The sequence below is a fragment of the uncultured Megamonas sp. genome (genome assembly GCF_958438645.1).
Lineage (GTDB): Bacteria > Bacillota > Negativicutes > Selenomonadales > Selenomonadaceae > Megamonas.
Map to the genome: position 1 here is coordinate 1 of NZ_CAUBSM010000003.1, position 57,671 is coordinate 57,671.

Here is a 57,671-nt window from a genome sequence, read left to right on the forward strand (position 1 = left end):
TCAGTGGTAGAGCATCACCTTGCCAAGGTGAGGGTCGCGAGTTCGAGCCTCGTTTCCCGCTCCATATCATGCGGAAGTAGCTCAGTGGTAGAGCATCACCTTGCCAAGGTGAGGGTCGCGAGTTCGAGCCTCGTTTTCCGCTCCATTTGATAAATATCCCAGTAGAAATACTGGGTTTTTTTGTTTATAATATATAAAAATGAATATTAGAGCAGGTGATAAAATGAAACCATTTATGCAAGAATTTATCGCAGGATTTATTTTGATCATGGTATTAGTTGTATTTACAGTAGGTGGATTAAGTAATTTACATGATGCTCAAGAATTAGTGGCGGGACTTATATTATTAGCTACTTTGATTGTATTTACCTTAGGCAAAAGCCCAGTATTTAGGGTAGATAGAGCAGGTATGTCTATTATTGGTGCGTCGTTAATGACAGCTTTTGGTATTTTGTCCCTTGAAGAAGCCGTCCAAGCAATTGATGCCAAAACTATTGTAGTATTATTTTCATTGATGGTAGTTGTAAGTAATTTAAAATTAGCAGGATTTTTTACATATATAGGCAAAGTAGTATTCACTCATATTCATACAGGAAAAACTTTATTATTAGCAGTAATTTTTATGTCAGGAATTTTATCTTCTATTGTAATTAATGATATTGTTTGTTTATTATTCACACCTGTAGTTATCATGATATGTTTGAAAGTAAAGGTAAATCCTATTCCTTATTTGCTCGCGGTTGCGATGGCTTCAAATATTGGTAGTGCTTGTACATTTATTGGTAATCCTCAAAATGTATTAATAGGTAGTTTATCTCAAGTTCCTGCTGGAGAATATTTCTTATCAGCAGCTCCGATATCTTTTTTAGGTTTAATCATGCTTTATTTAGCAATATCATTTAAATATAAAAATGATTTATCGGTGAGCTTTGAATATAAGAGCGATAACAATAGCATCATTCATAAATATTTATTGAGTAAAACAATAATTGTATTAGCACTTGTCATTATTTTTTATTTAGTTGGTTTCGATTTATCATTGACAGCAAGTTTTGGGGCAGCATTTTTATTGATTAATGCCCGTATAAAACCAGAACGTGTTTATGAAGATATAGATTTTAACTTATTAATTATGTTCATTGGCTTATTTATCATCATTGCTGGCGTAGAAAAAAGTGGTTTACTTGATTTAATAAATAGTTTTTTACCACCAGAATATATGAAAGAAATACCACTGTTTTCAGTGATGGCAATAGTGCTTTCTAATATAGTAAGTAATGTACCAGCTGTATTACTTTTAAGATATTATATTCCTGTAGATGAACAAATATTATGGCAGGCTTTGGCTTTATTATCCACAATTGCAGGCAATTTAACAGTTTTTGGCTCTATTGCGAATTTGATTGTTATTGAAATAGCTAAAAAACAAGGGATAAAGATTACATCACGTCAATATTTAAAAATAGGTTTTCCGCTTACAATATTATTATCCATAATCAGTATCGTTTGGTTTGAATTTATAAATTAAAAGTGTTGACTTTTTGTTATTTATCATTTATAATAATTTATGTTGTTAAAACAGTGCGGAAGTAGCTCAGTGGTAGAGCATCACCTTGCCAAGGTGAGGGTCGCGAGTTCGAGCCTCGTTTTCCGCTCCATAAGAAATTGGTCCCCAGTCAATAAAGACTGGGGTATTTTTGTACTTAGACTTGTTTTTATGAAAGTATTGTGATATCATTCATTTAGTATAGTAGGTGTACTGTGACTATTAAGATGAATGACAGTAACATATACAATAAGAATTTTGGTTTACTAGTTAAACAGGAGGTTTTTTTTTACAATGAACGTTACTACAGAAAAGATCGAAAATCATAAGGTAGTACTTACAATTGAAGTACCAGCTGAAGAACTTGATAAAGGTATTAAAGCTGCTTGCAAATCCCTTGCAAATCGTGTAAATATCCCTGGTTTCAGAAAAGGTAAAGCTCCTCGTCGTATTCTTGAAATGAATATCGGTAAAGAAGCTATCTTAGATGAAGCTTTTGATCGCGTTGCACAGAAAGCTTTTGATGAAGCTTTAAAACAAGAAAACTTAGATCCAGTAGATCGTCCACAGGTTGACATCGTAACTTTAGAAGAAGGCAAAGATGTAGTATTCAAAGCTACTATTACTCCTGTTCCAGAAGTTACTCTTGGCGAATACAAAGGATTAAAAGTTGCTAAAGACGCTGTTGAAGTAAAAGATGAACAAGTTGAAGAACAAGTAAAAAATATCTTAAATCATCATGCAAAAATGGTTGACGCTGAAGAAGGTGCAACTGTTGCAAACGACGATTTCATCACTTTAGATTTCAAAGGTGAAGTTGACGGTGTAGCATTCCCAGGTGGCGAAGGTAAAGATTATCCACTTCAAATCGGTTCTCATTCTTTCATCGATACTTTTGAAGATCAACTCGTTGGTCTTAAAGTTGGCGAAGAAAAAGACGTTAATGTAACATTCCCAGAAGAATATCATGCTAAAGATTTAGCTGGTAAAGCTGCTGTATTCCATTGCAAAATTAACAGCATTAAACACAAAGAAATGCCTGAACTCACAGATGAATTCGTAAAAGAAACTACTTCTTATGAAAACATCGAAGATATGAAAGCAAAACTTCGTGAAAACATTGAAAAAAATGCACAGCGTGAAGCAGATACTAAACGTCGTAACGAAATCTTAAAACAAGCTACTGATAATATCACAGTTGATATTCCAGAAGTTATGATTGAAAACCGTGTAAGCAACATGATTCAAGAACTTTCCGTAAATCTTGAAAACCAAGGTATGAACCTTGATGCTTATTTAAAATATGCTAACATGGATATAGCAAAACTTCGTGAACAGTACAAAGAAAGTGCTGCAATTGCAGTTAAAACTGACCTTATGTTAGATGCTGTAGCAAAAGCTGAAGATATCAAAGTTGAAAACGCTGATATCAACGCTGAAATCGCTTTACTTGCTGCTACTTATGGTACAACTCCACAAGAAGTAAGCAAAATTATTAAAAAGAACCACAGCATTGGTAACTTAGTAGCTACTGTACTTCACAAAAAAGCTGCTAACTTCATCATTGACAGTGCTGTAGAAGCTTAATTAGAAAACAAAAAGTAATATTTTTGACCGGGGTGAATGATATGAACTATGTACCAATGGTAGTTGAACAATCAGGACGTGGTGAACGTGCCTATGATATTTATTCTCGTCTATTAAAAGACCGTATAATTTTTTTAGGTGGTCCTATTGATGATAATGTAGCTAACGTGGTAATAGCCCAGCTTCTCTTCTTAGAATCTGAAGACCCGGATAAAGATATTCACCTTTATATTAATAGTCCCGGCGGTGTTGTTACTGCCGGGCTAGCTATTTATGATACTATGCAATATATCAAGCCAGATGTATCTACAATTTGCATTGGTCAAGCTGCTAGCATGGGTTCTGTACTTTTGGCAGCTGGTGCAAAAGGCAAACGATATGCCCTTCCATATTCTCGTATTATGATACATCAACCTCTTGGCGGAGCTCAGGGACAGTCTACAGATATTCAAATTCAGGCTCGTGAAATTTTGCGTATTCGTGAAACTTTAAATGAAATATTAAGTCGTCATACTGGGCAGTCTGTAAAAAAACTTACAGAAGATACAGAACGTGATAATTTCATGTCTGCATTAGAAGCTAAAAAATATGGTTTGATTGATGAAGTAATCGTTCGTCCACAAAGCGAAAAAGAAAAAAGTGATAAGTAGTAATCATAAGTTGCTAAGATAAGAGGTGAATGTTGTTGAATTTCGGTGAGGGTAATAAAGGCCAAATGAAATGTTCATTCTGTGGAAAAACTCAGGAACAAGTGCGTAAATTAGTAGCTGGCCCAGGAGTTTATATCTGCGATGAATGTGTTAAACTTTGCAATGATATTGTAGAAGAAGAGGTTAGCGATAATGAGCCTGTAGAAGTTAAAGAATTGCCAAAACCTAAAGAGATATATGACATTTTAAATCAATATGTTATAGGCCAAGAAGAAGCAAAGAAGTCTCTTTCGGTAGCAGTTTACAATCACTATAAACGTATAAATAGAGTTATAAAGCAGGATGATGTTGAATTACAAAAGTCCAATATTTTAATGTTAGGGCCAACTGGTAGTGGAAAAACTCTGCTTGCACAAACATTAGCCAGAATATTAAATGTTCCTTTTGCTATAGCCGATGCAACATCACTTACAGAAGCAGGTTATGTTGGTGAAGATGTAGAAAATATTCTACTAAAATTAATCCAAGCTGCTAATAATGATATTGAACAAGCTCAAAAAGGTATCATCTATATAGATGAAATTGATAAAATTGCTCGTAAATCCGAGAACCCTTCAATAACAAGAGATGTTTCTGGTGAGGGAGTGCAACAAGCACTTTTAAAAATCCTAGAAGGTACAATTGCTAGTGTTCCACCACAAGGTGGAAGAAAGCATCCTCATCAAGAAGGCATGTTACAGATTGATACTACAAATATTTTATTTATTTGTGGTGGTGCTTTTGATGGTATTGAAAAAATAATAGATGCACGCTTAGGACATAAAAACCTTGGTTTCGGTGCAGATATAAAAAGTAAACGCAAACAAAGTACAGGTGAAATTTTAAAACATGTTTTACCTGAAGATTTATTAAAAAGTGGGTTGATACCAGAATTTATAGGACGTGTTCCTGTAATAGTTACTTTAGAGTCTTTGACAGAAGATGCATTAGTAGATATTTTGGTAAAACCTAAGAATGCTTTAGTAAAACAGTATAGCAAACTTTTGGAAATGGATGGTGTGAAACTTCATTTTGATGATGAAGCCTTGCATTTGATTGCCAAAGAAGCTTTGGAGCGTAAGACAGGTGCTAGGGGACTTCGCTCAATTATTGAACGTATTATGCGTGATGTAATGTTTGAAATACCTTCCAAAATGGGTGCTGTTTCTTGTGAAATAACTAAAGAGATTATTGAAAAGAAAAAAACTCCTGTAATAACTTATGCTGACAAAAAAGCTGTAAAAAAATAACTTATTTTTAGCAAAGTAACAGGATATTAATATGCCATTAATAAAGAGTTGTTGCCAGGCTAAATAAAACCGCAGCAACTCTTTTTTATAATAAATATTTTATACTCATAGGAGGATTTCTTTCGTGGGGAAAAAAAGTACATTGAGCTTTTTACCATTAAGAGGAATGGTATTATTTCCAAATAATGGAGCACATATTGATATAGGTCGTGATAAATCTGTTGCGGCACTAGAAGAATGCTTGGCACATGGCAGACAGATTATGCTTAGTGCTCAAAAAGATATTGAATTAGAAGATCCAAAACGTGAAGATGTATATGAGATTGGTACAGTATGTCAAGTACAACATGTTACTAAACTCAATAATGGAATTATGCGTGCTCAAATAGAAGGTTTATATCGTGCACGTATTTTAGATTTTCGCGATGATGGTTTATTCATTGAAGTAGATGTCGAAGAAATTGAAGAAGATAAGACAGACAATAAGGAAATTCAGGCACTTATAAGAGCATGTATTTCTAAATTTGAAGATTGGGTAAAACTGAGTCATAAAATACCACCAGAAGTCATGATTGCAGTCAATGTGGCTATGGATGATGGTAATGTTTTATGTAATGTAGTGACTAATCATTTAAATTGCAAATATCAAGATAAACAAGAAATCTTAGGTATCGTTGATTTAAAAAGCAGATTAGAAGCTCTATATAAATTACTTCTTCAAGAAGTAGAGATTATGGAGCTTGAAAATAAAATAGTTTTTGATGTGAATAAGCAAATGAATAAAATGCAAAAAGAATATTATTTGCGTGAACAGATAAAAGCTATTAATAAAGAATTAGGCGAAGATGATGAGATAGCAGAAGCTATCGAAGAATATCGCCAAAAGATGAAAGAACATACTTATCCAGAGTATGTTACAGAAGCCTTAGAAAAAGAGTTAAAACGTCTAGAACGCACAAATCCAGCATCTCCAGAAATGGGTGTAATTCAAAATTATATTGAATGGGTGCTTGATTTACCATGGGATGTAGAAAATAAAGAAGTCATAGATGTAAAAGAAGCACAAAAAATATTAGATGAACATCATTATGGGCTTACAAAAGTAAAAGAACGTATTATTGAATATTTATCTATAAAAGCTTTATCACCAGATATAAAAGCACCTATTATATGTTTAGTAGGGCCTCCTGGTGTAGGTAAGACTTCAATTGCAACTTCTATAGCAAAGGCTTTAAATCGTAAATTTGTCAGAGCTTCTTTAGGCGGTGTACGTGATGAAGCTGAAATCAGAGGCCATCGTCGCACATATGTAGGAGCTATGCCTGGTCGTATCATTGAAGATATAAAAAATGCAGGTAGCAAGGATCCATTATTCTTATTGGATGAAGTGGATAAAATGGCATCAGATTATCGTGGTGATCCTGTATCTGCTCTTTTAGAAGTATTAGATCCAGAACAAAACAGCACATTCTCTGATCATTATATTGGGCTTGCATTTGATTTATCTAAAGTAATGTGGATAATCACAGCTAATGATTTAGGTAATATTCCTCGTCCACTTCGCGATCGTATGGAAATCATCATGCTTCCAAGCTATACTGAAGTAGAAAAAATGCATATAGCAAAAGAACATTTACTTGATAAAGTAAAAAAAGCAAACGGTCTTAAAAAATCTCAGGTAAATATGTCTGATGAAGTAATCAGTAAAATCATCGAAGATTATACTCGAGAAGCTGGTGTGCGTGAATTAGAACGTCAATTATCTAAAGCTTGTCGCAAAGCTGCCTATAAAATAGTTACAGAAAAGAAAAAATCTGTACGCATTACTAAGAAAAATATAACTGATTTCTTAGGTAAGGCAAAATATACAGAAACTAAGGCTGAAAAAGAAAATCAAGTAGGTCTTTGTACTGGTCTTGCATGGACAGAAGTTGGTGGTGTTATCTTACCAGTAGAAGTAGCTATATTAAAAGGTAAGGGTAATTTAATTCTCACAGGACAACTCGGCGACGTGATGAAAGAGTCTGGTAGAGCAGCACTTACATGTATACGAGCTCGTTCAGAAAAATTAAAGATAAATGAAAAATTCTATGAAGAAAATGACATTCATGTACATTTTCCAGAAGGTGCAGTACCAAAAGATGGCCCATCTGCAGGTATCACTATGACTACAGCTATAGTATCAGCACTTACAGGCAAGAAAGTAAGAGCTGATGTAGCTATGACTGGAGAAATTACTCTTCGTGGCAAAGTATTGCCTATTGGCGGATTGAAGGAAAAATCTTTGGCAGCTTATCGAGAAGGTATTTATACTGTAATCATGCCAAAAGCTAATGAAAGAGATTTAGATGAAATTGCACCAGAAGTAAAAGCTAAGATGAAATTTATTCCTGTAGATACTATAGATGAAGTTTTAAAAATAGCGTTGGTGGATTAAATGACACAGACAGATATACAAGAAAATAAATCAAATAAAATAAAAGCACAAGATAAAATAAATATTATTCGAGCTAAATATATTGCTTCAGCCGTAAAAAAAGCTCAGTATCCTGAAGAACGCTTAAAAGAAATAGCTTTTATCGGTCGTTCTAATGTGGGTAAATCCTCATTGATTAATTCTTTGACACGTGTGCATAATTTAGCACGTGTCAGTGGTCAACCAGGAAAAACACAGACAATCAATTTTTATGAATTGACTGCTAGATTTAATGAAACTGGTGAAGATAAATTATTTCATTTAGTCGATTTACCAGGATATGGCTATGCAAAAACAGCTCAGACTAATCGCAAGCAATGGGCAAAATTCATTGAAGAATACTTTTTACATTCAGAACATCTTCAATTTGTTTGCCAGCTCATAGATATTCGTCATGAGCCTATGAAATCAGATAAAGAAATGTTTGATTGGCTTATAAAGAATAATATTCCTGTGCTTATTATCGCTACTAAAGCTGATAAAATCAGCCGTGGAGCAGTGAATAAACAAATAGCTCAAATTCGCAAATCTTTAGGTGTAAAAGAGATAGATATCTTGCCATATTCTTCGCCAAAAAAACAGGGAAGAGTAGAGCTTTTAAATGTAATTTATGAAATGTTAGTTGATTAATGAAAAGTGCCTTTAACATATGTTAGAGGCACTTTTTTTATTTTATGAACGTTTGGTACATTTTTATGATTGATATATCAAAAATAGTTTTCTTTTTATAATTAAAATTTAGATTTTACACAAAACAATCATAAAATAAGCAAATAATCATATAAATATGTTGACAAAAATCATAAAAATGATAAAATTAAAGCATAAGATACATAACAATCGTAAAGGGGAATAAAAAATGAGTAAGATTGATGAAATTACAAGAGAAAAATGGATTATGAACACATTCCCAGAATGGGGAACTTGGTTAAATGAAGAAATAGAAAATGAAGAAGTAAAACCAGGAACTGTAGCAATGTGGTGGCTCGGTTGCACAGGAATGTGGTTCAAAACACCAGGAGGTTGCAATATAACAGTAGATTTATGGTGTGGCAATGGTAAACGCACTCATGGTGATGGCAAGATGAAAGTTGGTCATCAAATGGCAAATATGTGTGGTGCAAGAGCAATGCAACCAAATTTAAGAGCAGTGCCATTTGTTATTGATCCTTTTGCAATCAAAGGTGTAGATGCAGTTTTAGCAACACATTATCATCAAGATCATATGAGTGCAGAATATGCAGCACATGTTATTCAGAGCAATATGACAACAGTTGATGAAAACGGCAAAGAAATTCCAGTTCCATTTATCGGACCTAAAAAATCTGTTGAACTTTGGCAAAAATGGGGCGTTCCAGCAGATAGATGCATTACTGTAAAACCTGGTGATAGCATTAAAATCAAAGATATTGAAATCATCGCTTTAGATTCTTTTGACCGTACTTGTATCGTAACAACTGATTCTCAAGGCCCAGATAGAGAAGAATTAACAGGAAAATGTCCAACTGATATGGATGATAAAGCTGTAAACTACTTGATTAAAACTCCAGGTGGAAATATTTATCATAGCGGTGACTCTCATTATTCCATTTACTTTGCAAAACATGGAAAAGATTATGATATTGATGTAGCATTTGGTTCTTTTGGTGAAAATCCAGTAGGAATGCAAGATAAAATGACATCTATTGATATCTTACGCATGGCAGAAGCTTTGAAATGCAAAGTAGTAATTCCTATCCATTATGATGTATGGACAAACTTCATGGCAGATGTAAATGAAATCAAAGTTTTATATGATATGAAAAAAGATCGTTTAGGATATAAATTCCATCCATTCTTCTGGGAAGTTGGCGGTAAATATGTATATCCAACAGATAAAGATAAAAGAGCATATCATCATAGACGCGGTTTTGAAGATTGCTTTGAAGCACCACAAAATATACCATTCCGTTCACTTTTATGATGAGTTTAGAGGAGAAATATATTATGTTAAGAGAGTTTGTTGAACAAAAGCACGTAAAAATAGCAAAAGAAGCAAAAGATTGGCAAGATGCTGTTCGTATGAGCTGTGAAGTATTAGAAGCAGATAATACAGTAGAAGCAAATTATAAAGAAGATATAATTGCTTGCATAGAAAAATACGGACCATATATTGTTATTGCACCTAATATCGCTATGCCCCATTCTCAAGAAGGGGCACAAGGCGTACACAAAACAGCAATTGCCTTCATGAAATTGGATAAACCAGTAAGTTTTGAGCCAGGTAATCCAGAATTAGATGCACAATTATTCTTTACTTTAGCTTCATGTGATTCAGCACAACATTTAAATAATATGCAAAAATTGTCTGAATTGTTATCAAATGAAGAATTAGTTGAAGAATTAGCGAAAATAACTTCTGTTGAGGATCTTTTAGAATTACAAAAAAAATATTTAGATTAAGAGCAATAGACAGGGAAAGGAGGTAGCTAAATGGATATTTTAATAACTATCTGGGAATATTTTGCAAATAATATTTTACAAAAACCAGAATTTATGATTGGTTTTATCGTAATGATCGGCTACATATTATTGGGAAAACCATGGTATGAAACTTTAGGAGGAACATTAAAAGCCATTGTAGGTTATTTGATCTTAATGGTAGGTTCTATAGGGTTAACTTCAAATTTCCGTCCAGTATTGGTAGGATTAAAAGACCGCTTCCAAATGGATGCGATGGTTATTGATCCTTATTTTGGACAAAATGCTGTTACTGCTGGTGTTGAAGAAGTATTTGGTAAGGGCTTCGGCGATGTAATGATTTTGCTATTATTAGCATTTATCGTAAACATCATTTTAGTTAGATTTTCCAAATATACTAAGATGAGAGCATTATTTACAACAGGTCATATCCAGGTACAACAGGCAGCTACTGCATATTGGTTAATATTATTTGCATTGCCAATGCTTTCTGACAATAGATTAGGCTTATTGATTGTAATGGCTTTATTGCTCGGTGCATATTGGTCTGTTGGTGCAAATGTAACTGTAAAACCTTGTCAGGAAATTACAGATGGGGCAGGTTTCTGCATTGCCCATCAACAAATGTTCGGTATCGCTATCAACTATTGGTTAGCTGGAAAATTATTTGGTAGAAAGAATAAAAAAGAAGATGAAAATAAAGATATCGATGATATTGAAATGCCAGGATGGATGGCAATGTTCAACGATAACATGGTATCAGCTTCTATATTGATGTTGGCATTCTTTGGAGCTATATTATATATCTTAGGTGAAGATTATTTAATCCAAGGCGGATTTATGAAACAAGGCGACAGCATGTTATTCTATGTAATTGAAACTTGTTTATACTTCGCTGTAAATTTAGCTATCTTACAATTAGGAGTTCGTACATTCGTAGCAGAACTTACAAATTCTTTCCAAGGTATCGCTAATAAATTATTACCAGGTGCAATTCCAGGTGTAGACTGTGCCGTTATCTTCGGTTTTGGTTCTCAAAATGCTGTTACATTAGGTTTTATCGCAGGTTTCTTCGGTCAGATGATTGCTATTGCAGCTCTTGTATTATTACAAAGCCCAGTATTAGTAATAGCAGGGTTCGTACCAGTATTCTTTGATAATGGTTCTATCGGCTTATTTGTAAATAAACGCGGTGGTTTAAAAGCTACATTGATATTACCATTTATCTCTGGTATTTGTCAGGTATTTGGTTCTGCTATCATCGCTGGTTGGGTTGGCATGGCAGCATATGGCGGATACTTAGGAATGTGGGACTGGGCTATTATTTGGCCTATCTTTACAGTAGCTATGGAATACTTAAGTTATATCGGTGTAGCTATAATCTTGATTGCAATGATTGTAATACCACAGCTTGAATATAGAAAAGATAAAGAAGGTTACTTCTTAATCACAGAAGACTATGAAGCTTATAAAGAATTAAAAGCTACAAAATAATTTTAAATAGGTTATAATGAATAAATATACAACTATCTAATCAACATATTATATATAAAAAAGGAGCGTTTTATCATGACTAATGCAAATTTAAGTTTTCTTGTTTGTTGTGCAAATGGAGCAGGTTCTTCTTTAATGGCTCAATTGGCTTTGGAAAAAGTATTGAAAAAAAATAACATTAAAGCAGCAAAAGTACATCATTGCCCTTTATCTGAAGGAAAAAGCAGTGCTACTCAGTATGATGTAATCTTATGTGTACAAAACTTTGTAAATATGTTTGCTGATGCTCAGAAAAAAGGCAAAACAGTTATTGGTTTAAAAAATGTTATGTCTGCACCAGAAATAGAGACAAAATTAAAAGAAAATGGTATCATTTAAATAAGACTAGAATAATCAAAGGGTTCTTTTATGAATCCTTTGATTATATCTTATTATAGATACGAAAAGGTGAATTTAATGAAAAGAGAACGTGCATATGTAGATAATAGAAGAAATAAAATTTTAGAAATAATGAAGACAAATCCGAAAGTAAGAGTGGACGAATTAGCTAAAATATTTGATGTGTCACTGATCACTATTCGCAGAGATTTGCAATTTTTAGAAGATAAAAAATTATTGATTCGTTTTTATGGCGGAGCTACTTATAATAAAGTGGAAGAAACTAAAGAAGACGAATTAGATATGTATAAAACTTTGATTGCTAAATATGCAGCATCTTTAGTAGAAGATGGAGATTCTTTATTCATTAATACAAGTAAAAATGCATTAGAAATTTTAAAATATATAACTTGTAAAAATGTGACTGTAATTACTAATAATGGTAAAGTTTTGAATATGGATTATCCAGAAGATATAAGTGTTATATTGACAGGTGGAGAAATAAGACATCCTAAAGATGCTATGATTGGCGATTTTGCCATAAGAAATGTACAAAATATTTTTCCTAAAAAGGCATTTATAGGTTGCTCAGGTATATCTCCTGTATCTGGTATGACAACTGAAATAGCTGGAGAAGTAAAGGTAAATGAATTAATGATAAAAAACGCGACAAAAGACGTTTATATTTTAGCAGATCATACAAAAATTGGTAAAAATAGTAGTTTTACAAGTGCAAGCATAAAGGAAATAAATCATTTGATAACTGATGAAAAAGCACCAGTAGAAGTACTAAATGAATTAAAAAATTTAGGAGTGAAAATTCATCAGGTTCATAAAGGAGATTTTTAGATATGAAGGCTTATTCAATTGGACTTTATGAAAAAGCTATGCCTGGTAATTTATCGTGGACAGAAAAGATATTAGCTGCTAAAAAAGCAGGATATGATTTTATAGAAATTAGCATCGATGAAACTGATGAAAAACTAAAACGTTTAGATATGTCAAAAGAAGAACGTATAGGATTAGTTTCATTGATGCAAGCATTAGATATGCCTATCCGGACCATGTGTTTAAGTGGTCATAGAAAATATCCATTAGGAAGCAATGATCCGGAAATTAGGCAACGCAGTATGGAAATAATGGAAAAAGCATTACAATTAGCAGATGATTTGGGAGTAAGAATTATTCAATTAGCAGGATATGATGTATATTATGAACAGAGTAATAATGAAACCAAGAAATATTTTCTGAATAATCTGAAAAAGATTACGGAAATGGCAGCTTCTAAAGGTATTTTAATGGGATTTGAAACAATGGAAACAGAATTTATGAATACTGTACAAAAAGCTATGTCATATGTAAAACAAATAGATTCTGTATATTTGAATGTATATCCAGATTTAGGCAATATAACTAATGCAGCTGTAAGCTATGGAAAAGATGTTAATAATGATTTAGAAACAGGTCGTGGAAAATTAGTTGCTATGCATTTAAAAGAAACAGTTCCAGGAAAATTTAGAGAAATACCATTTGGAACAGGTCATGTAGATTTTGAACATGGCATAAAAAAAGCATGGGAATTGGGTGTTCGTAGATTTGTAACTGAATTTTGGTATACTGGCAATCCAAATTGGCAAGATGATTTGAATTTTGCAGTGAAAAAAATGACAGATATATTAAATAAACAGTAATGGAGTATGATATAAAATGAAAGTAAATAAAAAAGTTATTTCTAATTTAACAAAATGCTATTCTATTGCACCTTTAAAATATAATGGTCAAGAACATATTTTAGTAGCAGCTGAAAAACATGATCCTTGTTATTTATTTGATTTAGATGGTAATAGAGAAGAAACAATTTGGACTGAACCAGGTGGCGTTATGAGTATGGTACAAGTGCCAAATAGTAATGGTGTATTTTTAGCTACACATAAATTTTATTCTCCAAATGACTCCAAAGAAGCCAAAATCATAATTGCTACACCAAAAGGAAAAGATGATTGGGAAATAAAAACATTAGTAGAATTACCACATGTACATCGTTTTGATATAGTGACTAGAAATAATGTTAATTATTTAATCGCTTGTACATTGAAATCGGGTCATGAATATAAAGATGATTGGACTAATCCAGGGAAAATTTATGTTGGTGTTTTGCCAGATGATTTAAGTGCTTTTAATGAAGATAATCAATTACCATTGACTGTATTAAAAGATAATTTATTGAAAAATCACGGTTATTATAAATTTGTAGAAGATGATATTCAAAAATGTATTGTTTCTACAGATAATGGTGTATTTATCTGCACTCCTCCAGAAGATGCTACTAAACAGTGGAGCATTGAACAAATTCTTGAAGAACCAGCTAGTGATGCAGTATTGGTAGATATGGATAATGATGGCGAAAAAGAATTAATCAGTATTTCTCCATTTCATGGCGAATGCATCAATATTTACAAAAAAGAAAATGGCAAATTCAATAAAATTTATAGCTACACTACAGCAGATTTTGCTCATGCTATCTATGGTGGAGAATTTATGGGCAAACCTTCTGTGATTATCGGTCATAGAAAAGGTGAAAGAAATCTATTGTGCTTCACTTATAATGATGAAACAAAACAATATGAAGTAGAAATCTTGGATAAAGATTGTGGCCCAGCTAATGTATTTAAATTTAATAGAAATAATGAAGAAGTATTAATTTCCACAAATAGAGAAATTAATGAAGTAGCAATGTATACATTTGAAAAATAAAAAATATAAAGGAGAAGTTAAACATGTTAGAAGAATTAAAAAAAGCAGTTTATGAAGCTAATATGTTATTGCCTGAATATAAATTAGTTACTTTCACTTGGGGTAATGTAAGTGGAATTGATAGAGAAAAAGGTCTTTTTGTAATTAAACCAAGTGGAGTAGATTATAATAAATTAACACCAGATGATATGGTAGTTATGGATTTACAGGGTAATAAAGTAGAAGGAAAATATAAACCATCATCAGATACACCAACTCATTTAGTTTTATATAATAGATTTCCAAAAATTGGCGGTGTAGTGCATACGCATTCATCATGGGCTACAAGTTGGGCTCAAGCTGGTAGAGATATTCCTTGCTATGGTACTACACATGCTGATTATATATATGGAGAAATTCCTTGTGTACGCAATTTGACTAAAGCGGAAATCGAAGATGATTATGAAAAAAATACAGGTATATTGATTGCCGATGAATTTGAATTAAGAAAAAAAGATTATATTGCAGTGCCAACAGTTTTATGTAAAAATCATGGTGTATTTTCTTGGGGTAAAGATGCTTTTGAAGCTGTACATAATGCAGTGGTAACAGAAGAAGTAGCTAAAATGGCTGGCAGATGTGAAATGATAAATGCTCGTGTACAACCAGCACCTCAAGAATTACAAGATAAACATTATTATCGAAAACATGGAGCAAATGCTTACTATGGACAAGATTAAATAGATTGAGAAATGAGATTATAGTAATAGATTAAAACTATAATCTCATTTTTTTTTGATTAAAATTTTATATTTACTATAAATAAAATATGTATTATAATTATTTTAAATGGTAAACAATATAAGTGATATATAAAAATTATGACAATATAAATATTTAATAAAGAAAGGATTTTTTCAATGTTAGAAAAGACAGAATGGAAAGGTTTCAATGGTCGCCTTTGGAAAGAAGAAATAAATGTTCGTCAATTTATTCAGGATAATTACACTCCATATGATGGCGATGAAGAATTTTTAGCTGGGCCTACACAGGCAACTGATAAATTATGGTCTATATTACAAGGATTGCAAAAAGAAGAAAGAAAGAAAAATGGCGTCCTTGATATGGAAACAGAAATTGCTTCCGATATCACTGCATATGGACCTGGCTATATTGATGAAAGTTTTAAGGATTTAGAACAAATAGTAGGCTTACAGACAGATAAACCATTAAAACGTGCATTTTTGCCAAATGGTGGTATAAAAATGGCTGTACAGGCATGTGAAACATATGGCTATAAAGTAAATCCAAAGCTTAAAGAAATATTTACAAAATATCGCAAGACACATAATACAGCCGTATTTGATGCGTACACTCCAGAAATGATGAAAGTTCGCCATAATAAAATTTTAACAGGATTGCCAGATACTTATGGTCGTGGTCGAATTGTTGGTGATTATCGCCGTGTAGCTTTATATGGTATAGATTTATTAATTGAAGAAAAATTAAATGATAAGATGCACTGTGGCGACGGCACTATGACAGATGATGTAATTCGTCTTCGTGAAGAAATCGCTGAGCAGATTAAATGTTTAAAACAGATGAAGGAAATGGCACAAAGCTATGGATATGATATATCCAGACCAGCTCAAAATGCTAAAGAAGCAATACAATGGCTTTATTTTGGTTATTTAGCAGCGATTAAAACTCAAAATGGTGCAGCAATGTCCATTGGTCGTGTCAGCACTTTCTTAGATATCTATATTGAAAGAGATTTGAAAAATGGTGTTTTGACAGAAGAGCAAGCACAAGAATTGATTGACCATTTCACTATGAAGTTGCGTATGGTAAAATTTGCCCGTATTCCTTCATACAATGAATTATTCTCTGGTGATCCAGTATGGGCTACTTTAGATGTTGCAGGTACTGGTGTAGATGGTCGTTCTTTTGTAACTAAAACAGATTTCCGTTTCTTGCATACACTTGAAAATATGGGGCCTTCTCCAGAACCAAATTTGACAGTGCTTTATTCTTCAAGCTTGCCTGAAGCTTTTAAAGATTATGCAGCTAGAATTTCTATAAAAACAAGTTCTGTTCAATATGAAAATGACGATGTAATGAAACCTATTTGGGGCGATGATTACGCTATTTGTTGCTGTGTATCTGCTACTCAAACTGGTAAGGAAATGCAGTTCTTTGGGGCACGTGCAAATCTTGCAAAATGTTTGCTTTATGCTATCAATGGCGGTGTAGATGAAAAAACAGGACAGCAAGTTGGCCCAGCATATAGACCGATTACTTCCGAATACTTAGATTATGATGAAGTGATCGCTAAATATGATGAAATGATGGATTGGCTCGTTGGTATATATGTTAATACTTTAAATTTAATTCAGTATATGCACGATAAATATTTCTATGAAGCTTCACAGCTTGCATTGATGGATACAGATTTAAAGAGAACATTTGCAACAGGCATTGCTGGTTTCTCACACGTTGTTGACTCTCTTTCTGCAATTAAATATGCTAAAGTCAAAGTAATTCGTGATGAAAATGGTATCAGTAAAGATTTTGAAATCGAAGGAGATTTCCCTCGTTATGGTAATGATGATGACCGTGCAGATGAAATCGCAGTTTGGCTCTTGAAAACATTCATGACTAAATTGAAAAAACATCATACGTATCGTAATTCTGAACCAACAACATCTATTTTAACTATCACATCAAATGTCGTATATGGTAAAGTAACTGGAGCTATGCCAGATGGTCGTCCTGCTGGTGTGCCATTATCTCCAGGTGCAAATCCTAGCTATGGTGCAGAAAAAAATGGTTTACTCGCTTCACTCAACTCACTTACTAAATTACCTTATGAATGGGCTTTAGATGGTATTTCTAATACTCAAACTATTAATCCTGGTGCATTGGGTAATAATGAAGATGAACGAGTTAAAAACTTAGTTCAAGTAATGGATGGATATTTTGACCAAGGTGCACATCATTTAAATGTTAATGTATTCGGCAAAGAAAAATTGATCGATGCTATGGAACATCCAGAAAAAGAAGAATATGCAAACTTCACTATTCGTGTATCAGGTTATGCAGTTAAATTCATTGATTTGACAAGAGAACAACAATTAGATGTAATAGCAAGAACTTGTCATGAACATCTTTAATATTAATAATTGAAATGATAAAAGGAGCGTAACAGCTCCTTTTTATTTTAAGGAGAGAATTTCATGGAAAAAATATTGGGAAGAATACATTCTGTTGAAAGTTTTGGCTCGGCTGATGGGCCAGGTGTTCGTTATATAGTATTTTTGCAAGGTTGTAATATGCGTTGTAAGTATTGTCACAATCCAGATACATGGAAATGTGAAGGCGGTCAGCTTTTGTCAGCTCAAGAAATATTGCAAAAAGCCAAACGTTATAAAGCTTATTGGAAAAATAATGGCGGAATAACAGTAAGTGGCGGAGAAGCATTATTACAGATAGATTTTGTATTAGAATTATTTAAATTGGCTAAAGAAGAAGGCATCAATACTTGTTTAGATACATCAGGTAGTCCGTTTATAAGAATGGAACCTTTTTATAGTAAATTTAAAGAATTGATGAAAGTCACCGATGTTTTTCTGCTCGATATAAAGCATATTAATGACGAGAAACATCGCAATTTGACAGGTAGAACGAATGCAAATATTCTCGATATGGCAAAATGTTTATCTGAACATGGTAAAAAAATATGGATACGCCATGTATTAGTGCCACAAATAACTGATGATGATGAATATTTACAGCAACTACGTACTTTTATAGATACGTTAAAAACTGTAGAACGTGTAGAAGTATTACCTTATCATACTTTGGGTGTATTTAAATGGAAAAATTTAAATATACCGTATGCACTTGAAAATATTGAACCACCAACAAAAGAACGAATTGAAAATGCAAAAAAGATATTAGGTGCTATTTAATAAAAAATGAATGATATTCATATTTACTTGACTGTATAATCTATAGTTTGTTACAATAAAAACCAGATATTTTGATAAACGAGGATTATATTATGCTTACAAATTTTGATAAATCACTATTAAATATTATTCAAAGAAATTTGCCTATAACAGAACGTCCATTTTTGGAATTGGCTAAGATTTTAAATACGACAGAAGATAATGTAATAGAGCGTTTACGTTATTTAAAAGAACATGGATATATTCGTCGCATTGGCCCATTTTTTGATTCAGGAAAATTAGAGTATAAAGGAACTCTTGTGGCTTTGAAAGTAAAAGAAGGCTATATGCAACAAGTAGCTGAATTTATAAATCGCTATCCAGGGGCTACGCATAATTATGAACGTGAAGGCGAATATAATTTATGGTTTACATTGCTCACACATAGTGAGGAAAAGAGAAAGCAAATATTAGATGAAATCAAAGCCCAAGAAGGCGTAGAAAAATTGATGAATTTAGTATCTAATAAAAAATATAAGATAAATGTGCAATTTAAATTAAAATGATTTTATTTAGATTGATATATGTTTATAAAAGATAACAATGTTACAAATAAATCGAGTGATTTAGAAAAAATTTTGATTTATTTAGTAAAATAAAAGATTTTTTTATTTGACGATAAAATAAAGATAAAAAACGCTGTAATAGTTGATTTTATTGAAGAAAGGCAGATAAATGGATTTATTAGATAAACAAATTATTAGAATTATGCAAGATGAATTTCCTCTTGTAAAAGAACCTTATAAAGAATTTGCAAAAAAACTTAATATATCTGAGCAGGAATTATTAAATCGTTTGCGAATTTATAAAGAAGAGGGTAAAATTCGTAAAATGGGTGCTGTACTTCGCCATGTAGAAGCAGGATTTCGTGCAAATGCTCTTTGTGCATGGGTAGTGCCAGTGGATAAATTAGATGAGATAGCACAAAAATTAGCCCAGTGTCCATCTATTTCTCATTGTTATGATAGAAATACTACTCCAGATTGGCCTTATAATATCTATACGATGATACATGCTCATACACGTCAAGAGTGTGAAGTGATTGCGGAAAAATTGGCCAAAGAGAATAATCTTCAGCAATATACTATGCTTTATTCTGTGAAAGAATGGAAAAAGACAAGTATGCGATACTTTGATGAAGCTGAAGATGAATAATTTTTGGAAGGTGATTTAATGGTTTCAGAAAAAATGTATGAATTGGGTACAAAGAAATCTACTATTCGTACTATTTTTGAATATGGTCGCAAACGTGCGTTAGAAGTAGGAGAAGAAAATATCTATGATTTTAGTATAGGTAATCCAAATGTTCCTGCTCCTGAATTTGTAAAACAAGCTATCATTGATATTTTAAATGAAATGGATCCATGTGCTGTACATGGTTATACTGTAGCTCCAGGTAATCCAGAAGTTAGAGAAGTTTTAGCTAAAGATATCAATCGCCGTTTTGGCACTAATTTTACAGGTAAAAATTTATTTATTACTGGCGGGGCAGCTGGTGCGATTACAATTACTTTTAAAGCTTTGAGTGAAGCAGGTGATGAATTCATCACATTTGCACCATATTTCCCTGAATATAAATGCTTTGTAGAGTCCACAGGTGCTAGTTTAAAAGTAGTTCCTGCCAAAATAGATGATTTCCAAATTCAATTTGATAAATTTGAAGAAATGATAACTGCAAAAACAAAAGCGGTTATCGTAAATTCACCTAATAACCCTAGTGGTGTCGTGTACAGTGAAGAAACTATTAAGAAATTGGCTGAAGTTTTGACTGCAAAATCAAAAGAATATAATCATCCAATTTTCTTGATTTCTGATGAACCTTATCGTGAAATCGCTTACGATGTAGATGTACCATATTTACCAAAATACTATGATAATACTATTGTTTGCTATTCTTATAGTAAATCTTTCTCACTTCCTGGTGAACGTATCGGCTATATTGTAGTACCAGATGAAGTAGCTGACTTTGGCAAAATCTATGGTGCTATTGCTGGGGCTGCTAGAGTATTGACTCACGTAAATGCTCCATCTTTATTCCAATTAGTAATTGCTCGTTGTGCAGGCAAACAATCTGATATGTCCACTTATGAAAAAAATGGTAAATTACTCTACAATGGACTTATTAAAGCTGGTTTTAAATGCGTAAAACCACAGGGAGCATTTTATCTTTTCCCACAATCATTAGAACCTGATGATTATGCTTTCTGTAAACGTGCTCAAAAATATGATTTATTATTAGTTCCAGGTACAGATTTTGGTTGCCCAGGACATTTTAGAGCTTCTTATTGCATAAAGACAGAAACAATTGAAAAATCTTTGCCTTTATTTAAAAAATTAGCTGAAGAATATAAAAAATAAAAACAAATAAATAAAAGGATATTGTTGATGATGAATAGATTTATCAATGATATCCTTTTTATATATATTTATGATGATTTTTAGGTTTACATTATTAAAGATAAAAAAGCTCTATAGATTTTTATTCTATAGAGCTTTTTTTATAAATTTATTTATCTTGATGTTTTGTTTTTTCAGCTAAGTCAGCTTCACATTTTTCAAGAGCTGTAGAGAATTTACGCCAGAGGTGTTTTCTGCCTAATGTGCGGAACAATCCAGCACGATACATATGACGGCGAACTTGTGGATTAGCTTCACAAAGATAAACTTCGATACCGCGTTTTTGAAGATGTTTAACGATTTCATTGAGCATTTTAAGACCACTTAAATCTACGAATGGCACGCTTTCAAAGCGTAAAATCAGAGATTTTGGATCTTTATCGATATGGGCAAGAGAACGTTCAAAAGCACTTACAGCACCGAAAAAGAGTGGGCCTTCGATAGTATAAACGAGCATTTCAGGGTGATGTTCTAATTCTTTTTGAAACTCAGGTTCAATTTCTGTATGATGAATAGCATGGACATCAACAGAAAATACCATTTTACGCATGAATTGCAAAATAGCAAGTACGACACCAACGTTTACAGCAACTACTAAATCAGTGAAGATAGTCAAAAAGAATGTGATGAGCAAAATAAGAGAGTCGGCACGAGGTGCAACACGGATAAGGCGAATAAAATTCGGTACATCACTCATATTGTAGGATACGACGAATAAAATCGCAGCCATAGAAGCAAGGGGAATATTAGCGGCAAGAGGTGCTAAGAAGAATAATACTAAGATTAAAAATACGCAGTGTACTAAACCTGCAAGTGGACTTGTACCGCCTTGACGAATGTTTGTAGCAGTACGAGCGATAGCACCAGTAGCAGCGATACCACCAAAGAGTGGACAAACGATATTTGCAAGACCTTGACCAAATAATTCTTGATTGGAATTGTGTTGATGACCTGTCATACCATCAGCAACAACAGCAGATAATAATGATTCGATAGCACCGAGCATAGCAATAGTGAAAGCTGGGCCAATCAAGGAAAATACATCAGAAAGAGAAATTTCTGGAATAGTAAAACTTGGTAAACCTTGAGGAATACCACCAAAAGCAGTGCCGATAGTAGCAACGCCAGGAAATTGATAGTATGATTGAATACAAGTAGCAACAATCATTGCCCAAAGTGGTGCAGGTAATTTTTTGGCAAGTGGAATTTTAGGCATGATTAAGATAATAGCAAGGCTGATTAAGCTAATCATGAGTGTAGGCATATGACTTTGTGGTAATGATAAAATCATCAAGTAAAGTTTTTCATGGAACATTTCCGCATGAGCGATTGGCGGAAAACCAAAGAAGGATTGCCATTGACCAACCCAAATAGTAACACCGATACCAGCGGTAAAACCTACGATAACAGGAGCAGGAATAAAGCGGATGACATCACCGAGTTTGGCGATAGACATTAAAACTAAAATAATACCAGCCATCATTGTAGCGATTTGTAGACCTGCTAGACCATATTGCATCAAAATGCCACTGAGTAAAACGATAAATGCACCTGTAGGGCCTGCGATCTGTACACGAGAGCCACCGAAAATAGAAACAAAAAATGCGGAAATAATAGCAGTATAAATACCTTGAGCAGGAGATACACCACTGGCAATAGCAAATGCCATAGCAAGAGGCATAGCCACGATACCGACAACTATACCAGCGGAGATATTTTTCCCTAAATGTTCAGACTTGAATAAACCAGCGTTATAAGCTTCTTTTAATGCGATCAACAGTAATTCTCCTTTAGTAAAATATTAAATTGTTAAATGAAAACGAAAAAATATGTAAGGTTTTTAATGATTTATTGCATGATAGATTTTGCAATTTTTTTTGAGAATGAGCAAATTAGATTTGCAAATTGTCATTATCTATGAAAGACCTCCTTTAGAATAAAAAATAAAAAGTAAAAATTAAGTATAAAAGTATAAAAAGACACAAGGAATAGTTTAACACTAGAATTTAAGACTAGCAATAAAATTTAGGTGAAAAATAAAAAAGGAATTAGCAAAATACTAATTCCTTGTAAAATATTAGTGAAAAAATGATATGAATTCATAAATTTACAGATTAAGATATTGTTGATACATATTATAAGTTCTTTCATCAAAACAAGAGAAAATGATATCAAGTTTATAATCTTTGTGCAAGTTTAGCCATGATTTAACTGTAGAGATAGCAATTTTTGTCGCTTCTTCTAGTGGATAATGATATACACCAGTGGAGATAGCAGGAAAGGCGATACTGTGAATATCATGTTTTAAAGCCAAATCTAAAGAATTTTTGTAGCAATTGGCAAGTAATATAGCTTGATCTTTTTGAGTAGAATAAATTGGGCCTACTGTATGAATGACATATTTTGCCTTTAATTTATATCCTTTAGTGATTTTAGCTTCACCAGTTTCACAGCCACCGAGAGTGCGACATTCTGCCAGTAGCTCATGCCCTGCACGGCGATGAATAGCACCATCGACTCCGCCACCGCCGAGGAGCGTTTTATTCGCAGCATTGACGATTGCATCACAATCGAGAATAGTAATATCACCTAAATCAATAGAAATCATATTAAACACCTTCTATAAAATTTAATTAATTAAATCATCTAATAGGAATCTTGGAAATAGTTATCTTTGTCTTTTTCAAGCCATTAGCTTTGAGAAAATGATTTAATTCTTGTTTATTTTGTCTACACATAGCACCGAGAGTGATTTCAGGAATGAGTTCACTATCCCAAATATCAGCTAAACATAATTTATGATAACTGCGGATTTCATTTTTGAATAAAGCAAAATGTGTTTTTTCTATAGATGAAGTTTTCAATAATGAATGAAATTTATCGTTTAAAGGTTTGAGTGTGGCTGGCAAAATAATATTACGGCTCATGCTCAAAAAATCTTTTTTCATGGATAAAGTTTTGGGATAAAAGAGCAGACGAAATTCATGTTCATCAGCAAAATAATTATTTTTAGCAAAGTTCATGACTTTATTATAGGCGATGACTAAAACGATAAAGCCGTATTGTTCAATATATTTTTGAAATGGCTCATTATAATTGCGGACTTGTTCTTCAAATAAATCGTAAAAACAGGCACAGATATGAGATAATTTATCTAAGATTTCAGCATCGCTATAGAGAATTTTTTCAAGTTCTGTTATAGAAAAGTGGGAGTAATCTTTGAAATTTACATTGAGTTTATCCATATTGATACCGATACAAACGCCACTATAACTAGAAGCATATCTTTCCCAATGTGAGAGATTATCTTTTTTATCTGTTAAGCTAAGCGAATAACCATCACTTTTTTTGAGATAGTTTTTTAAATCGGGCATATGAATTTCAAAGCTCTTTTTTAATAAAGATAGATATTGTTTAAAGTTGTCATCAGTGGAATTATTTATAATATCGTTCATATCTTTGAGCATATGATTTACAGTATAATATCTCTCTGATTTATCATTAGAAGATTTTAGATTGGTCAGCCAAAGCTCACGACTCATGATGATATTATAAAGTGAATTGATTGATGTATAATGATAAAAAATATTTTGTCCGTCCATAATTATTACCTCGTAGAAGTCTTATTAATTATAATTATGAGAGTGAATAATTATAATTGCAATAGAGAAAAATTTTGTTAAGTAATAAATATATTAATAAAATTATACTATAATGTAACATTCTTTTAAGATAATAGAAAAAATGTTATAATATCAATACAATAAATATGATTTTTGCATAGAGAGGAGGATTTTTATGAAATATAGTGCTTTAGATATTGCACATTATATAATAACTTATTCTTGTGAAATGAATATGCGTATAACAAATTTAAGATTACAAAAATTATTATATTTTATTCAACAAGAGTATTTAAAAGATTATGGAAAACCATTATTTTTTGATGATATTTGTGCATGGAAATATGGTCCAGTTGTACCGAATGTATATTATATTTATTCTGGATATGGTGGATTACCTATATTGAATAAATATGAATCTAATCTACCTAATGAAATAAAAAAATATATTGAAAAAATAGTAGATAAGTTAAAGAATAAAGATTCTTGGGATTTAGTAAATGATACGCATAAAGTAAATGGTGCATGGGATAAAATATATAAAAATGGTGAAGGGGATAGAAGATGTATTCCAATTGATTTGATACTAGGTGATGTTAAATAATGGAACAAAGAAATTTCAGTGATAGTAGTAATGATTTTAAAATATCTAAATTTATAAGAGATTTAAATCAAGATATATTATCTAAGAATGACATAAAACAAAGAATTAATTTATTGCTTGAAGAAGTTTATAATGGAGATTATCGTCATTCATATGCTATGATTGCTGGTATACTAGTAGAAATAAAAATTAGTAGCAATGATAAAACAGAAGTATTTACTTGTTTATCAGAAAATTTACAAGTAGTAAAAGAAATTGTAGATGAAAATTTGGAATATGATAGTAGATTAATTAAAATAAATAAATTATATGACCATATTACTTTAGAAATAACTAGATTTAATTATTTAGATCAGGTTGTTGGTAAACAAAGTGATTTAATAAATAAAGTTATGGATCAAAGAAGATTATTTGATGAAACAACGGAAAAATTAAATAAAGAATTAAAAGATGTTGAAAATTTGAAACCAGAAATCATAAGTATTATAGGTATTTTTTCAGCTATCACTTTAGCTTTTATTGGCGGTATGACTTTTACTAGTAGTACATTAACTAGTATAAATGAAGCATCAACATATAAAGTAATATTTATATCATCAATATGTGGTATAGTAATATTTAATACTATTTTTTGTTTGATTTATATTATTAGTAAAATGATTAATAAAAATATTTTTTCTAGGTGTTCAAAATCAAATAATGATTGTTTGACGGGTACATGTAATGAAAATTGTTTTGCTTATAAAAAAATACAATATAGGTTACCTTATGTATATTGGATAAATTTTATTTTAATATCTATATTATGTTTAGACTTTGTTGCTTGGTTGTGTGATTTAAAATCTTTAGCTATAGTGTTTAGAGGATACATTGCACAAATACCAGTTATAGTGGTAGATATTTTAAATTGGTCGTTAATATGTTTACCTATAATTATAATAATTTGTTATTTGGGTTTTAATTTTTATAATAAAATTCAAAGATGAAAAACAAAAAGGCTATTTCATTATGAAATAGCCTTTTATTCGTATTAGGGGTGTTGGTTCATTTTCTTTAGTGGTAAAGAAAACGAACCAAAAGAAAACCACCGCAGATAAAATTTTAGCTTTGAAAAAAATTATCATTTCATACATAGTTGTTCATTTCTTTAGTGATAAAGAAACGAACCAAAGAAATCACCCGCTCACGCACTTTTTACTTTGTCAAAGATAAAAATATATCAACAACGTTCTAAACTCGCAAGGCTCAAACAGTAGAACTAAAAGCGTAGCTATATTTTTATCTTTGCCAATAGCTAATAGCTACCGTAAAAAGATGCTAAAATGCGGGGAATGGTTTGGTATTATTAAAGATTTTCAATAATTAACGTTACTATTAAAATTTTAAAATGCAGAAAAAGTTAGGTGTTATTTATTGTTGTTCTTTTGTTATTTTTCTTGTTTATAAAAGAAAAGTAATTGGACTATACGAACATTTGTTGTAATAGTCCTTTTTTTATTTGTTTCCAGTGTTCTAGCTGGGCTTTTTGGTTTTCGAGTTTGCGGTCAAATGCTGAAAGAAAATCTGCTATTTTTGTTTGTTCTTGTTTTTGTGGATAAATAATAGTAATATTACTCATATTTTTATGTCCTAAATGTGGTTGTCCACTAGAATTAAAAATTTTTTTTAATTGAGTATCGTATAAATTAGTTTCTAAATAAAAGAATAGAAAATCATTTAAAATAAATTTTTCATCATTTTTTATAACAAACATATTATTACTTAAAATACCAGATTGACCTCTAAAAAATTTACCAGAGGTATTTCCTGTATTAGCAATGGCAATGTCAGATTTATTTATTGTATCCATATCATCTTTTTTTACATATAGTATATTTTTATTTGATAAAAAGTCTGATATATATAAATATCGCAAATAGCCTTCCTTATATATTTTAAGTTGTTTTTCTGCTGGAATTTGATATCCTTGTTTAAATATAAATAACTCACCTAATTTTTTCTTTTCCCAATTAGGATAATTATTGCCGTTTTTATCTTTAAAGCGTAGTTTTTGGCTAAAGATTTGTTGTAGCAATCCTTTTTTCTGATTTTCTAGGTTAGTGATAATGTTTTCTAGGTTTGTTATTTTTTTATCTACTGTAGTAAGGAAATTAGCAATTTTATTTTGTTCATCAAAACTGGTATAAATAATAGGTAACTTCTTAAATTGAGAATAACTGATTTGTTTACCATCTCTAATTCCTTCAACTGCTTTTCTAAGAATTTGATTTATAAATCTATTTGAACGAAAATAATTGCGATAAAACATGGTTGCAATAGGTATATTATTTCTTAAAATTGTGTAAGCAGGACTAACAATACCACTACTATTAGCTATTTCTAAACCAGCCTCAAAAGAACGTAAATGAATAATAAAATCATTACGTTGAACTTTTTTATAAGTATTTTTACGACTTTCATCAAATATAATATCTCTACCAGATTGTTCTCTTAATACAGTGCCTTTTCCTTGAATTATAGTTAATACATTTTCATTAGGAAAATTTTTTTCATTGATATTAGAAAATAATTTTTCAGCAGGTAGAAAATTCCATTCATCAGTGAATTCTTTAAATCTTAATTTTGGTATATTCATTATTTTAACCCCAATTCATGGAAGTATTTGTCTAATTCTTCATCAATATTTTGGCTTTCGTTTTGGAGTTTGGTCAATGTGGCAAATTCTGCTTGTAGGTCTATTGGTTCTTCTTCTTCAAATGTATCTACATAACGAGGAATATTGAGGTTATAGTCGTTTTCTTCGATTTCTTCGATAGTGGCAACATGAGCATATTTTTCTACATCTTGGCGGTTTTTATATGTTTCGATAATTTTATGGATATGTTCATCTGTGATGAGATTTTGATTTTTGCCTTTGTCGAATTCTTTGGAAGCATCAATAAATAATATATCTTTATTTGGACGATTTTTCTTGAAGACTAAGATACAAGTCGGAATACTTGTGCCGTAGAATAAGTTTGCAGGTAAGCCGATGACTGTATCGAGATAGTTGTAATCACGAATAATGACTTTGCGGATTTGTTCTTCAGCAGAGCCACGGAATAATACGCCATGTGGCAATACTACAGCCATAGTGCCGTCTTCATCTAAGGAATTTAACATATGGCAGACGAAGGCAAAATCTGCTTTGCTAGAAGGTGCGAGTTTGCCATAAGGGCTGAAGCGTTCGTCTTCTAAGAATTTTTTATCAGCAGACCATTTGGCAGAATATGGCGGATTGGCTACGACTGCACTGAATTTTTTATCTTTGAAAGCAGGTTCTTCAAGTGTATCGCCATTTGCTATTTCAAAATGTTGATATTGAATATTGTGTAAAAGCATATTCATGCGAGCAAGGTTGTAGGTAGTTGCAGTTTTTTCTTGTCCGTAATAATAAGTAACTTTAGTTTCTTTACCGACACGAAGAAGAAGCGAACCACTACCGCAACATGGATCGTATACGGAGAATAATTTATCTTTATTTAGAGTTACAAGGCGAGCTAAGATTTTGGATACTTGTTGTGGTGTATAGAATTCGCCAGCTTTTTTGCCTGCTGTCTGGGCGAACATGCCTATTAAATATTCGTATGCATCACCGAGTACATCAATTTCGGCATTATCAAAATCTAAATCAAGATTGTCTATACTAGCTAATACTTTGCCGATTACTTGGCTACGTTCTTTGACATCTTTGCCAAGTTTTGTGGATTTTAAATCCATATCATCAAATAAACCTTCAAAATCATGCTGGCTTTGTGTACCGAGTGATGATTCAGAAATAGCAGAAATGGCTTTGTCGAGTTCTTCAATATCGAAGCTATTTGTTTCTTTTAAGACTTTAGTGAAGTGAGAAAATAAGTATTGTGGTGCGATAAAGTAACCAAGAGATTCAACAATATCAGAACTAAAATCGTTTCTTACATCTTCATCATTATCAGCATAGAAATCTTCAAAAGAGATATTATCATCTTTTAATAATAAATGAGCATTTTTTTCTACTTTTTCAGATAGATAGCGATAAAAGATCAATCCTAAAATATAAGATTTGAATTCGTAAGCTTCCATACTACCACGCAAATTATTTGCCATGTCCCAAAGTGTAGAATGAAGTTGTGCTTGTTGTACTTTTTGAATATCAGAAGTTGACATAAAAATCCTCCTAAAAATAAAATGATATTCATTTCTTTTATGGTAAAGAAACGAACTAAAGAAAATTATTATAGATAAAATTTTAATTTAAAAATACAAAAAAGTAATGTATTATATTTATTTGTTCATTTCTTTGGTGACAAAGAAACGAACCAAAGAAAGCCACCGCAGATAAAATTTTAACTTTGAAAACAATTATCGCTTCATACAACGCTTAGAAACTCGCTACGCTCAAACATTCAGACTAAAACCGTATTCAGCGATAATTTTTTTCAATAACTAACGTTACCATTAAAATTTTAAAATGCGGGAAAAAGTTTGGTATCATTTATAGTTGTTCTTTTGTTATTTTTCTTGATCATAAAAGAAAAGTAAATATAAATAAACGTGTTTGTTCATTTCTTTGGTGGCAAAGAAACGAACCAAAGAAATCACCCGCTCACGCACTTTTTACTTTGTCAAAGATAAAAATATATCAACAACGTTCTAAACTCGCAAGGCTCAAACAGTAGAACTAAAAGCGTAGCTATATTTTTATCTTTGCCAATAGCTAAAGCTACCGTAAAAAGATGCTAAATGCGGGAAAAAGTTTGGTGTTATTAAAGATTTTCAATAACTAGCGTTACCATTAAAATTTTAAAATGCGAAAAAACGATAAATGAAATAATAACCAAATGTCCCTCACGTTAGCAAATTTTGCGGTAGCCGTAGGCTATTGGCAAGGATAAAATCATGACTATGAATTTAGCTCTACTGTTTGAGCGAAGCGAGTTTAGAGCGTTATAGGCATGATTTTATAATTGACAAAGAAAAATTGGTATCGGGGGGTAGAGTTCTTTTGTTACTTTTCTTGCTCATGAAAGAAAAGTAAATATAAATAAATGTGTTTGTTCATTTTTTTGATGGCAAAGAAACGAACCAAAGAAAACCACCGCAGATAAAATTTTAATTTTGAAAACAATTATCGCTTCATACAACGCTTAGAAACTCGCTACGCTCAAACATTCAGACTAAAACCGTATTCAGCGATAATTTTTTTCAATAACTAGCGTTACCATTAAAATTTTAAAATGCGGGAAAAAGTTTGGTATCATTAAAGATATCATAAATAAATTTTAAAATACAAAAGAGGTTAATATATGAAAATTGATTTTGTTTTTGTGCTATAGTATAATATAGGCAAAAGAAGAGAATAAACTGATGTTCGCTACGTCAGCCCTCTTCTGAGAATTCTGCAAAAATGGAGAAGAGGCTGTCCGTTAAGACGGCTTCTTTTTTATTTCAATTTTAGTTGAGATAAGAAAGTATAGTAAATATAAGAGTTAAAAAAGAAATTATCAAAGATAATACTTCATAATCGGTCATATTTACCACCTCCCTCAAATGAGAGAGAGCCGACACATCAATTTATTCTCCGCAGGATATTGTATCATAAAGGCAAGCGAAAGGCTTGTCTTTTTTTATGCCTTTATTAAAATTTTAAAATGCGAAACGTAAATATGTTTGTTCATTTCTTTGGTGGCAAAGAAACGAACCAAAGAAATCACCCGCTCACGCACTTTTTACTTTGTCAAAGATAAAAATATATCAACAACGTTCTAAACTCGCAAGGCTCAAACAGTAGAACTAAAAGCGTAGCTATATTTTTATCTTTGCCAATAGCTAAAGCTACCGTAAAAAGATGCTAAATGCGGGAAAAAGTTTGGTGTTATTAAAGATTTTCAATAACTAGCGTTACCATTAAAATTTTAAAATGCGAAAAAACGATAAATGAAATAATAACCAAATGTCCCTCACGTTAGCAAATTTTGCGGTAGCCGTAGGCTATTGGCAAGGATAAAATCATGACTATGAATTTAGCTCTACTGTTTGAGCGAAGCGAGTTTAGAGCGTTATAATCATGATTTTATAATTGACAAAGAAAAATTGGTATCGGGAGGTAGAGTTCTTTTGTTACTTTTCTTGCTCATGAAAGAAAAGTAAGTATAAAATAGGGTGTTTGTTCATTTCTTTAATGACAAAGAAATGAATTAAAGAAAGCCATTGCAGATAAATTTTTGAAAATAAAATTATAGATTAAAAATACTTTGCTACGTGTTCTTTGATGAAGTCTATAGCTTTTTTAGATATAGTTTTTTTCTGTAAATACCCTTTATTAATTTTACTAGCGATATTCATTCTATTGGTGAGTCCGCTATAATTGTATTCTTGAATTTGTTCAGCTATAAAAGCTGGTTCTAGGTCGTATTCTGTAGCGAAGTTTTTGATTTCTTGTTGTTGTTGTTCGTCTTCAAAGTTTTTAAGGGCATCATCAATAGAGCTGTCTGGATTTAAGTTTGGAATGACTTCATCTAAGAATTTTTCAATTAAATCTATTTTATAACGTAATTTTTGATTGCCACTGCGATTTAGTTCTGTTTTTATCTGTTCAATCTCCAATTTTTGCTTGGATTGATCATGACGTTCTATATTATGGATGAGGTTCATAATATAATCTAAATCAATGCGGTCTGTAGCGACAAGTTCAATACAAAAATCTATATCATCTAAGATAGAAGTTTTAGTTTTGTCATAAGCATATTTTAAATCTTCATGGATTAAAAGATACTTTGATTTATAGTCTTCAAAATCCTGTGTATTAATATCTTGAATTTGTTTATCAAAGTCGAATTCAGTGAAGTTATTTAAGATATTTCTTGTTTTGATTAAATCACGGAAAGCTAAAATGAAATTTTTTTGTTCTTTTTCAGTCATTAAATCGTCTACATTTTCTGGTCTTGAAGCGACAGATAATAATGTTTTAATTTTTTCGCGGAATTGGTTTAAGTAAAAATCAAAGTCTTTAGTCAATACATCATCTATATTATCTGTTTGTGAGAATAAGCGAATAGCATTATCTGTTTTTTCTTTTAAATTGCGATAACAAACGATATTGCCAAATGGTTTTGTAGTATGTTCCACGCGATTAGTACGAGAATAAGCTTGTAATAGATTGTGATATTCTAAATTTTTATCTACATATAAAGTATTCAATACTTTGGCATCAAAACCAGTTAACATCATGCCGACTACGATTACAATATCTATTTGAGCTGTTTTGATTTTTTTCATTAAATCGTTAGCAAAAGCAGAAAATGTATTTACATGGTAATTTGTATTATACATTTTATTATAGTCAGTGATGATTTTTTCAAGGCTGTCTTTAGAATGTTCTTGTTTGAATTCTAGGTCTTCATTTTCTTCATAAGTGAAGATAGCGGATATTTTTAAATCTGTATTCAATTCTTTAAAGATATTGTAATAAGCTATTAATGTTTTTATATTGGCTACGGCAAATAAAGCATTATATCTGCGATTATTAGTTTTTCTATCATGATTTTTTATGATATGTTGAGCTATTAATCTTAATCTTTTAGGATCGGAGTAAACTTCTTCTTTGTCGATGTCTTCTACTTTGGTATCATCTGTAGGATCGTATTTACCTTCAAATGTTTTGATATATTCTACATTAAAGCCCAATACATTATGGTCGAAGATAGCGTCTTTGATTAAATAAGTGTGTAGACATTTACCGAAGATATCTGCTGTGGTGCGGTTGTCTTGTGATTTATTTTCTATAAAACGCGGTGTACCAGTAAAACCGAAGATTTGAGCTTTAGTAAATGCTTTTTTGATATTAGTTAGCTGTTTGCCAAATGTAGAGCGATGACATTCATCAAAGATGATGATTACTTTTTCTTGAGCGTATTTGGCGAAATAATCGTTATATCTTGGTGTAGTAGTGGCTTTGGCTAATTTTTGAATAGTAGTAACGATGAAATTTGTATGTTCATCTTTTATTTGTTTAGCCAGTATAGCTGTATTATCAGTAGCGTCTATAGAGTTAGCTTCAAATTTATTGAATTCCTGTGTAGTTTGGCGGTCAAGGTCAGAGCGGTCGACTACAAATAATACTTTTTTGATGGATGGTTGTTTAGCTAATAATTGCCCGCATTTAAAAGAAGTGAGTGTTTTTCCTGAGCCTGTAGTATGCCAGATATAGCCACCTTCATTAGTATTGAGTGCTTGTTGGATCAATTTTTGTGTAGCATATACTTGATATGGTCGCATGATCATTAGGTTTTTATCTGTATCATTGATAATCATATAATTATAAATCATGTCTAATAGATGATTGGGATTTAAAAAGCTTTGTGCAAAATCAGCTAATTTTGTTATGCGTTTATTGTTTTCATCAGTCCAAAAGAAAGTAAGACTATATAAAGGTGTAAAATCATTATTAGCGTAATATTTAGTATCGACACCATTGGAGATGACGAAAATCTGAATGAAGCGAAAGAGATTGCAATAAGAATGTATTTTGTAGCGATTAATTTGATTAAAGGCTTTTTTGATATCTTGACCACGTTTTTTTAGTTCAATTTGTACCAGTGGCAAGCCATTGATAAGAAGTGTTACATCATAGCGAGCGTCATTTTTTGTAGTTGCATTATGCACTTTTATTTGATGAGTGATTTGGAAAATATTATTGCTAAAATTTTCTGTATCTAATAATTTAAAATAGATTTGACTACTATCGTCACGTTCTATAGTGAATTTATCATGTAAAAATTTAGCGGATTGCTGGATGCTTTTACCACCAATTTTAGTCAATAAACGATCAAATTCTTTATCTGATAAATCTTTGCCGTTGAGTGTTTCTTGGTTGAGTTTATTTATTTGTTTGCGAAAATTAATGAACAAATCATCAGCATTATTGATTTTAACTTTTTTGTATTGGCTGGATAATTGTTTGATAAGTTCGTTCTCTAAATCTTTTTCACTTTGTAACTGCATGATAAAATACCTTTCTATGTTAGATTTAATTTTAATTTACTAAAATTTATGTAGTATATAGTATATCTAAAAATATAAATTTTAAGGAATATACAAAGAAAGACTACTCCTAATCATCAGGGAATAGTCTTTTTGTCTTTTATTATACTATATCTAAAGTTGTATTTCAAAATACATAAAAGAGTGTTCATTTTCTTTGGTGACAAAGAAACGAACCAAAGAAAGCCACTGCAGATAAAATTTTAGCTTTGAAAAAATTATCATTGCATACAACGCTTAGAAACTCGCTACGCTCAAACAATTAAGTAAAAAACGTATTTAATGATAATGTTTTTCAATAATCTTACGATTACCGCTGAATTTTATAATGCGGAAAAAGTAACATAATAATCAAATATCCCTCACGTTAGCAAATATAATTGTTCATTTCTTTGGTGGCAAAGAAACGAACCAAAGAAAGCCACCGCAGATAAAATTTTAACTTTGAAAACAATTATCGCTTCATACAACGCTTAGAAACTCGCTACGCTCAAACATTCAGACTAAAACCGTATTCAGCGATAATTTTTTTCAATAACTAACGTTACCATTAAAATTTTAAAATGCGGGAAAAGTTAGGTATTATTTATAATTGTTCTTTTGTTATTTTTCTTGGTCATAAAAGAAAACTAAATATAAATGTGTTTGTTCATTTCTTTAGTGATAAAGAAACGAACCAAAGAAATCACCCGCTCACGCACTTTTTACTTTGTCAAAGATAAAAATATATCAACAACGTTCTAAACTCGCAAGGCTCAAACAGTAGAACTAAAAGCGTAGCTATATTTTTATCTTTGCCAATAGCTAAAGCTACCGTAAAAAGATGCTAAAATGCGGGAAAAAGTTTGGTATTATTAAAGATTTTTTAGTATAAAGTATATTTATTTTTTTTAGTGGTAAAGAAAATGGATCAAAAAAGTCATTGCAAATAAAATTTTAAAATATAAAAGGGGTTAATATATGAAAATTGATTTTATTTTAGTGCTATAGTATAATATAGGCAAAAGAAGAGAATAAACTGATGTTGGCTACGTCAGCCCTCTTCTGCATAGTTTGTGTGATTGAAAGAAGAGGCTGTCCGTTAAGACGGCTTCTTTTTTTATATCAAAATTAATTGAAATAAGAAAGAATAGTAAATATAAGCGTTAAAAAAGAAATTATCAAAGATAATACTTCATAATCAGTCATATTTACCACCTCCCTCAAAAGAGAGAGAGCCGACACATCAATTTATTCTCCGCAGGATATTGTATCATAAAGACAAGTGAAAGGCTTGTCTTTTTTTATACCTTTATTAAAATTTTAAAATGCGAAAAAATGATAAATAAAATAAAAACAAAATGTCCCTCACGTTAGTAAATTTTGCGGTAGCCGTAGGCTATTGGCAAGGATAAAATCATGACTATGAATTTAGCTCTACTGTTTGAGCGAAGCGAGTTTAGAGCGTTATAATCATGATTTTATAATTGACAAAGAAAAATTGGTATCGGGAGGTAGAGTTCTTTTGTTACTTTTCTTGCTCATGAAAGAAAAGTAAGTATAAAAATGTAGGTGTTCATTTCTTTGATGGCAAAGAAACGAACCAAAGAAAGCCACCGCAGATAAAATTTTAGCTTTGAAAAAAATTATCATTTCATACATAGTTGTTCATTTCTTTAGTGATAAAGAAACGAACCAAAGAAATCACCCGCTCACGCACTTTTTACTTTGTCAAAGATAAAAATATATCAACAACGTTCTAAACTCGCAAGGCTCAAACAGTAGAACTAAAAGCGTAGCTATATTTTTATCTTCGCCAATAGCTAATAGCTACCGTAAAAAGATGCTAAAATGCGGGAAAAGTTAGGTATTATTTATAGTTGTTCTTTTGTTACTTTTCTTGCTCATGAAAGAAAAGTAAGGTCATTTATTTTGGAGTAGATATTCTTGGAGATTTTGTAAAAATAATTGAGCTGGTTTGGTGAGTATTTGATGTTTTTTCCAGACTAAATCAATCTGTGCTTCAAGTGGTGGGTACAGTGGTCTAAAGCATAGATTGGTTCCATTTGTGTTCACTAGATTGGCAAGACAAAGAGCTGAGCCTAGATTTTCTTGAACCATGATAGAAGCATTATAAATTAAATTATAAGTAGCGACGATATTTAATTGGGCAAAATTTTGATTGAGCCAACCTGTTATTTTATTGCTGACCATAGTTTGATTAGAGCAAATTAATGGTAGATTTAAAATATCTGAAGCTACGATATGTTTTTTTTCAGCAAGTGGAGAGTTATTTAGCATCAATAATCCCCATATATCTTTTACAGGTAAAGTGATAAAATTGTATTTTTGTTTATCGTGAGCATCAATCAATAAACCAAAATCCAATATACCTTTATCTAATTGTTCGATTACATTGTCAGCATTGCCACTAAAAATATGATAATGTATATCTTTATATGTTTTTTGAATTTTTATCGCAGTTTTAGCTAAAAAACTAAAAGCATTTGTTTCAGCACAGCCGATATATATATCGCCACTGATGATCTCATGAGAATTTTTTAGGGCATTAATTGTTTTTGCTTGTAATAAAATTATTTCTTTAGCTTTATTATATAAGAATAATCCTTCTGAAGTTAAAGTGATTTTGCGATTGGAACGGATAAATAATTTACAGTTTAATTCTTTTTCCAAATCTATTAATTGACGGGATAAAGTAGGCTGTGTTATATGCAAAGATTGAGAAGCTTTTAGAATATTTTCCTCTTCAACTACAGCGACAAAATATTTTAAGACACGTATATCCATAGAACCCTCCAGATTTTATTATTTAAAAATATTAATAAATTATATTATAATTTATTATGCTTAAAAAGTATAATTGATTATTTAATATAAGTATTTGATATAGTAAAAAGAGTAAATTATAATTAAGACAAAGAAATAAATCGAAAAACTTGTCATAGATGAGATTTTAAATTTATTAATTATGAGTAAAAATGATGAGTATAAAAGGTGGGTTAGTAATGAAATTTAAGAAGAATTTAAAATTAATAAGAGCAATTACAATGTGTTTGGCACTAGGGACAATGGGCTGTATAAATATGAATATGGTATCAGCAAGTGATAATTTACAAGCACCACAAAGTGCCTTTGATAAAAATTATAAACCAGATATGTCGAGAGGTGCAGATAATTTTTATCAAAGTGATAAAGTAAATATGCAAAAAGTTGAATTTAAAAATCAATATAATATGACAGTTGTGGGCAATTTATTTGTACCTAAGAATTTAGCTCAAAATGAAAAAGCTCCAGCTATTATTGTAGGGCACCCTATGGGAGCTGTAAAAGAACAATCAGCAAATTTGTATGCTACAAAAATGGCAGAACAAGGTTTTGTAACTTTATCTATGGATTTATCTTTCTGGGGAGAAAGTGAAGGACTTCCAAGAAATAGTGTATCTCCTGATATTTATGCAGAAGATTTCAGTGCAGCAGTAGATTATTTGGGTACACGTGATTTTGTAGATAAAGATAGAATTGGCGTTATCGGTATTTGTGGTAGCGGTAGTTTTGCTATTAGCGAAGCAAAAATCGATTCTCGCTTAAAAGCTATAGCTACAGTTAGTATGTATGATATGGGTACAGCTACTAGAAGTGCTTTAGGTCATAGCCAAAGTGTAGAACAGAGAAAAGAAATCATCAAAGAAGCTTCTAATCAGCGTTATGGCGAATTTTTGGGACAAGAACGTAAGTATACAAGTGGTACAGCTGATAAATTAAGTGAAAATCCTTCTGATATTGAAAAAGAATTTTATGATTTTTATCGCACAACAAGAGGTTATAGTGCCAATACAACTACACATCCAACACTTACAAGTAATGTGAAATTTATGAATTTCTATCCATTTAATGATATTGATACGATTTCTCCAAGACCATTGTTATTTATCGCTGGAGAAGATGCACATTCTAAAGAATTTAGTGAAGATGCCTATAAATTGGCAGCAGAACCAAAAGAATTATATATTGTGCCAAATGCAGGTCACGTGGATTTATATGATAGAACAGATGTTATTCCATTTGCCAAATTAACAGAGTTCTTCAAAGATAATTTATGAGAAAAGTGCTTAAGTTAATTTAAGCAATTAATGTAGATATGATAGAAAAGAGAAGTAGGAATTACTTCTCTTTTTTATTGAAATATGAATATAGCTTAAAATTTTTGGATATGTATTTTTTATATGGATTTTAGGAGCAATACTATGAGTAAAAATAATTTAATTGTATTTATTTTAACAATAGGTGTATTTAGTATCTTAAATACGGAAATGGGTGTTATAGGTATATTACCAATAGTTGCTAGTACTTATAATATAGAAATTTCTGTGGCGGGTTTATTAGTGAGTTTATTTGCATTAGCTGTAGCTGTATCTGGCCCGATATTACCTTTATTATTGTCTAAATATAATCGTAAAACGATAATGATGATATCTTTGGCTACTTTTTTTATTTGTAATGTGATATCTGCATTTGCAGGAAGTTTTTGGCTAGTGTTAGTGGCAAGAGTAGTGCCTGCATTTTTACATCCTGTGTATGTTTCATTGTCTTTTGCAATTGCATCTTCATCTGTAGCCAAACAAGATGCACCTAAGGCAGTGGCAAAAGTAATGGTTGGTGTTTCTGCTGGTATGGTGCTTGGTGTACCAGTTATGAGTTATATTGCTAATTTATTTTCTTTAGAAATTGCTATGCTTGCTTTTGCTTTAGTGAATTTAGTCGCTTTAATGTTAACAATAATATATGTTCCATCTATGCCAGTGAAAGAAAAAATGTCATATGGTTCCCAATTAAGTATTTTAAAAGATATCAATTTATGGTGGGCATTGATAGCTGTAATTTTATTAAATGGTGCAAATTTTGGTGTATATAGTTATTTAGCTGACTATTTAGAAAGAGTATCGCTATTATCAGCAGAATTTGTAAGTATTACGCTGTTAATTTTTGGCTTGGCAAATATCTTGGGCAATATTATTGCGGGCAGACTTTTGAGCAAAAAACCTTTAGCTTTTGTTGGCATATACCCATTTTTATTGATTGTAATATTTTTGATGATGTTATTTTTTGGTGATATGAGTTTTATTATAATGGGTATAGTTTTAATTTGGGGAATATTTGTAGGTTGTGCAGCTAATATCAATCAGTATTGGATAACAAGAGTAGCTTTTCAAGTTCCTGATTTTGCCAATGCTTTATTTTTAGTAGCTACAAATGTAGGTACTTGTATCGCTGCTTTCGTCTGTGGTATTTTTATTGATGAATTGGGCATAAATAATGTAGTTTTAGGTGGTATAGTATTTACTATATTGAGTGTAGGATTTTTTATTATAGGTATAAAAAATGCCCAAAAAGAAAATGTATTAAAAGAAAATCTTGCAAAATAATAAAAAGAAAAAGAGCCTCTATAATTAGTTTAATTAACTAACTATAGAGGTTCTTTTTATATATTTAGGAGCATGTCATACCAGACGACTCCTCCATGTGTAGATTTAGAAATACCTAAATTTTTAAAACCAAATTGTTCATAAAAAGGAATAAGTTGATGTTTACAACATAAAATTATACCAGAGCGTTTTTCTTTTTGAGCTTTCTCAATAAGATTATTCATTAATTTAGTAGCAATGCCTAAATGTTGATAAGATGGCAATACATCAATACCAAAAATAGTTTGATATTTTCCTTGTGGTTGATGAAGGCTAGGATCAGCGTACATTTCATCGATAATAGTCTCTTCATCAGTAACCATACCATTGACGAAACCAACAATTTCATTATCGTTGTGTTTATGGATTTTAGCTACTAAAAAATGATTAGGAAATACTTCAAATCTGGATTTTAAAGTATTTAAGCTAGCACCTTCTTTAGAAGAAAAACATATTTGTTCAATATCTGCAAGAGTTGTTAAATCATCAGCTGTTGCGGTAGTAATAGATACCATAAAAACCCCATCACATTATTTATTATTTTGCTCATTAAAAAGAGCTTTTAATTTTTTTTTGCGTTTTTTCTTAAACGAATTGGAATAACGTTCTTCTTCACTGAAAATACAGCCACAATAAGGTTGACGATATAATTCTAAATCAATGCTTGTTTGTGTTCCTTCAGCAAATCCTGGTCGGAAATCTTCATAGAAGAAGGGAATGTCTACCGCTTGGGCAATTTTTTGAGCGACATCTTTCATCATTTCATGATTTTGATAAGGGCTGACAAATAAAGTTGATGAAAAAGCATCAAAATTATTTTCTTTAGCGTAAATTGCTGTTTGATGAAGTCGCCAAGCATAACACATACGGCAGCGACGATTATCTAAATTAAGACCATCTGTATGTTTTTCAATGGTTAAAGCACGTTGTAAAAATTCCCGTAATTGATAATTTGTGTCTACAATAAGTTTTAAATCAACTTTTTGTGCATATTCTTGTGCAGTAGTTAAACGATGTTTAAATTCTTTATAAGGGTGAATATTAGGATTGAAAAAATAACCTGTAATATCATGCCCTTCAGAGCGAAGCTTAGGCACGGGATAACAAGCACAAGGGCCACAGCACATATGAAGTAATATATTCATTTGTAAGATAACTCCCTCAAAAAATACGAATTATTCAGCTTTAGTTAAACCAAGATGTTCATAACCTAATTTGGTAACAATACGTCCTCTAGGTGTGCGGTTGATAAAACCTAATTGTAATAGATAAGGTTCATAAACATCACCGATAGTATCTGTTTCCTCACTTACAGCAGCAGCAAGTGTTTCAAGGCCAACAGGGCCACCGCCGAATTTATTGATCATGGTGAGCAAGATATTACGATCGATATGGTCAAGCCCCATTTTATCAATTTCAAGCATAGCAAGTGCGGTATCAGCGATTTCATCGGTGATAATACCATTGCCTTTTATTTGAGCAAAGTCGCGGACACGTTTTAATAAGCGATTGGCTACGCGAGGTGTTCCGCGAGAGCGACGAGCTATTTCTAAAGCTCCTCTATCTTCAATAGGAATATTTAAAATTTCTGCAGAACGTTTGATGATAAAGACTAAGGATTCAGGTGTATAGTATTCTAAACGAGAAATAACACCAAAGCGATCTCGGAGAGGAGAAGCTAAGGCACCAGCTTTTGTTGTTGCACCTATGAGTGTAAAGGGTGCTATATCTAAACGAATAGAACGAGCACTTGGGCCTTTGCCAATGATGATATCTAAGGCAAAATCTTCCATAGCAGAGTATAAAACTTCTTCTACGCTATGAGATAAGCGATGAATTTCATCGATAAATAGGACATCTTTTTCAGTGAGATTAGTGAGTAGTGCTGCCAAATCACCGGAACGTTCAATAGCAGGTCCAGAAGTCACGCGGAAATTAACTCCCATTTCATTGGCAATAATATTAGCTAGTGTAGTTTTACCAAGTCCTGGAGGCCCGTATAAAAGTACATGATCAAGAGCTTCATTGCGGTTTAGTGCTGCTTGGATAAAGATAGACAAATTATCTTTGACTTTATCTTGACCAATATATTCTTGTAATTTTTTGGGACGAAGAGAATACTGCCAATTGTCAATATCCATTTCACCACCAGAAACAATGCGTTCATTAAAGTCTTCCATTAAATAAGAATTGCCTCCATAGTTTAAATATTATTTTATGAGCGGTTTATTTAAGAAATCTCGACCAAAGACTTTGATTGTATAGTAAAAACCAATGATAAATGGTATATATTCAGCAATTAATCGCCATGTAACAGCTACAATACCAACGGTGCCTTCTGGTAACATAGAATTAAATAATAAGATGAAGCCACCTTCTGCAATACCAGAGCCTCCTGGAGTTGGAGAAAAATAGAGCAAAATATTTAAAATAATCATGCGTCCCATGGCTAAAACACCATCAAAATCATTAGTTAAACTAAACATTAAGATTGGTACAATTGCATAGATGAAAATTAGGCTAAGGCCTGATGTGATGTAGACCTTAAGCATTTTCATAGGTGAAGCCAATAAAAGTTTTATGGCTAATTTATTATCTCGATAAAAAGATATAAAAGCTCTAGCTTTTTTGTGAGAAAGACGATGTACTAATTTTATTACTAAGTAATCTAAATAGTTATGTTTAAAACACCAAATTAATAATAAAATGCAAAGAAAAGCTAAAGTAGAAATAACCATTAAAGTTTCATCAGAAATCCAAGGAATTATACCAGCATCATGCATGAAGATAAATGGCATACACATGATTAAGAACATGATAGATAAAATAGTACGTACGATTACAATAATAGTTGCTTTACCTACAGGTATGCCAGCATGACGTAAAAAGAGTACTTGAGCAATAGCACCACCACTAAAACCAGGTGTCAATAATGCTAGGAAATAGTTGCCAAATACTACATGTAATGCCTGTGTAAATGAGATTTTTTCGTTAGAAATATTCACTAGTTGAACAAGGCGTAGACCATCTAAAAATAAACCAAAGCCAATGGAAATCAACGCTGCAATTATTGCCAGAGGATTAAACTGTGTCAAACTAGATAAAGTATTGATATCTACTGTAAAATAAATGACTCCAGCAGAAATTACAGAGACGAAAAGAATTAAGACACAAAGTCTTTTATGGAATTTGTTCATTAATACAAACCTCATTAATATGGGATAATTTGATAATCATTAGTTTATATTGTAACATTTTTTTAGAGTAAGTGTAAAGAAAAGCAAGAAAGCAGTTATGCAAATTGATTATAAATAAAATAACAAGCATTTATCTATGTAAAAAATAAATGCTTGTTATTTTATTTATTATTTTGATTGATTTTTTATGCGGTTTACAGGAATATTAGCTAATAATGCCACGGAATTATCATCGTTTTCTAAAGAGATTTCCATTTCATTTTTATTTATATCCATGTAGTGAGAAATTACTTCGATGATATCATTTTTTATTGCTTGCATGACTTCAGGAGAAATATTGGCACGGTCATGAATTAATACAACTTTTAATCTATCTTTAGCAATTTCTTTAGATGTTTTTTTATTTCTATTTAATAATTTCATTACAGCCTCAAACATAATATGATGCTCTCCTTAATTAAAATAATTTTTTTAATCTCGCAAAGAATGATTCTTTGGTGCGGAAAGTCATAAATGGAACGTTTTCTCCACAAAGTCGTCTAGTAATGTTTTGATAAGCTAAACCTGCTTGAGACTTAGTATTGGCGATAACAGGTTCACCGCGGTTGGTAGAAGAAACGACCATTTCGTCATCAGGTACTTGACCGATACATTTTATAGCTAAGATATCATTGATATCATCAAGATCGAGCATTTCTCCTTTGGCTACCATATCGGGACGAATTCTATTGACGATCAATAAGATATTATCTTTGCCTGCACGATTAAGTTCACCGATGATTTTATCAGCATCACGAACAGCAGAGATTTCAGGCATAGTTACTACTAGAGCAATATCAGCAGCAGCAACAGCTGTTTTGAAACCTTGTTCGATACCAGCAGGGCAATCGATTAAGATAAAATCAAATTCAGAGCTCATTTCAGAGCATAAATCAACTACTTGTTCAGGAGTTACTGCAAGTTTATCTTTGATTTGAGATGTAGGTAATAAGAAAAGTGTTTCATATTTTTTATGGCGAACTAATGCTTTTTTATAAGGAATTTTACCAGAAGTAACATCAACTAAATCATACATGATGCGATTTTCTAAGCCTAATAATAAATCAAGATTGCGAAGTCCTGTGTCTGTATCGATAAGTGCTACTTTATATCCTTTCATGGCAAGACCAGCACCTATATTGGCTGTAGTAGTAGTTTTGCCTACACCACCTTTACCAGAAGTAATAACTATGATTTTACAATTTGTATTAGTTTGGGTCATATAGTTTACTGTTGCCTTTTTGCACTTTAAGACAAACAGAAAAGCACCTCTTTCTCTTTATATAGTTTAGATATGATTTTTGTGCAATAAAATTAATTTTCGCGTTGAAATGGCTCTAAAATAATAGCATTGTCTTGAATTATTGCTTTTTCTGTAGAAATATTATTTTCCGAATTTTTTTCTATATTATCTGGAGCTCTAGCTATTAGATTAGCTATACGTATTTGTAGAGGAGATAATTTATCAGCAATAATATAAGAAGATACATCACCATATGCACCGGCATGGACGATGCCACGGCAGTGACCATGGACATCTATATTGCCACCTGCAATGATTTTTGCACCGGGATTGACGTTACCTTCGATGATTATGGAACCTTTGGAGACAATTTCTTCACCACCGCGAACTGTGCGTTTTATGATTAGCGGTGGAATGTTATTTTTATGATTAGGATTTTTATCTTTGATAGCAACAAATTTTAAATTTAATTGGTATTTTTTCAAAATATCAGTCAAAATATTTTTTTCATCTGGAGAAAAATTATTATCCTCTAAGGTGATATTAGTATTAGCTTCAAAGAAGTTAGGACAAGAGGCTAACTTTTTAGTTAGAGCCTCTTGTATTTGTTTAAAATCGGCTTTTTTGGTGATTACCAAATTTAAGCCATTATTAGAACCTTTAAAAGTTATTAATTCACTCATATAATCACTTCATTTTATCTATTATGGATTTATATATTTTTTATTGCTGTGCTGGAGCTTGTTGGTTTTCTGGTGTTTGTGGTTTATCTAAGCCAAAAGCAGCACTTAAAATTTTATAGCCGATTGGCACGGCAGATGTAGCACCATAACCAGCATTTTCTACAATAACAGCTACGGCGATATTTGGATTATCAAATGGGCCATAAGCTACAAACCAACCATGTTCACGTCCTTGTGAGTTTTCCGCAGTACCTGTTTTACCAGCGATAGGTATAGGGAAATCTTTAAACATAGAAGCAGCTGTACCTACTGTACTAACTTCATGTAGACCTTCTTGAACGAGTTTAATTACAGATGGATCAATATTCAAATCACGTTCAATTACAGGATCAAAATGTTTTATAACACTGCCATCTGGAGCTACGATATCTTTTACTAAATATGGACGATATTTTTTACCACCGTTGGCAGCTTCACTCATAACTAATGCCATTTGTAGAGGTGTAGCAAGTGTAAAACCTTGTCCGATAGAGGCATCGAATGTTTCTGCAAGGTACCAATCTTCATCAAATACTTTGCGTTTGTATTCTGGACATGCGACATTACCGACAGCTTCATAAGGTAAGTCTATGCCAGTTTTTTCACCGATACCAAAAGTTCTTGCCCATTTTGCTAATCTTTCAATGCCTAAGCGATTACCCATTTCATAGAAATAAACGTTATCAGAGTGAGCGAGAGCTTGTTCAAAATTGATATAACCTAATGCTTCACCATCAGCATTTGTTTTTGGGATTATCCAGTGCTGACCAGAGTCAAAAATCAATTCATCAGGTGTTACTACTTTTTCCATCAAAGCAGCAGTACCTGTGATGATTTTAAATGTAGAACCTGGAGGATATTCACCCGTTACAGCTTTATTATCAAGTGGATAGTGAGGATTATTATTTATCGCATTCCAATCTTTAGTAGAGATACCAAGAGCAAATAAGTTAGGATCATAAGTTGGTCGGCTGACCATAGCCAAAACTTCGCCTGTTTGTGGATTTAAGACTACAGCGGCAGCAGCTTGTGCATTGATGCCAGACATGACTTCATCCATGGCTTTTTCTGTTGCTTCTTGGAGATTGTGGTCAATTGTCAAAGTAAGACTTGCACCGCTTACAGGATTTTTCATACCTAAACGTTGAACAGGACGACCTGTAACATCTACTTCAACTTGTTCCCCGCCTGGAATACCACGAAGATATTTATCGTAATATTTTTCAAGGCCAAATTTACCAATGATATCACCTAATTTATAAGAATCATCGCCGGATTTTTTCTTATCTTCAAGTTCACTATCACTGATTTCACTAACATAACCTAGAGCATGAGCTCCTTCATATTTGTAGATATAATTACGAACAGGTTTTGTATCGATGAATACACCTGGATATAAATCTTGTTGTTCTTCGATGATAGTTACGATTTCAGGTGGTACATCTATTTTTAAGGTAACAGGATCAAAACCTGAGTGATTAGCGATTTTTTCATTGATTTCATCGACGCTGATATTTAATAAATTGGCAAGACGTGCGATTACATCTGGGGAGACTGGCTCTAAAGATGGTAATAATTCAACCGTAAAGGCAGGGCGATTATTGACTAATTGTATGCCATTGCGGTCATAAATAATACCTCTAGGGGCAGATGTTGATACAAGACGAATACGGTTACCATCTGCTAATTTAGAAAAATATTCGCCTTGATAAATTTGTAAATAAACTAATCGACTGATAAGTGCTACTATGATAATTGTTACGATAGCAGCTAAAATTTTTAGACGTTTATCAAGAAATTTCAACTTTAATTTACTCCTATAATAAATTAAGACACCCTTAGGTGTCTTAATTTTAGTTAATATCGTATAGATATAAAAATATGCTTACCTAAAAGTTAATATAATTATATCATACTCTTCTAGATTTTTTGTAGATAATTTATGATTTTAAAATTGCTCAGATCTTTTTATCCAATATTGAAGTTTAGCATCTATTTTCATGATGATAAAATACACAGGATAAGCAAAGATTAAGTTATAAATTAAGGCAATGATTGTATTGTTTATAATCTGCCAAATACTATAGCTATAGCCTAATAAAAAGATAAGTAAAGCAATGATAAAATAATTTAAGCAAGTAGCAAATATACCAGCTATAAGCGGTAAAAATATATTTTCTTTATAGATGAGCTGAGATATTTTGTGGATTAATATGCAGATGATTAATAAGCTTAGTGTATGGATACCTAAAAATGTACCAGAAGCCAAGTCTTGAAATAATCCCGCACAAAATCCATATAATATAGCATGTTTATCATAAATGATGCTAAAGAAAACAGTCACCAATAAAACTAAATCTACAGAAATTCCATCATAAGCGATAACATTAAAAATAGATGATTGTAAAAGATAGACAATAAATAATAATAAAAAACAAGGTATTAATGTTTTCATTTCATATCACCTGTAGCAGGTTGAGTTGGAGCTGGGGTAGCTTGTTGTTGATTATTTGTTGCCGGTTGTTGTTGAGGTGCTTGTTGCTGAGTTGGTGTAGGAGTAGCTGGAACAGGTGCAGCTAATTCACGATGATTGATGATAACAGCGACATTTTCAAGTTTTTGAAAATCAACGCAAGGATATAAAATCGCATATTGCAATAATCCGCCACTATCATTTTGAATACTGGCTACTGTACCAATTGGAATTCCTTTTGGATAGATACCACCAAAGCCAGATGTGATAATAGTATCACCTTCGACAATATTGGCATTTTGAGGAATATTAGTCATATTAATAGCAGAATTGGAGTCAGCAGAGCCTTTGACAACACCAGCAACGCGAGAATCTGCACGTTGAACGATTGAACCAACAGCTGAACGAGGATCAGTGATAAGTTCAACTTCTGAATAAGAAGGATAAGCTTCACGAATATTACCAACTAATCCATCTGGTGTGATGACTGTCATATTTTTTTGAACACCATCATTTGTACCACGATTAATGATAATATGACTGCTCCAAGTAGCCATATCTCGACCAATAACGTTAGCTGGTAATAAATCAAATTGTAAATTAGCTTTTTTATAATTCAATAATTGACGTAGACTAGCATTTTCAGCTTCGAGCTCAGCGGTACGAGCGACTTTGAGTTTTAAATCATCATTTTGAGCTTTAAGTTCTCTATTTTGATCATATACATAAAATACATCGTAAACGTAATTACGAAAATCATTGCACTTGCTTGAAATTGTACTAGTAACAGATTGAAATGGTGCTAATACATTAACGACAATGGCATTTGCAAGTGGTGCATTGAATTTATTTATAGCGGCAAAAAAGAGAATACATATTACACTAATAACGATGAATAAAACGATTAAAGGGCGTTTTGATGATAATTTCATTATTTATTCAACTTCTTATCGCTAATAATTACATTATTTAAAAGATTAATATTTTCTAAGGATTTTCCAGTACCTTCACCAACGCAAGATAATGGATCTTCGGCAATGATTACAGGCATACCTGTTTCTTGAGCAAGCAATTTATCTAAATTGTGTAATAAAGCACCGCCACCAGTCAACATGATACCACGGTCTAAGATATCAGCAGCAAGTTCAGGTGGTGTTCTTTCAAGTGTAACTTTTACAACATCGACTATTTTCTTAACAGGTTCTTTTAATGCTTCAGTGATTTCTTCAGCGTGAATTTCTAATGTTTTTGGTAAACCACTAACAAGGTCACGACCACGGATTTCAAAATCCTTTTGCATATCATCGCTAACCATAGCATTACCAATAGACATTTTGATTTCTTCAGCAGTGCGTTCACCGATCATGAGGCTGTATTTGCGTTTGATATATTGAATGATAGCAGAATCTAAAGCATCACCAGCTACACGAATAGAGCAACTTGTAACGATACCGCCAAGAGAAATAACGGCGATTTCTGTAGTACCACCACCGATATCAACAACCATACTGCCTGTAGCTTCTTCAACAGGCAGACCAGCACCGATAGCAGCTGCCATAGGTTCTTCAATCAAATATGCTTCTCTAGCACCAGCTTGAATAGCTGCATCGATAACAGCACGTTTTTCTACTTCAGTTACACCAGATGGTACACCTACAACAACACGAGGTTTGCTAAAGGAAGAACCATTTCTAGCTTTATTTATAAAATATTTTAACATTGCTTGAGTAACTTCAAAATCAGCAATTACGCCATCTTTCATTGGACGAATAGCTACGATATTGCCTGGAGTACGACCAATCATGCCTTTGGCATCAGAACCAACAGCAAGAACTGCTCCTGTATCTTTCCTAATAGCAACAACAGATGGTTCTCTGAGCACAATACCTTTTCCTTTTAAATGTACAAGGGTATTGGCTGTTCCTAAATCGATACCGATATCTTGGGAAAAACCACCAAATAAATTCCACTTCATGTTAAAACATTCTCCCTTCATTGAATAACAATCTGACTATTTATTTTATCATACCTTGTTGTTTTAAGCTAGTAAATTTATTATCTCCAACAATAATATGATCTAAAATTTCTATATCAAGTATTTTACTGCCTTCTATTAGCTTTTTAGTCACTTTAATATCCTCTATACTTGGGCTAGGATCTCCACTAGGATGATTGTGTACAAGTATCATAGATGAAGCAAAATGATTGATAGCACAGCGAAAAACTTCACGTGGATGAACAATAGAGGCATTTAAACTACCAATGGAAATATCTGGAAACGCTATGATTTGATTTTTAGTATCTAAGAGTAAAATAGCAAAATGCTCTCTTTTTTCATAGCGAAGTCTAGGCATTACATAGTTTACAACATCTGAAGGTCGTCGTATAGCTAATTTTTGTGTAGTGGGTTTTTTAGCTAAACGCAGACCAAGTTCAATTGCAGCTAATAATGTAGCTATTTTAGCGAAACCTAAACCTTTGATAGAAATTAATTCTTTAGGTGAAGAATTGACAAGAGAAGATAAACCTTCCTCTTTATATTTGGCTAAAATTTCTTGAGCCAATTCAAATACAGATTTTTTTCGTGTACCAGAATGTAATAATATAGCTAATAATTCAATATTGCTTAAAGCTTTAGCTCCAAGAGTTAAAAGTTTTTCGCGGGGCCGTTCTTCATCAGGTAAATCTTTGATACTTGTGCTCATAGATCAACATCAGCTTTTTTACATAAATTATATAAACAATTTAAAGGTAAACCTACTACATTAAAATAACAACCATTAATTTTTTCAATAAAAATAGAGGCCAATCCTTGAATAGCGTAAGCACCTGCTTTGTCTTGAGGCTCTTTCGTTTGTATATAATTTAAAATTTCTTCATCAGATAAACTTTTCATAGTAACATCAGTTATACAAACGTCGGAGAAGATTTGTCCATTTTTTATTAACGCAATGCCAGTGCAAACTTGATGGGTTTTACCAGACAAATTTTTGAGCATAGAAAAGGCTTCTTGATCATCGCGGGGTTTACCATAGATAGTATTATTTAAAGCTACTACTGTATCAGAACCTAAAATAACTTCATTTGGATTGTTTTTATCAACGCTTGCTTTGGCTTTTAAAATAGCATTTTGTGTAACTAGCTTTTGAGGATTAGGTTCATCAATAGCAGTGAGTTCGTTACAGCTACTAGGACGACAGAGAAATTTGCAATGTATTTGTTCTAATAATTCTTTTCGACGAGGAGAGGCTGAAGCTAAAATTAACATGAGAAAAATCCCTTCTTTATTATTTGCATATTTTAATTTTAAAATTGTATTTTTAATTTAAAAATGTAATACAACTTTAAATTAATAATTTATATAAAAAAATAGATAAATCCTGTGATAGGAGTTAATATGTCCATTATAGCAGAGAATATACAGATTTTCATTTTATTTTACTAAATTTTAATTTTGCATAATATTGATTTTAAAATGTATAAATATTCTAATGAGAAATAATATCAGCTTGACTGAAAGATAAGCTCAATGTTATAATTCTGGATATGACTTGTAAATGGGAAATCGTTGTTATTTTCACAGAGGAGATAGTGCGATGGAAATAAATAATAGTAAAGAACTAGAAGAAAAAGTTAAGCGTTTAGAAAAAATGACTGATGAAGAAATTGTAATGCAAATTAAGGAAAATCATGATGATGTCGCACTAGATTATATCATAAAGAAATATCGTAATTTAGTACGAGTAAAAGCTAGGGCCTATTTTTTAATTGGTGCGGACAAAGAAGATATTATTCAAGAAGGAATGATAGGCTTATATAAAGGTGTTCGTGATTTTCGCAGCGATAAATTATCTTCATTTAGGGCATTTGCTGAGATGTGTATTACACGACAGATAATCACAGCAGTAAAAACAGCTACAAGACAAAAGCATATACCTTTAAATTCGTATGTATCACTAAATAAGCCAATCTATGATGAAGAATCAGATCGTACATTATTGGATATAATATCTGGTTCAGTAGTAATTGATCCAGAAGAAATGATGATTCATCGCGAAGAATTTTTAGATATTGAAGATAAGATGGAAAAATTATTAAGCGATTTAGAATGGAAAGTCTTAATGGCATATCTTGATGGGAAATCTTATCAAGAAATCGCTGTAGAATTACATAGACATGTAAAGTCAATTGATAATGCACTACAACGAGTGAAACGTAAATTAGAAAAATATGTAGATGGTCATGGTAATATCGATATAAAAGGTAGTATGAGCGATTTTGGTTCTGTAGGAAAATATCTTAGAGATATGTATTGATAAAAAAGCTGTAATTTTTAAGTTTTATACTTAGAAATTACAGCTTTTTTTTAGATATATTCACCGATGAAAACTTTGTCGCAATCATCTGTATCAGTTAATTTTACAGCAATAGCTTCTTTAGTAGCAGTAGGGACATTTTTACCTACATAATCAGCACGAATAGGTAATTCACGATGACCTCTGTCTATTAAAACGGCTAATTGGATTTTTTTTGGTCGACCTAAATCGATTAATGCATCTAGTGCAGCACGGATAGTTCTACCTGTATATAAAACATCATCAACCAAAATGAGTGTTTTATTAGTGATATCTTCATCGATATGTGTTTCTTGAATTAATGGTTGATATGACATATGAGCAAGATCATCACGATATAAAGTAATATCCAATACTCCAATTGGAATATGTACTCCTTCAATATTTTCAATTATTGAAGATAATCTTTCAGCTAGAGGTACACCGCGTTTTCTGATGCCAACGATGATGATATCTTTAATCCCTTTGTTTTTTTCGATGATTTCATGAGCTATACGAGTCAATGCTCGTTCAATAGCTTTACCATCCATAACAATAGTTTTTTCAACTAATTGAGCCATGAGTATCACATCCTTCATAAAATTTTATATAAATATTTATATTGTTTGACGAAAATATTTTAATAAATTTTGCATATCATCAGGAAGTGGTGCAGTAAATGTCATTTCCTTTTTGGTACGAGGGTGAATTATTTTTAAATTCAAAGAATGAAGAGCTTGTCCTTCAATATTAAATTTATTTTTACTGTTACAATATTTTGGATCACCAATAAGAGGATGTCCGATATATGCCATGTGAACGCGAATTTGATGTGTTCTACCTGTCAGTAATTTACATTGTACATAAGTGCAGTTTTTATAACGTTCCAACACGTGAAAAACAGTAGTTGCTGGTTTTCCGCCGTTTGTCACAACTGCCATTTTTTTGCGGTCTATGGGATGGCGACCAATATTACCATTGATAATGCCTCGCTCTTCAGTAATATTACCGTGAACAAGAGCTACATATTCTTTAGTAGCAGATTTACTGCCTATTTGTAGTGCTAAATCATTATGAGCAAAATCATTTTTAGCCACTACCATAACGCCAGAAGTATCTTTATCTAGACGATGAACAATTCCAGGTCTGATTTTACCATTGATGCCAGAGAGTTCATCATGACAATGATAAAGTAACGCATTTACTAAAGTCCCTGTATAGATGCCAGCGGCTGGATGAACTACCATGCCACGGGCTTTGTTGATGACGATAATATCGTTATCTTCATAGAGAATATCTAAGGGAATATTTTCTGCTTTTATTTCGATTTCTGTAGGTGGTTCAAATGTCATAATGATTTGGTCGTTAGCTTTTAATTTATAATTTGCACGTTTAGTTTCATTGTTGACAGTGATAGCACCATCAGAAATCATTTTTTGAATACTAGCACGAGAGGGATTATCTTCTTGACTAGCAAGAAAAACATCTAATCTAGTGCCAACTTCATCAGTAATAGTGTATGTTTTAGTCATTAGGTTTTCCTTGATCTGTAGTAAATAATAATTCAAAAATAACGAGAATACAGCCGCAGACAATAGCGATATCGGCAAGATTAAAAATTGGCCAAATACGAAAATCAATGTAGTCGACGACTTTACCAATAAAGATACGGTCAATCATATTGCCGATAGCACCACTAAAAAGCATGGCTATACCCAATTGAAATATCTTGTTTAGTTTTATGATTTTAGAGCGAAAATAAACGATAGCAAATATCAAAATTACAGCGATAAAGATGAAAAAGAAACGTTTATTTTCTAGGATACCGAAGGCTGCCCCTGGATTTAAAATATAAGTGAGATGCAATAAATGCGGAATGATAGGGATGGATTCACCTAAAAACATATTATTGACAACAAAATATTTTATCAATTGGTCTAATATAATAATTAAAATAACAAATGTGGATAAAAAAAACACTGATAAAATCTCCTAAGATTAAAGATAACGTTTTAATAAAACAACTGTACGTCCTTTTTTTGTTGTCCCACGGACTTCAGCCACTTCTAAGCGACCTCGTCCACGAATGGAGATGATATCACCTTGTTTTACCATTTGAGAAGCATTTTTTACACTTTGCCAATTTAGTTTTAATTTATCAGCTTCAATGATAGAGACCATTTTGCTACGGGAAGCACCAAAACCAGATGCTGCTATAGAATCAATACGCAAAGAGGCTACAGTGGAAGTGATTTCCTTGCAACGTTCTTCACGAGGAGCAATTGTTCCAAGGTCATCTAATTCGCAGCTGACTTTGGCAGCTCCAATTTGAGTTAAATTTTGTAAAATGAAATCAGCCATTTTAGTTGTACAGATGATTTTTACCATACCTAAGGTTATTAATAAATCGCCAATTTGTTCGCGTTTAATACCTAGTCCCATGAGAGCACCTAAGACATCACGATGAGAAAGGCGATAAAATTTATCATTCCAAGTAGCTTTGACAACGGAAATATTATAAGATGGTTTTCCCATGAAATCTTCATGAATGAAATTTGCACATTGTCTTTCAGCACCAATATAACCGCCAAAAAAATCAACAGAAATACCATCATAGTGAGCAACTACTGTTTCAGCTATTTCACAACCATAAGGATCAAGAAAATCTGTAGCACGAAATTTTCTTGTTTTGTTTACAGCTTCTACAGCATCAATTAATTTTATAACAATTTCTTCGCCTTCTGTACCTTTATAAAAGCGAATAATCTTTTCACGGTCTGCCATTATAAAAAAATCAATCCTTTTTGTTTATTCTTCCCAAGGCATAGATGTTGAAGTTGTATTTTTCTTTAATTCTTCAGAAAAATTAACACTAACATTATCTGGGGCACACATAAATACATTTTTACCGACTTTTTTGATATCACCAGATAGTGCATAAGTTGTACCACTGATAAAATCAATAATGCGTTTAGCAACATCGCTATTAGTGTTTTCAAAATTTACGACAACAGGTTTGTGATTGCGAATATGATCTGCCACTTGTTGAGCATCATCAAAAGAAACTGGTTCAATAACCATTACTTTTAATTGATTATTTGTCTTTGCTTTATTTTTGAAATCAACTACATTATCAGGATTTTGATAATTTGTAGCTTGTACATCGTTATCATCTGTATTTTCCACTTCTTCAATATACTCCTCAGACTCAGAATTTTGTCCCATTTTGTTACGGATTTTGTCTACAAGTTTCATAATAAATTCTCCTTAATATTGACGTGGGCCGAAGATACCTGTGCCAACGCGAACGATATTAGCACCTTCCTCGATAGCTATTTGATAATCATGTGTCATGCCCATAGATAGATATTTTATTTCTGATGTAGTAAATGTTTTAGCTTGAGTTTGTTTAAAGACTTTAAACATTTGAACAAACATTGGACGAACATCTTCTAAATTATCAACCTTTGGTGCAATAAACATTAGCCCCATGAGTTTTAAATTATTCAAGGTATCAACTTTGGTTAAAAGTTCATCTAAATCTTCTAAATAAATACCTGTTTTAGAAGCTTCTTTTACTAAGTTGACTTGAATTAAAATCTTTTGTACTTTATTGATTTTACTGGCTTCTTTGTTGATTGCTTCAGCAAGTTTTATGCTATCGACAGATTCAATCATATCGAATATTTTTACGGCATATTTTGCTTTATTTGTTTGTAAATGACCTATTAAATGCCAAGTTACATCACGATTTAATGTTTCATGTTTTTGCTGTGCTTCTTGAACGCGGTTTTCACCGATGACACAAGCACCTGCATCGATAGCTTCTTGCATGGCAGCTACATCATGATTTTTAGTTACAGCTACTAATAAGACATCATCACTAGCAGCGTTATGTCTTTTGGCTATGCTTTCTTTAATATGTTCTTGAACGGTTTTCAAATTTTCTTTAATCATAGAATTTCATCTCCAGAAAATCTTATAATCTATTTAATAATATAATAATTTATAAAAATTATCCATAGTTTAGCTAAAATTATTTAAATAAGTGAGAGTATGCAGGCTATTCTACCTGTTTTACCATTGTCTGCTCGGTAGGAGAAAAATACATCTTTATTGCAAGCGGTACATGTATTAGCCATATCAATATTTTTTGATAAAAGACCTGCTCTTTGCAGGATAATAGAATTTGCCTGCCAAAGGTCTAGATGATATTTTTGACTATCTTGATGGAAAAATAAAATTTTGTCACTATCTTTTTGGAAAACTTCACGAAATTTGGCTACAACTTCATCACCTATTTCATAGCAACAAGCACCGATTGAAGGGCCAATGGAAGCGAGACAATCACCAGGATTGGTATGATAATGTTTAGTCATTTCCTGTACAGTGTGTAGGGCAATTTCGCCTACAGTACCACGCCAACCGCCGTGTGCTACACCAATAGCATTATTTTTAGGATCATAAATCATAATAGGTGTGCAATCTGCAAAAAATAAGGTAAGTGGTACATTTTTTAGATTGGTGATTAAAGCATCAGTATCATCAATGGAATTTGCAAAAGAGATAGCACCACTGCCGATATTTTTTTCAGTAATACAAGTTACTTTACTGCCGTGAACTTGCTTACAGGTAGTCATTTTTTGGCTATCTAAATTTAATCCTTCACAAAATAATTTGCGATTAGCGATGACATCATCTGGATTGTCATTTACATGTAAAGCTAAATTTAAACCATTAAAAGGTGCTTTGCTATGGCCATTAAATCTAGTGGAAATAGCATGAATTACTTTATCTTGAGGAAAAATAGAAAATTGTCCATACCATAAATTATTTTGAGCGTGAATTAATTTAAACAAGAATATCAACTCCTAAATACAAAGGATAATTAAAAGAGCTTTATTTAGCTTTATTTACATACTCCACAGCGTTTACAACCATCAAAACATTGGATAGTGTGTTTTTCTTGAAGTGCAGTTTGTAATTCTTTCCATAAATAATCTTTAGTAAAGCCCATATCCAAGCTATCCCATGGTAATAATTCATTTTCATCAAAATTGCGATATAAATAATCGTCAGCGTTGATTTTAAAAGTTTTTAAGGCACGTTTAAATGCTTTGCTACCGCCATTTAAATGAGCTTCATAAATCACTTGGGAGATTTTTCTATCTCCTCTAGCTAATATGCCCTGAATAAATGATTCTTTGGTAGATTCAAATTGAACTTCGATATTTTTATATTTTTTTAGCTCGGATTTTATATATTTAAAATATTTTTCTGTTTGTTTTAAATCTGCCATAGCACTCCATTGGAATGGTGTACATGGTTTAGCAATAAATGGATTGATACTCAAGGTTAAAGTACCTTTAGAGCCAAGTTTTTCCATATATTGTTTTAAGCGAATAGTCATATCAACGATGGCTTTTATATCGTTTTCATCTTCATTTGGCAATCCTACCATGATGTATAGACGATAATTTTTAACACCAGCATTAATGCCCATGGAGATGGATTTGAAAAGATGTTCTTCTTCAATGCCTTTATTGATGATATGGCGGATTTTTTCACTGCCGGCTTCAGGTGCTAGTGTCAATGTTCTTTGACCACTTTGAGCTAGAGCATCTACTAATTCTTGAGTCACAGAATCAGCACGGAAAGAAGCAACAGACATGGGCATATTTTCATTGCGAATATGTGAGCAGAGTTCATTGATTTGTGGATAGTCAGATATCGCAGGGCCCATCAAACCTACTTTTTTATTTAATTTTTTAGCTTGTGGTAGATAAGATAATAATTTATCTAAACTGCGATGACGAGGCTTTCTAAAGCAATATCCAGCCATACAAAAACGACAATGGCGACCACAACCGCGAGATGTTTCAATTAGATAG

Annotated in this window: 52 protein-coding genes and 2 tRNA genes (1 of these 54 running past the window's edge); 26 read left to right on the forward strand and 28 right to left on the reverse strand. The window is 32.0% G+C overall.

What is annotated here, in order from left to right; all coding sequences use genetic code 11:
• Positions 1 to 70 precede the first annotated feature (70 nt).
• From Q5I67_RS03290 to Q5I67_RS03390, 21 genes are all read left to right on the forward strand, one after another.
• Positions 71 to 145, forward strand: a tRNA-Gly gene (locus tag Q5I67_RS03290).
• 54 nt (positions 146 to 199) lie between these two features.
• The gene (locus Q5I67_RS03295; protein ID WP_302486351.1) at positions 200 to 1,528 is read left to right on the forward strand and encodes an anion transporter; all 1,329 of its coding nucleotides are present in this window, start codon (positions 200 to 202) and stop codon (positions 1,526 to 1,528) included.
• Between the two features lie 55 nt (positions 1,529 to 1,583).
• Positions 1,584 to 1,658, forward strand: a tRNA-Gly gene (locus Q5I67_RS03300).
• Positions 1,659 to 1,840: 182 nt separating this feature from the next.
• Entirely contained in the window at positions 1,841 to 3,133 is a 1,293-nt protein-coding gene (tig, locus tag Q5I67_RS03305) for a trigger factor (protein WP_296897630.1), read from the forward strand.
• A 41-nt stretch (positions 3,134 to 3,174) separates the two neighbouring features.
• Positions 3,175 to 3,783, forward strand: a complete 609-nt coding sequence (clpP, locus tag Q5I67_RS03310) for an ATP-dependent Clp endopeptidase proteolytic subunit ClpP (protein WP_296922430.1) — start codon at positions 3,175 to 3,177, stop codon at positions 3,781 to 3,783.
• 35 nt (positions 3,784 to 3,818) lie between these two features.
• Complete coding sequence (clpX, locus tag Q5I67_RS03315) at positions 3,819 to 5,072, forward strand: ATP-dependent Clp protease ATP-binding subunit ClpX (protein WP_296897046.1); 1,254 nt, start codon at positions 3,819 to 3,821, stop codon at positions 5,070 to 5,072.
• 124 nt (positions 5,073 to 5,196) lie between these two features.
• Positions 5,197 to 7,509 (forward strand): endopeptidase La, encoded by a 2,313-nt coding sequence (gene lon / locus Q5I67_RS03320; protein ID WP_302486352.1) that lies wholly within the window; start codon positions 5,197 to 5,199, stop codon positions 7,507 to 7,509.
• Positions 7,510 to 8,178: a ribosome biogenesis GTP-binding protein YihA/YsxC gene (gene yihA, locus Q5I67_RS03325; RefSeq protein ID WP_296897050.1), complete on the forward strand. Its 669-nt coding sequence runs from the start codon at positions 7,510 to 7,512 to the stop codon at positions 8,176 to 8,178. It abuts the gene before it with no gap.
• A 229-nt stretch (positions 8,179 to 8,407) separates the two neighbouring features.
• Positions 8,408 to 9,511, forward strand: a complete 1,104-nt coding sequence (gene ulaG / locus Q5I67_RS03330) for an L-ascorbate 6-phosphate lactonase (protein WP_278402837.1) — start codon at positions 8,408 to 8,410, stop codon at positions 9,509 to 9,511.
• Between the two features lie 23 nt (positions 9,512 to 9,534).
• Entirely contained in the window at positions 9,535 to 9,990 is a 456-nt protein-coding gene (locus Q5I67_RS03335; RefSeq protein ID WP_289145903.1) for a PTS sugar transporter subunit IIA, read from the forward strand.
• 30 nt (positions 9,991 to 10,020) lie between these two features.
• Positions 10,021 to 11,502, forward strand: coding sequence for a PTS ascorbate transporter subunit IIC (locus Q5I67_RS03340; protein ID WP_302486353.1), 1,482 nt, complete (start codon positions 10,021 to 10,023; stop codon positions 11,500 to 11,502).
• A gap of 75 nt (positions 11,503 to 11,577) precedes the next feature.
• Positions 11,578 to 11,880: a PTS sugar transporter subunit IIB gene (locus Q5I67_RS03345; RefSeq protein WP_289145916.1), complete on the forward strand. Its 303-nt coding sequence runs from the start codon at positions 11,578 to 11,580 to the stop codon at positions 11,878 to 11,880.
• 78 nt (positions 11,881 to 11,958) lie between these two features.
• A complete protein-coding gene (locus Q5I67_RS03350; protein ID WP_302486354.1) occupies positions 11,959 to 12,729 on the forward strand; it encodes a DeoR/GlpR family DNA-binding transcription regulator in 771 nt (256 codons plus the stop codon).
• A 2-nt stretch (positions 12,730 to 12,731) separates the two neighbouring features.
• Entirely contained in the window at positions 12,732 to 13,571 is an 840-nt protein-coding gene (locus Q5I67_RS03355; protein ID WP_302486355.1) for an L-ribulose-5-phosphate 3-epimerase, read from the forward strand.
• Between the two features lie 16 nt (positions 13,572 to 13,587).
• Positions 13,588 to 14,634 (forward strand): hypothetical protein, encoded by a 1,047-nt coding sequence (locus Q5I67_RS03360; protein ID WP_302486356.1) that lies wholly within the window; start codon positions 13,588 to 13,590, stop codon positions 14,632 to 14,634.
• Positions 14,635 to 14,657: 23 nt separating this feature from the next.
• A complete protein-coding gene (locus tag Q5I67_RS03365) occupies positions 14,658 to 15,353 on the forward strand; it encodes an L-ribulose-5-phosphate 4-epimerase (protein WP_289145924.1) in 696 nt (231 codons plus the stop codon).
• 180 nt (positions 15,354 to 15,533) lie between these two features.
• Positions 15,534 to 17,786, forward strand: coding sequence for a formate C-acetyltransferase (gene pflB, locus Q5I67_RS03370; RefSeq protein WP_302486357.1), 2,253 nt, complete (start codon positions 15,534 to 15,536; stop codon positions 17,784 to 17,786).
• A 63-nt stretch (positions 17,787 to 17,849) separates the two neighbouring features.
• Entirely contained in the window at positions 17,850 to 18,584 is a 735-nt protein-coding gene (gene pflA, locus Q5I67_RS03375; RefSeq protein WP_302486358.1) for a pyruvate formate-lyase-activating protein, read from the forward strand.
• A gap of 92 nt (positions 18,585 to 18,676) precedes the next feature.
• Entirely contained in the window at positions 18,677 to 19,129 is a 453-nt protein-coding gene (locus tag Q5I67_RS03380) for an AsnC family transcriptional regulator (protein ID WP_270638607.1), read from the forward strand.
• Positions 19,130 to 19,298: 169 nt separating this feature from the next.
• Positions 19,299 to 19,778, forward strand: coding sequence for an AsnC family transcriptional regulator (locus Q5I67_RS03385; protein ID WP_018999795.1), 480 nt, complete (start codon positions 19,299 to 19,301; stop codon positions 19,776 to 19,778).
• An 18-nt stretch (positions 19,779 to 19,796) separates the two neighbouring features.
• Complete coding sequence (locus Q5I67_RS03390) at positions 19,797 to 20,981, forward strand: pyridoxal phosphate-dependent aminotransferase (protein WP_302486359.1); 1,185 nt, start codon at positions 19,797 to 19,799, stop codon at positions 20,979 to 20,981.
• 148 nt (positions 20,982 to 21,129) lie between these two features.
• On the opposite strand, the gene Q5I67_RS03395 is transcribed toward Q5I67_RS03390, so the two are convergent.
• From Q5I67_RS03395 to Q5I67_RS03405, 3 genes are all read right to left on the reverse strand, one after another.
• The gene (locus Q5I67_RS03395) at positions 21,130 to 22,797 is read right to left on the reverse strand and encodes a SulP family inorganic anion transporter (protein ID WP_302486360.1); all 1,668 of its coding nucleotides are present in this window, start codon (positions 22,795 to 22,797) and stop codon (positions 21,130 to 21,132) included.
• A 330-nt stretch (positions 22,798 to 23,127) separates the two neighbouring features.
• Complete coding sequence (locus Q5I67_RS03400) at positions 23,128 to 23,628, reverse strand: O-acetyl-ADP-ribose deacetylase (protein ID WP_302486361.1); 501 nt, start codon at positions 23,626 to 23,628, stop codon at positions 23,128 to 23,130.
• Between the two features lie 34 nt (positions 23,629 to 23,662).
• Positions 23,663 to 24,622, reverse strand: a complete 960-nt coding sequence (locus Q5I67_RS03405) for a DUF2971 domain-containing protein (RefSeq protein ID WP_302486362.1) — start codon at positions 24,620 to 24,622, stop codon at positions 23,663 to 23,665.
• A gap of 196 nt (positions 24,623 to 24,818) precedes the next feature.
• On the opposite strand from Q5I67_RS03405, the gene Q5I67_RS03410 reads away from it, so the two are divergent.
• Positions 24,819 to 25,247, forward strand: a complete 429-nt coding sequence (locus Q5I67_RS03410; RefSeq protein WP_296897944.1) for a Panacea domain-containing protein — start codon at positions 24,819 to 24,821, stop codon at positions 25,245 to 25,247.
• The gene (locus Q5I67_RS03415; protein ID WP_302486363.1) at positions 25,247 to 26,233 is read left to right on the forward strand and encodes a hypothetical protein; all 987 of its coding nucleotides are present in this window, start codon (positions 25,247 to 25,249) and stop codon (positions 26,231 to 26,233) included. Before Q5I67_RS03410 ends, Q5I67_RS03415 begins: the two co-directional genes overlap by 1 nt.
• Positions 26,234 to 26,709: 476 nt before the next feature.
• On the opposite strand, the gene Q5I67_RS03420 is transcribed toward Q5I67_RS03415, so the two are convergent.
• From Q5I67_RS03420 to Q5I67_RS03435, 4 genes are all read right to left on the reverse strand, one after another.
• Complete coding sequence (locus Q5I67_RS03420) at positions 26,710 to 27,882, reverse strand: restriction endonuclease subunit S (RefSeq protein ID WP_302486364.1); 1,173 nt, start codon at positions 27,880 to 27,882, stop codon at positions 26,710 to 26,712.
• The gene (locus Q5I67_RS03425; protein ID WP_302306796.1) at positions 27,882 to 29,435 is read right to left on the reverse strand and encodes a type I restriction-modification system subunit M; all 1,554 of its coding nucleotides are present in this window, start codon (positions 29,433 to 29,435) and stop codon (positions 27,882 to 27,884) included. Before Q5I67_RS03425 ends, Q5I67_RS03420 begins: the two co-directional genes overlap by 1 nt.
• A gap of 2,076 nt (positions 29,436 to 31,511) precedes the next feature.
• The gene (locus Q5I67_RS03430; RefSeq protein ID WP_302486365.1) at positions 31,512 to 34,271 is read right to left on the reverse strand and encodes a type I restriction endonuclease subunit R; all 2,760 of its coding nucleotides are present in this window, start codon (positions 34,269 to 34,271) and stop codon (positions 31,512 to 31,514) included.
• A gap of 1,941 nt (positions 34,272 to 36,212) precedes the next feature.
• The gene (locus Q5I67_RS03435) at positions 36,213 to 37,097 is read right to left on the reverse strand and encodes a LysR family transcriptional regulator (protein WP_302486366.1); all 885 of its coding nucleotides are present in this window, start codon (positions 37,095 to 37,097) and stop codon (positions 36,213 to 36,215) included.
• A 218-nt stretch (positions 37,098 to 37,315) separates the two neighbouring features.
• On the opposite strand from Q5I67_RS03435, the gene Q5I67_RS03440 reads away from it, so the two are divergent.
• The gene (locus Q5I67_RS03440; protein WP_296899591.1) at positions 37,316 to 38,410 is read left to right on the forward strand and encodes an alpha/beta hydrolase; all 1,095 of its coding nucleotides are present in this window, start codon (positions 37,316 to 37,318) and stop codon (positions 38,408 to 38,410) included.
• 144 nt (positions 38,411 to 38,554) lie between these two features.
• Positions 38,555 to 39,733, forward strand: a complete 1,179-nt coding sequence (locus Q5I67_RS03445) for an MFS transporter (RefSeq protein WP_302486367.1) — start codon at positions 38,555 to 38,557, stop codon at positions 39,731 to 39,733.
• Positions 39,734 to 39,789: 56 nt separating this feature from the next.
• Here the strand turns inward: Q5I67_RS03445 and Q5I67_RS03450 are convergent, their stop codons facing one another.
• From Q5I67_RS03450 to Q5I67_RS03510, 13 genes are all read right to left on the reverse strand, one after another.
• Positions 39,790 to 40,287 (reverse strand): GNAT family N-acetyltransferase, encoded by a 498-nt coding sequence (locus Q5I67_RS03450; RefSeq protein ID WP_296899587.1) that lies wholly within the window; start codon positions 40,285 to 40,287, stop codon positions 39,790 to 39,792.
• 15 nt (positions 40,288 to 40,302) lie between these two features.
• Positions 40,303 to 40,917 carry an epoxyqueuosine reductase QueH gene (locus tag Q5I67_RS03455; RefSeq protein WP_296899584.1) on the reverse strand — a complete coding sequence of 205 codons (615 nt, stop codon included), beginning with the start codon at positions 40,915 to 40,917 and terminating at the stop codon, positions 40,303 to 40,305.
• 30 nt (positions 40,918 to 40,947) lie between these two features.
• Positions 40,948 to 41,952 carry a Holliday junction branch migration DNA helicase RuvB gene (gene ruvB, locus Q5I67_RS03460; protein ID WP_296899582.1) on the reverse strand — a complete coding sequence of 335 codons (1,005 nt, stop codon included), beginning with the start codon at positions 41,950 to 41,952 and terminating at the stop codon, positions 40,948 to 40,950.
• Between the two features lie 30 nt (positions 41,953 to 41,982).
• Positions 41,983 to 42,969: a lysylphosphatidylglycerol synthase transmembrane domain-containing protein gene (locus tag Q5I67_RS03465; RefSeq protein WP_296899580.1), complete on the reverse strand. Its 987-nt coding sequence runs from the start codon at positions 42,967 to 42,969 to the stop codon at positions 41,983 to 41,985.
• A gap of 168 nt (positions 42,970 to 43,137) precedes the next feature.
• Positions 43,138 to 43,407 (reverse strand): cell division topological specificity factor MinE, encoded by a 270-nt coding sequence (minE, locus tag Q5I67_RS03470; protein WP_296899578.1) that lies wholly within the window; start codon positions 43,405 to 43,407, stop codon positions 43,138 to 43,140.
• A gap of 19 nt (positions 43,408 to 43,426) precedes the next feature.
• On the reverse strand, positions 43,427 to 44,230 hold the full coding sequence (minD, locus tag Q5I67_RS03475; protein ID WP_302486368.1) for a septum site-determining protein MinD: 804 nt from the start codon (positions 44,228 to 44,230) through the stop codon (positions 43,427 to 43,429).
• Positions 44,231 to 44,322: 92 nt separating this feature from the next.
• Positions 44,323 to 44,934: a septum site-determining protein MinC gene (gene minC / locus Q5I67_RS03480; RefSeq protein WP_296899575.1), complete on the reverse strand. Its 612-nt coding sequence runs from the start codon at positions 44,932 to 44,934 to the stop codon at positions 44,323 to 44,325.
• Between the two features lie 40 nt (positions 44,935 to 44,974).
• A complete protein-coding gene (gene mrdA / locus Q5I67_RS03485; RefSeq protein ID WP_302486369.1) occupies positions 44,975 to 46,777 on the reverse strand; it encodes a penicillin-binding protein 2 in 1,803 nt (600 codons plus the stop codon).
• 144 nt (positions 46,778 to 46,921) lie between these two features.
• Positions 46,922 to 47,428, reverse strand: a complete 507-nt coding sequence (gene mreD / locus Q5I67_RS03490) for a rod shape-determining protein MreD (protein ID WP_302486370.1) — start codon at positions 47,426 to 47,428, stop codon at positions 46,922 to 46,924.
• Positions 47,425 to 48,378: a rod shape-determining protein MreC gene (gene mreC / locus Q5I67_RS03495; protein ID WP_302486371.1), complete on the reverse strand. Its 954-nt coding sequence runs from the start codon at positions 48,376 to 48,378 to the stop codon at positions 47,425 to 47,427. The genes mreD and mreC overlap by 4 nt, the downstream gene beginning before the upstream one ends.
• Complete coding sequence (locus tag Q5I67_RS03500; RefSeq protein ID WP_296899567.1) at positions 48,378 to 49,421, reverse strand: rod shape-determining protein; 1,044 nt, start codon at positions 49,419 to 49,421, stop codon at positions 48,378 to 48,380. Before Q5I67_RS03500 ends, mreC begins: the two co-directional genes overlap by 1 nt.
• 40 nt (positions 49,422 to 49,461) lie before the next feature.
• A complete protein-coding gene (gene radC / locus Q5I67_RS03505; protein ID WP_296899565.1) occupies positions 49,462 to 50,151 on the reverse strand; it encodes a DNA repair protein RadC in 690 nt (229 codons plus the stop codon).
• A complete protein-coding gene (locus tag Q5I67_RS03510; protein ID WP_302486372.1) occupies positions 50,148 to 50,714 on the reverse strand; it encodes a nucleoside triphosphate pyrophosphatase in 567 nt (188 codons plus the stop codon). The genes radC and Q5I67_RS03510 overlap by 4 nt, the downstream gene beginning before the upstream one ends.
• Before the next feature lie 328 nt (positions 50,715 to 51,042).
• Between Q5I67_RS03510 and sigH the strand changes: the two genes are divergently transcribed.
• Positions 51,043 to 51,762, forward strand: coding sequence for an RNA polymerase sporulation sigma factor SigH (gene sigH, locus Q5I67_RS03515; protein WP_296899561.1), 720 nt, complete (start codon positions 51,043 to 51,045; stop codon positions 51,760 to 51,762).
• Positions 51,763 to 51,812: 50 nt separating this feature from the next.
• Here the strand turns inward: sigH and pyrR are convergent, their stop codons facing one another.
• The 8 genes from pyrR to Q5I67_RS03555 form a co-directional block, all read right to left on the reverse strand.
• Complete coding sequence (pyrR, locus tag Q5I67_RS03520; RefSeq protein ID WP_296899559.1) at positions 51,813 to 52,361, reverse strand: bifunctional pyr operon transcriptional regulator/uracil phosphoribosyltransferase PyrR; 549 nt, start codon at positions 52,359 to 52,361, stop codon at positions 51,813 to 51,815.
• Positions 52,362 to 52,397: 36 nt separating this feature from the next.
• Positions 52,398 to 53,312, reverse strand: coding sequence for an RluA family pseudouridine synthase (locus Q5I67_RS03525; protein ID WP_302486373.1), 915 nt, complete (start codon positions 53,310 to 53,312; stop codon positions 52,398 to 52,400).
• Positions 53,305 to 53,760: a signal peptidase II gene (gene lspA / locus Q5I67_RS03530; protein WP_296899555.1), complete on the reverse strand. Its 456-nt coding sequence runs from the start codon at positions 53,758 to 53,760 to the stop codon at positions 53,305 to 53,307. Before lspA ends, Q5I67_RS03525 begins: the two co-directional genes overlap by 8 nt.
• 18 nt (positions 53,761 to 53,778) lie before the next feature.
• Complete coding sequence (locus tag Q5I67_RS03535) at positions 53,779 to 54,564, reverse strand: RNA-binding protein (protein WP_296899553.1); 786 nt, start codon at positions 54,562 to 54,564, stop codon at positions 53,779 to 53,781.
• A gap of 24 nt (positions 54,565 to 54,588) precedes the next feature.
• Complete coding sequence (locus Q5I67_RS03540) at positions 54,589 to 55,035, reverse strand: cell division protein SepF (RefSeq protein WP_296899551.1); 447 nt, start codon at positions 55,033 to 55,035, stop codon at positions 54,589 to 54,591.
• A 12-nt stretch (positions 55,036 to 55,047) separates the two neighbouring features.
• Complete coding sequence (locus tag Q5I67_RS03545; protein ID WP_302486374.1) at positions 55,048 to 55,737, reverse strand: YggS family pyridoxal phosphate-dependent enzyme; 690 nt, start codon at positions 55,735 to 55,737, stop codon at positions 55,048 to 55,050.
• An 83-nt stretch (positions 55,738 to 55,820) separates the two neighbouring features.
• The gene (gene pgeF / locus Q5I67_RS03550; protein ID WP_302486375.1) at positions 55,821 to 56,639 is read right to left on the reverse strand and encodes a peptidoglycan editing factor PgeF; all 819 of its coding nucleotides are present in this window, start codon (positions 56,637 to 56,639) and stop codon (positions 55,821 to 55,823) included.
• 50 nt (positions 56,640 to 56,689) lie between these two features.
• On the reverse strand, positions 56,690 to 57,671 hold the 3' portion of the coding sequence (locus Q5I67_RS03555) for a TIGR03960 family B12-binding radical SAM protein (protein ID WP_302486376.1). 746 nt of this gene lie beyond the right edge of the window; only the last 982 of its 1,728 coding nucleotides appear in the window; its start codon lies off the right edge, out of view — the gene reads right to left on this strand; the stop codon is at positions 56,690 to 56,692.

Bases quoted from the DNA above. Each gene is read 5' to 3' on its own strand.
- Q5I67_RS03430 (WP_302486365.1), bottom strand. From the start codon at position 34,271: ATGCAGTTACAAAGTGAAAAAGATTTAGAGAACGAACTTATCAAACAA.
- Q5I67_RS03340 (WP_302486353.1), top strand. From the start codon at position 10,021: ATGGATATTTTAATAACTATCTGGGAATATTTTGCAAATAATATTTTA.
- sigH (WP_296899561.1), top strand. From the start codon at position 51,043: ATGGAAATAAATAATAGTAAAGAACTAGAAGAAAAAGTTAAGCGTTTA.
- Q5I67_RS03380 (WP_270638607.1), top strand. From the start codon at position 18,677: ATGCTTACAAATTTTGATAAATCACTATTAAATATTATTCAAAGAAAT.
- Q5I67_RS03525 (WP_302486373.1), bottom strand. From the start codon at position 53,312: ATGACTAAAACATACACTATTACTGATGAAGTTGGCACTAGATTAGAT.
- Q5I67_RS03365 (WP_289145924.1), top strand. From the start codon at position 14,658: ATGTTAGAAGAATTAAAAAAAGCAGTTTATGAAGCTAATATGTTATTG.
- mreD (WP_302486370.1), bottom strand. From the start codon at position 47,428: ATGAAAACATTAATACCTTGTTTTTTATTATTATTTATTGTCTATCTT.
- Q5I67_RS03360 (WP_302486356.1), top strand. From the start codon at position 13,588: ATGAAAGTAAATAAAAAAGTTATTTCTAATTTAACAAAATGCTATTCT.
- Q5I67_RS03420 (WP_302486364.1), bottom strand. From the start codon at position 27,882: ATGAATATACCAAAATTAAGATTTAAAGAATTCACTGATGAATGGAAT.
- Q5I67_RS03345 (WP_289145916.1), top strand. From the start codon at position 11,578: ATGACTAATGCAAATTTAAGTTTTCTTGTTTGTTGTGCAAATGGAGCA.
- clpP (WP_296922430.1), top strand. From the start codon at position 3,175: ATGAACTATGTACCAATGGTAGTTGAACAATCAGGACGTGGTGAACGT.
- tig (WP_296897630.1), top strand. From the start codon at position 1,841: ATGAACGTTACTACAGAAAAGATCGAAAATCATAAGGTAGTACTTACA.
- Q5I67_RS03355 (WP_302486355.1), top strand. From the start codon at position 12,732: ATGAAGGCTTATTCAATTGGACTTTATGAAAAAGCTATGCCTGGTAAT.
- minC (WP_296899575.1), bottom strand. From the start codon at position 44,934: ATGAGTGAATTAATAACTTTTAAAGGTTCTAATAATGGCTTAAATTTG.
- Q5I67_RS03465 (WP_296899580.1), bottom strand. From the start codon at position 42,969: ATGAACAAATTCCATAAAAGACTTTGTGTCTTAATTCTTTTCGTCTCT.
- yihA (WP_296897050.1), top strand. From the start codon at position 7,510: ATGACACAGACAGATATACAAGAAAATAAATCAAATAAAATAAAAGCA.
- Q5I67_RS03450 (WP_296899587.1), bottom strand. From the start codon at position 40,287: ATGGTATCTATTACTACCGCAACAGCTGATGATTTAACAACTCTTGCA.
- Q5I67_RS03545 (WP_302486374.1), bottom strand. From the start codon at position 55,737: ATGATTAAAGAAAATTTGAAAACCGTTCAAGAACATATTAAAGAAAGC.
- Q5I67_RS03385 (WP_018999795.1), top strand. From the start codon at position 19,299: ATGGATTTATTAGATAAACAAATTATTAGAATTATGCAAGATGAATTT.
- minD (WP_302486368.1), bottom strand. From the start codon at position 44,230: ATGACCCAAACTAATACAAATTGTAAAATCATAGTTATTACTTCTGGT.
- Q5I67_RS03535 (WP_296899553.1), bottom strand. From the start codon at position 54,564: ATGGCAGACCGTGAAAAGATTATTCGCTTTTATAAAGGTACAGAAGGC.
- Q5I67_RS03500 (WP_296899567.1), bottom strand. From the start codon at position 49,421: ATGAAGTGGAATTTATTTGGTGGTTTTTCCCAAGATATCGGTATCGAT.
- Q5I67_RS03540 (WP_296899551.1), bottom strand. From the start codon at position 55,035: ATGAAACTTGTAGACAAAATCCGTAACAAAATGGGACAAAATTCTGAG.
- Q5I67_RS03400 (WP_302486361.1), bottom strand. From the start codon at position 23,628: ATGATTTCTATTGATTTAGGTGATATTACTATTCTCGATTGTGATGCA.
- minE (WP_296899578.1), bottom strand. From the start codon at position 43,407: ATGTTTGAGGCTGTAATGAAATTATTAAATAGAAATAAAAAAACATCT.
- Q5I67_RS03455 (WP_296899584.1), bottom strand. From the start codon at position 40,917: ATGAATATATTACTTCATATGTGCTGTGGCCCTTGTGCTTGTTATCCC.
- Q5I67_RS03350 (WP_302486354.1), top strand. From the start codon at position 11,959: ATGAAAAGAGAACGTGCATATGTAGATAATAGAAGAAATAAAATTTTA.
- Q5I67_RS03445 (WP_302486367.1), top strand. From the start codon at position 38,555: ATGAGTAAAAATAATTTAATTGTATTTATTTTAACAATAGGTGTATTT.
- ruvB (WP_296899582.1), bottom strand. From the start codon at position 41,952: ATGGAAGACTTTAATGAACGCATTGTTTCTGGTGGTGAAATGGATATT.
- pflA (WP_302486358.1), top strand. From the start codon at position 17,850: ATGGAAAAAATATTGGGAAGAATACATTCTGTTGAAAGTTTTGGCTCG.
- ulaG (WP_278402837.1), top strand. From the start codon at position 8,408: ATGAGTAAGATTGATGAAATTACAAGAGAAAAATGGATTATGAACACA.
- radC (WP_296899565.1), bottom strand. From the start codon at position 50,151: ATGAGCACAAGTATCAAAGATTTACCTGATGAAGAACGGCCCCGCGAA.
- mreC (WP_302486371.1), bottom strand. From the start codon at position 48,378: ATGAAATTATCATCAAAACGCCCTTTAATCGTTTTATTCATCGTTATT.
- Q5I67_RS03405 (WP_302486362.1), bottom strand. From the start codon at position 24,622: ATGGACGGACAAAATATTTTTTATCATTATACATCAATCAATTCACTT.
- pflB (WP_302486357.1), top strand. From the start codon at position 15,534: ATGTTAGAAAAGACAGAATGGAAAGGTTTCAATGGTCGCCTTTGGAAA.
- Q5I67_RS03440 (WP_296899591.1), top strand. From the start codon at position 37,316: ATGAAATTTAAGAAGAATTTAAAATTAATAAGAGCAATTACAATGTGT.
- Q5I67_RS03335 (WP_289145903.1), top strand. From the start codon at position 9,535: ATGTTAAGAGAGTTTGTTGAACAAAAGCACGTAAAAATAGCAAAAGAA.
- Q5I67_RS03435 (WP_302486366.1), bottom strand. From the start codon at position 37,097: ATGGATATACGTGTCTTAAAATATTTTGTCGCTGTAGTTGAAGAGGAA.
- Q5I67_RS03510 (WP_302486372.1), bottom strand. From the start codon at position 50,714: ATGTTAATTTTAGCTTCAGCCTCTCCTCGTCGAAAAGAATTATTAGAA.
- Q5I67_RS03390 (WP_302486359.1), top strand. From the start codon at position 19,797: ATGGTTTCAGAAAAAATGTATGAATTGGGTACAAAGAAATCTACTATT.
- Q5I67_RS03415 (WP_302486363.1), top strand. From the start codon at position 25,247: ATGGAACAAAGAAATTTCAGTGATAGTAGTAATGATTTTAAAATATCT.
- Q5I67_RS03410 (WP_296897944.1), top strand. From the start codon at position 24,819: ATGAAATATAGTGCTTTAGATATTGCACATTATATAATAACTTATTCT.
- Q5I67_RS03295 (WP_302486351.1), top strand. From the start codon at position 200: ATGAATATTAGAGCAGGTGATAAAATGAAACCATTTATGCAAGAATTT.
- Q5I67_RS03425 (WP_302306796.1), bottom strand. From the start codon at position 29,435: ATGTCAACTTCTGATATTCAAAAAGTACAACAAGCACAACTTCATTCT.
- pyrR (WP_296899559.1), bottom strand. From the start codon at position 52,361: ATGGCTCAATTAGTTGAAAAAACTATTGTTATGGATGGTAAAGCTATT.